Annotated in this window: 52 protein-coding genes and 2 pseudogenes (1 of these 54 running past the window's edge); 26 read left to right on the forward strand and 28 right to left on the reverse strand. The window is 41.4% G+C overall.

Annotated elements, in window-relative coordinates; translation table 11 throughout:
- Positions 1-386: 386 nt before the first annotated feature.
- Both V7K60_RS29460 and V7K60_RS29465 read left to right on the forward strand, forming a co-directional pair.
- Positions 387-563, forward strand: coding sequence for a hypothetical protein (locus V7K60_RS29460; RefSeq protein ID WP_334930936.1), 177 nt, complete (start codon positions 387-389; stop codon positions 561-563).
- A gap of 4 nt (positions 564-567) precedes the next feature.
- Positions 568-1,224, forward strand: a complete 657-nt coding sequence (locus tag V7K60_RS29465; RefSeq protein ID WP_334930938.1) for a glutathione S-transferase family protein — start codon at positions 568-570, stop codon at positions 1,222-1,224.
- Between the two features lie 465 nt (positions 1,225-1,689).
- Here the strand turns inward: V7K60_RS29465 and V7K60_RS29470 are convergent.
- Positions 1,690-1,854, reverse strand: a pseudogene (locus V7K60_RS29470) (late competence development ComFB family protein); the annotation flags it as partial.
- 81 nt (positions 1,855-1,935) lie between these two features.
- On the opposite strand from V7K60_RS29470, the gene V7K60_RS29475 reads away from it, so the two are divergent.
- Both V7K60_RS29475 and cls read left to right on the forward strand, forming a co-directional pair.
- Positions 1,936-2,847: an endonuclease/exonuclease/phosphatase family protein gene (locus V7K60_RS29475; protein ID WP_334930940.1), complete on the forward strand. Its 912-nt coding sequence runs from the start codon at positions 1,936-1,938 to the stop codon at positions 2,845-2,847.
- A 1-nt stretch (position 2,848) separates the two neighbouring features.
- Positions 2,849-4,291 (forward strand): cardiolipin synthase, encoded by a 1,443-nt coding sequence (gene cls / locus V7K60_RS29480; protein ID WP_334930942.1) that lies wholly within the window; start codon positions 2,849-2,851, stop codon positions 4,289-4,291.
- Between the two features lie 61 nt (positions 4,292-4,352).
- On the opposite strand, the gene V7K60_RS29485 is transcribed toward cls, so the two are convergent.
- The 4 genes from V7K60_RS29485 to purS form a co-directional block, all read right to left on the reverse strand.
- Positions 4,353-4,907 carry a pyridoxamine 5'-phosphate oxidase family protein gene (locus V7K60_RS29485; RefSeq protein WP_334930944.1) on the reverse strand — a complete coding sequence of 185 codons (555 nt, stop codon included), beginning with the start codon at positions 4,905-4,907 and terminating at the stop codon, positions 4,353-4,355.
- Positions 4,908-5,023: 116 nt separating this feature from the next.
- Positions 5,024-5,548: a DUF937 domain-containing protein gene (locus tag V7K60_RS29490; RefSeq protein WP_334930946.1), complete on the reverse strand. Its 525-nt coding sequence runs from the start codon at positions 5,546-5,548 to the stop codon at positions 5,024-5,026.
- Between the two features lie 305 nt (positions 5,549-5,853).
- A complete protein-coding gene (gene purQ, locus V7K60_RS29495; RefSeq protein ID WP_334930948.1) occupies positions 5,854-6,525 on the reverse strand; it encodes a phosphoribosylformylglycinamidine synthase subunit PurQ in 672 nt (223 codons plus the stop codon).
- A 160-nt stretch (positions 6,526-6,685) separates the two neighbouring features.
- Positions 6,686-6,964 (reverse strand): phosphoribosylformylglycinamidine synthase subunit PurS, encoded by a 279-nt coding sequence (gene purS / locus V7K60_RS29500; RefSeq protein ID WP_322667807.1) that lies wholly within the window; start codon positions 6,962-6,964, stop codon positions 6,686-6,688.
- Positions 6,965-7,109: 145 nt separating this feature from the next.
- On the opposite strand from purS, the gene V7K60_RS29505 reads away from it, so the two are divergent.
- Both V7K60_RS29505 and V7K60_RS29510 read left to right on the forward strand, forming a co-directional pair.
- Positions 7,110-7,514, forward strand: a complete 405-nt coding sequence (locus V7K60_RS29505; RefSeq protein ID WP_334930950.1) for a Fur family transcriptional regulator — start codon at positions 7,110-7,112, stop codon at positions 7,512-7,514.
- A 196-nt stretch (positions 7,515-7,710) separates the two neighbouring features.
- Positions 7,711-7,917, forward strand: a complete 207-nt coding sequence (locus V7K60_RS29510) for a type II toxin-antitoxin system Phd/YefM family antitoxin (protein WP_334930953.1) — start codon at positions 7,711-7,713, stop codon at positions 7,915-7,917.
- Between the two features lie 103 nt (positions 7,918-8,020).
- On the opposite strand, the gene V7K60_RS29515 is transcribed toward V7K60_RS29510, so the two are convergent.
- From V7K60_RS29515 to V7K60_RS29525, 3 genes are all read right to left on the reverse strand, one after another.
- Positions 8,021-8,590: a Uma2 family endonuclease gene (locus V7K60_RS29515; protein ID WP_334930955.1), complete on the reverse strand. Its 570-nt coding sequence runs from the start codon at positions 8,588-8,590 to the stop codon at positions 8,021-8,023.
- A gap of 250 nt (positions 8,591-8,840) precedes the next feature.
- Positions 8,841-9,848 (reverse strand): SPFH domain-containing protein, encoded by a 1,008-nt coding sequence (locus V7K60_RS29520; RefSeq protein WP_334930957.1) that lies wholly within the window; start codon positions 9,846-9,848, stop codon positions 8,841-8,843.
- Positions 9,849-10,039: 191 nt separating this feature from the next.
- Positions 10,040-10,474: an NfeD family protein gene (locus V7K60_RS29525; RefSeq protein WP_334930959.1), complete on the reverse strand. Its 435-nt coding sequence runs from the start codon at positions 10,472-10,474 to the stop codon at positions 10,040-10,042.
- A gap of 241 nt (positions 10,475-10,715) precedes the next feature.
- Here V7K60_RS29525 and V7K60_RS29530 point away from each other — a divergent pair, with 241 nt between their 5' ends.
- Positions 10,716-12,698, forward strand: a complete 1,983-nt coding sequence (locus V7K60_RS29530) for a protein phosphatase 2C domain-containing protein (RefSeq protein WP_334930961.1) — start codon at positions 10,716-10,718, stop codon at positions 12,696-12,698.
- A 422-nt stretch (positions 12,699-13,120) separates the two neighbouring features.
- Here the strand turns inward: V7K60_RS29530 and V7K60_RS29535 are convergent, their stop codons facing one another.
- The 3 genes from V7K60_RS29535 to V7K60_RS29545 form a co-directional block, all read right to left on the reverse strand.
- On the reverse strand, positions 13,121-13,624 hold the full coding sequence (locus V7K60_RS29535; RefSeq protein WP_334930963.1) for a PEP-CTERM sorting domain-containing protein: 504 nt from the start codon (positions 13,622-13,624) through the stop codon (positions 13,121-13,123).
- A gap of 183 nt (positions 13,625-13,807) precedes the next feature.
- Positions 13,808-13,948 carry a hypothetical protein gene (locus V7K60_RS29540; protein ID WP_334930964.1) on the reverse strand — a complete coding sequence of 47 codons (141 nt, stop codon included), beginning with the start codon at positions 13,946-13,948 and terminating at the stop codon, positions 13,808-13,810.
- An 11-nt stretch (positions 13,949-13,959) separates the two neighbouring features.
- Positions 13,960-14,898, reverse strand: coding sequence for a class I SAM-dependent methyltransferase (locus V7K60_RS29545; RefSeq protein WP_334930966.1), 939 nt, complete (start codon positions 14,896-14,898; stop codon positions 13,960-13,962).
- Positions 14,899-14,946: 48 nt separating this feature from the next.
- Here V7K60_RS29545 and V7K60_RS29550 point away from each other — a divergent pair, with 48 nt between their 5' ends.
- Positions 14,947-15,087, forward strand: a complete 141-nt coding sequence (locus V7K60_RS29550) for a hypothetical protein (RefSeq protein ID WP_334930968.1) — start codon at positions 14,947-14,949, stop codon at positions 15,085-15,087.
- A gap of 64 nt (positions 15,088-15,151) precedes the next feature.
- On the opposite strand, the gene V7K60_RS29555 is transcribed toward V7K60_RS29550, so the two are convergent.
- Complete coding sequence (locus tag V7K60_RS29555) at positions 15,152-15,526, reverse strand: hypothetical protein (protein WP_334930970.1); 375 nt, start codon at positions 15,524-15,526, stop codon at positions 15,152-15,154.
- Positions 15,527-15,654: 128 nt separating this feature from the next.
- On the opposite strand from V7K60_RS29555, the gene V7K60_RS29560 reads away from it, so the two are divergent.
- Positions 15,655-15,843, forward strand: a complete 189-nt coding sequence (locus tag V7K60_RS29560; protein ID WP_094353117.1) for a hypothetical protein — start codon at positions 15,655-15,657, stop codon at positions 15,841-15,843.
- A 69-nt stretch (positions 15,844-15,912) separates the two neighbouring features.
- Here the strand turns inward: V7K60_RS29560 and tmk are convergent, their stop codons facing one another.
- From tmk to V7K60_RS29585, 5 genes are all read right to left on the reverse strand, one after another.
- Positions 15,913-16,572, reverse strand: a complete 660-nt coding sequence (gene tmk, locus V7K60_RS29565) for a dTMP kinase (protein WP_334930972.1) — start codon at positions 16,570-16,572, stop codon at positions 15,913-15,915.
- 113 nt (positions 16,573-16,685) lie between these two features.
- Entirely contained in the window at positions 16,686-18,008 is a 1,323-nt protein-coding gene (locus V7K60_RS29570; protein WP_334930974.1) for a lactate racemase domain-containing protein, read from the reverse strand.
- A complete protein-coding gene (locus tag V7K60_RS29575) occupies positions 17,977-18,813 on the reverse strand; it encodes an SDR family oxidoreductase (RefSeq protein ID WP_334930976.1) in 837 nt (278 codons plus the stop codon). Before V7K60_RS29575 ends, V7K60_RS29570 begins: the two co-directional genes overlap by 32 nt.
- Positions 18,814-18,897: 84 nt before the next feature.
- Positions 18,898-20,319, reverse strand: coding sequence for a glucuronate isomerase (gene uxaC / locus V7K60_RS29580; RefSeq protein ID WP_334930978.1), 1,422 nt, complete (start codon positions 20,317-20,319; stop codon positions 18,898-18,900).
- 44 nt (positions 20,320-20,363) lie between these two features.
- Positions 20,364-21,395, reverse strand: coding sequence for a LacI family DNA-binding transcriptional regulator (locus tag V7K60_RS29585; protein WP_334930980.1), 1,032 nt, complete (start codon positions 21,393-21,395; stop codon positions 20,364-20,366).
- A 205-nt stretch (positions 21,396-21,600) separates the two neighbouring features.
- Between V7K60_RS29585 and V7K60_RS29590 the strand changes: the two genes are divergently transcribed.
- The 10 genes from V7K60_RS29590 (at position 21,601) to V7K60_RS29635 (ending at position 33,661) form a co-directional block, all read left to right on the forward strand.
- A complete protein-coding gene (locus V7K60_RS29590) occupies positions 21,601-22,110 on the forward strand; it encodes a gluconokinase (RefSeq protein WP_334930982.1) in 510 nt (169 codons plus the stop codon).
- 138 nt (positions 22,111-22,248) lie between these two features.
- Entirely contained in the window at positions 22,249-22,572 is a 324-nt protein-coding gene (locus V7K60_RS29595) for a DUF1815 family protein (RefSeq protein ID WP_334930983.1), read from the forward strand.
- Positions 22,573-22,895: 323 nt separating this feature from the next.
- Positions 22,896-23,792 (forward strand): inositol oxygenase family protein, encoded by an 897-nt coding sequence (locus V7K60_RS29600; RefSeq protein ID WP_334930984.1) that lies wholly within the window; start codon positions 22,896-22,898, stop codon positions 23,790-23,792.
- Between the two features lie 778 nt (positions 23,793-24,570).
- The gene (locus V7K60_RS29605; RefSeq protein ID WP_334930986.1) at positions 24,571-25,575 is read left to right on the forward strand and encodes an ABC transporter substrate-binding protein; all 1,005 of its coding nucleotides are present in this window, start codon (positions 24,571-24,573) and stop codon (positions 25,573-25,575) included.
- 124 nt (positions 25,576-25,699) lie between these two features.
- Positions 25,700-26,755: an ABC transporter substrate-binding protein gene (locus V7K60_RS29610; RefSeq protein WP_334930987.1), complete on the forward strand. Its 1,056-nt coding sequence runs from the start codon at positions 25,700-25,702 to the stop codon at positions 26,753-26,755.
- Between the two features lie 443 nt (positions 26,756-27,198).
- Positions 27,199-28,758, forward strand: a complete 1,560-nt coding sequence (locus V7K60_RS29615) for a sugar ABC transporter ATP-binding protein (RefSeq protein WP_334930989.1) — start codon at positions 27,199-27,201, stop codon at positions 28,756-28,758.
- Positions 28,755-29,753, forward strand: coding sequence for an ABC transporter permease subunit (locus tag V7K60_RS29620; protein WP_334930992.1), 999 nt, complete (start codon positions 28,755-28,757; stop codon positions 29,751-29,753). The genes V7K60_RS29615 and V7K60_RS29620 overlap by 4 nt, the downstream gene beginning before the upstream one ends.
- A gap of 140 nt (positions 29,754-29,893) precedes the next feature.
- A complete protein-coding gene (locus V7K60_RS29625) occupies positions 29,894-31,294 on the forward strand; it encodes a sugar porter family MFS transporter (protein WP_334930994.1) in 1,401 nt (466 codons plus the stop codon).
- A 430-nt stretch (positions 31,295-31,724) separates the two neighbouring features.
- Positions 31,725-31,895 (forward strand): hypothetical protein, encoded by a 171-nt coding sequence (locus V7K60_RS29630; RefSeq protein WP_334930996.1) that lies wholly within the window; start codon positions 31,725-31,727, stop codon positions 31,893-31,895.
- A gap of 152 nt (positions 31,896-32,047) precedes the next feature.
- Positions 32,048-33,661, forward strand: coding sequence for an iron uptake porin (locus V7K60_RS29635; protein ID WP_334930998.1), 1,614 nt, complete (start codon positions 32,048-32,050; stop codon positions 33,659-33,661).
- An 80-nt stretch (positions 33,662-33,741) separates the two neighbouring features.
- Here the strand turns inward: V7K60_RS29635 and V7K60_RS29640 are convergent, their stop codons facing one another.
- Positions 33,742-37,224 carry a HEAT repeat domain-containing protein gene (locus V7K60_RS29640; protein WP_334931000.1) on the reverse strand — a complete coding sequence of 1,161 codons (3,483 nt, stop codon included), beginning with the start codon at positions 37,222-37,224 and terminating at the stop codon, positions 33,742-33,744.
- A 337-nt stretch (positions 37,225-37,561) separates the two neighbouring features.
- Between V7K60_RS29640 and V7K60_RS29645 the strand changes: the two genes are divergently transcribed.
- Positions 37,562-37,939: a transposase family protein gene (locus V7K60_RS29645; RefSeq protein ID WP_334931002.1), complete on the forward strand. Its 378-nt coding sequence runs from the start codon at positions 37,562-37,564 to the stop codon at positions 37,937-37,939.
- Positions 37,940-38,305: 366 nt separating this feature from the next.
- Positions 38,306-39,538, forward strand: coding sequence for a DUF4336 domain-containing protein (locus V7K60_RS29650; protein WP_334931004.1), 1,233 nt, complete (start codon positions 38,306-38,308; stop codon positions 39,536-39,538).
- A 31-nt stretch (positions 39,539-39,569) separates the two neighbouring features.
- Here V7K60_RS29650 and V7K60_RS29655 read toward each other — a convergent pair whose 3' ends face one another.
- From V7K60_RS29655 to V7K60_RS29675, 5 genes are all read right to left on the reverse strand, one after another.
- A complete protein-coding gene (locus tag V7K60_RS29655; RefSeq protein WP_334931364.1) occupies positions 39,570-40,904 on the reverse strand; it encodes a GTPase family protein in 1,335 nt (444 codons plus the stop codon).
- Positions 40,905-41,148: 244 nt separating this feature from the next.
- Positions 41,149-41,406 carry a hypothetical protein gene (locus V7K60_RS35460; protein WP_442944493.1) on the reverse strand — a complete coding sequence of 86 codons (258 nt, stop codon included), beginning with the start codon at positions 41,404-41,406 and terminating at the stop codon, positions 41,149-41,151.
- A gap of 247 nt (positions 41,407-41,653) precedes the next feature.
- A complete protein-coding gene (locus V7K60_RS29665; protein WP_334931366.1) occupies positions 41,654-41,881 on the reverse strand; it encodes an addiction module protein in 228 nt (75 codons plus the stop codon).
- Positions 41,882-41,980: 99 nt separating this feature from the next.
- Entirely contained in the window at positions 41,981-44,605 is a 2,625-nt protein-coding gene (locus V7K60_RS29670; protein ID WP_334931008.1) for a PAS domain-containing hybrid sensor histidine kinase/response regulator, read from the reverse strand.
- Positions 44,606-44,904: 299 nt separating this feature from the next.
- The gene (locus V7K60_RS29675; protein WP_334931010.1) at positions 44,905-45,603 is read right to left on the reverse strand and encodes a rhomboid family intramembrane serine protease; all 699 of its coding nucleotides are present in this window, start codon (positions 45,601-45,603) and stop codon (positions 44,905-44,907) included.
- A gap of 121 nt (positions 45,604-45,724) precedes the next feature.
- Between V7K60_RS29675 and V7K60_RS29680 the strand changes: the two genes are divergently transcribed.
- Positions 45,725-47,854, forward strand: coding sequence for a tetratricopeptide repeat protein (locus V7K60_RS29680; protein WP_334931012.1), 2,130 nt, complete (start codon positions 45,725-45,727; stop codon positions 47,852-47,854).
- Between the two features lie 270 nt (positions 47,855-48,124).
- On the opposite strand, the gene V7K60_RS29685 is transcribed toward V7K60_RS29680, so the two are convergent.
- From V7K60_RS29685 to lepA, 5 genes and pseudogenes are all read right to left on the reverse strand, one after another.
- Positions 48,125-49,174 (reverse strand): cyanophycinase, encoded by a 1,050-nt coding sequence (locus tag V7K60_RS29685; RefSeq protein WP_334931014.1) that lies wholly within the window; start codon positions 49,172-49,174, stop codon positions 48,125-48,127.
- 323 nt (positions 49,175-49,497) lie between these two features.
- Positions 49,498-49,677, reverse strand: coding sequence for a hypothetical protein (locus V7K60_RS29690; RefSeq protein ID WP_334931016.1), 180 nt, complete (start codon positions 49,675-49,677; stop codon positions 49,498-49,500).
- A gap of 328 nt (positions 49,678-50,005) precedes the next feature.
- Complete coding sequence (locus V7K60_RS29695; RefSeq protein ID WP_334931018.1) at positions 50,006-51,193, reverse strand: glycosyltransferase family 4 protein; 1,188 nt, start codon at positions 51,191-51,193, stop codon at positions 50,006-50,008.
- A gap of 209 nt (positions 51,194-51,402) precedes the next feature.
- Positions 51,403-51,921 (reverse strand): annotated as a pseudogene (locus tag V7K60_RS29700) (diguanylate cyclase); the annotation flags it as partial.
- 241 nt (positions 51,922-52,162) lie between these two features.
- A complete protein-coding gene (gene lepA, locus V7K60_RS29705) occupies positions 52,163-53,974 on the reverse strand; it encodes a translation elongation factor 4 (RefSeq protein WP_334931020.1) in 1,812 nt (603 codons plus the stop codon).
- Between the two features lie 612 nt (positions 53,975-54,586).
- Between lepA and V7K60_RS29710 the strand changes: the two genes are divergently transcribed.
- The 4 genes from V7K60_RS29710 to V7K60_RS29725 all read left to right on the forward strand — a co-directional run.
- Positions 54,587-54,823, forward strand: a complete 237-nt coding sequence (locus V7K60_RS29710) for a hypothetical protein (protein WP_334912577.1) — start codon at positions 54,587-54,589, stop codon at positions 54,821-54,823.
- Between the two features lie 173 nt (positions 54,824-54,996).
- Positions 54,997-56,778 carry a sensor histidine kinase gene (locus V7K60_RS29715; protein WP_334931023.1) on the forward strand — a complete coding sequence of 594 codons (1,782 nt, stop codon included), beginning with the start codon at positions 54,997-54,999 and terminating at the stop codon, positions 56,776-56,778.
- 500 nt (positions 56,779-57,278) lie between these two features.
- A complete protein-coding gene (locus V7K60_RS29720) occupies positions 57,279-57,509 on the forward strand; it encodes a NifU family protein (protein WP_322660407.1) in 231 nt (76 codons plus the stop codon).
- A gap of 78 nt (positions 57,510-57,587) precedes the next feature.
- Positions 57,588-57,671, forward strand: the 5' portion of a protein-coding gene (locus V7K60_RS29725; RefSeq protein WP_334931026.1) for a glycoside hydrolase. It continues 2,151 nt past the right edge of the window; 84 of the gene's 2,235 nt are visible here — the first part of the coding sequence; it begins with the start codon at positions 57,588-57,590; the stop codon falls past the right edge of the window.

Below are 57,671 nucleotides of genomic sequence, written 5' to 3' on the forward strand. Positions count from 1 at the left end.
CTTTGGATTAGTCAAAGCCAGGCGTAAGCGCTATCGAGAGATTGACGCTTACACTCAACAAATTTGGGCTTTACCTTCTTAAGTTGACACCAATGGGCACTGCCGTGCCCCTACACCCCGCGATATAATATAATGTTGTACCGCATCTGAATGGGAACCGCTATAGTGATTTTTCATATTTATAAATCCCATTTATAGAACCTATGCAAGCCATGATTTGATTCCTAACTGAGATGTTGTTACTGTTTTATTTACTGAGCAACTTTCAGGAATAATTTTATGAACAATGACATTAGGTGTCTATCAACAGAAGATATAGAAATAAATTGTAGTCCGTCATTTCAGAAAAAAATCCACTCCAACTTTTGGAAATATCTGCATAGTATTTGGGAAAATTTGTTAAAAAACTCCTAGTATATCCTCATGAATTACAAGTTTGGCAAAAGGTTGACCGCCACGGTAATATCTATTGGCAAGCTTACGACCCGGCAACCAGAAAATCTTTTTCTTCAGGTTCCGAAACTGATGTGTGTATGTGGATTGAACAGCTTTATAGGTATTAAAAATATGACACAACTTACTTTGGTAATCGGCAACAAAAATTATTCATCTTGGTCGCTTCGTCCTTGGTTAGCGATGAAGCAATTTAGTTTGGAATTCAATGAGATTAGGATTCCTCTCTATAACAACCCAGATTATTCATTGAAAATTCGGCAATATTCGTCATCAGGAAAAGTACCTGTGTTATTGCACAATACACAAACAGTGTGGGATTCTCTCGCTATTTGTGAATATCTAGCGGAAACATTTCCAAATCTGCAATGGTGGCCAGAGGATAAGGCTGCGAGAGCATTAGCCCGTTCTATCAGTGCAGAAATGCATTCAGGATTTCAAAACTTGCGTCAGAATATGCCAATGAACTGCCGTGCTAAACATCCTGTTAAAGGTTTAACATCAGTTGTACAAGCAGACATTGACCGCATTATCACTATCTGGCAAGAATCGCGTCAGAAGTTTGGGGCTGGTGGCAGTTTTTTGTTTGGCAATTTCACGATTGCCGATGCGTTTTTTGCTCCAGTTGTCCTACGGTTTATCACCTATGATGTGCAATTAGATACTGTTTCTAGAAGTTATCTGGAGTCAGTTTTGGCACTTCCGGCAATGCAAGAGTGGATAAATGCAGCAAAGAATGAGACAGAAATTATTCCCCAATATGAGTTGTAGTGAAATAGTAAATAGCGAGAAGATGAAGGATAAAAATATTTTAATTCGAGATGCAAATAAAAAAGATATTCCTGCAATTATGGAATTGATTTATTTTAAGGCCGAATTTGACGAATAAACTAAAATTATGTCGTTTAGATGGTCAGATATTATAGTAGGGCAAACATTTTCTAGCTTCTCAAATTTTCACAATATCCGCGATCGCACCAAATCGTCAACGCGGTTATTGTCATTGTTAGCGTGGTGGACTTGAGTGGCTACTGCGTTGCCCTACGACTCAGGCGTGCCGCGTCTCCCGCTATCCCTCCTATCCTCTCCCTTGGCTCTTACATCTTAGTGTCAAGGAATAGTGCTCCTCACTACCGCCGCCACAATCGGTAATTCTGCTGAATCAAAACTTCCTGGAGTTGGGCCTGGTCGCCGTGGGCAGGGAGTTAGGGATGAACCACCAATATTATCATCCCCCAAGACCTCACCAGTCGATAGCGCACCCATCAGCCGATCCAGCGCCATATACTCTTCAATTGAGAGTTCCGAGGCATTATCACAGATTCTACCGACTTCTGCTTTCATTGCTGGTGTCAAATAACCATCCTGAAGAGCTTGTTCTACAATTTTTTCGATACTCATAACGTTGATTATCTTCATGTGTATAAGTTTTACTGTCAGGGGATCTAATTTTTAGGACCATTAGCTTCTAACTTTACAAACGTGTTATTCTTCTCTAACGACTATTTAATAGCGTTAGAGAAGAATAAATTTATTTTAATATTAGTAATGCCTAATATTCAAGAACACGTAAACACTCTAGTTACGAAATTTGTTCCGGGTTATAGATTTTTTCGTTTACAAGAACTCACAATTGATAAAACTAATTCACTGCAAACAGAAATTAATAGTAAATCCATTAAAGTTCTCAGTTGGAATATTGCTAAACAAAACTATAATAATACTTGGCTAAAAGATTTTTCAAAAATAATTGAGACTTATCAACCAAACTTCATATTTTTACAAGAATTTTCTTTAAAGTTAGAGACAGAAGAATGGGCAAAATGGTTGAAGATGAATTGGAGTTTTGCTCCTAATTTTGTAGATATTCATCATCAAACTTATTCAGGAATTTTTACAGCTTCGACAATTAACCCAATTAACAAAAAAGTAATAACTACTAAAAATTATGAACCAATTGTTAAAACTCCTAAAATTTCTTTAATTACTGAGTATCTGCTATCTGGACAAAATACAACTCTCCTGACAGTCAATACTCATCTGATAAATTTTGTAGATTTAAATAAATTTAAAATCCAACTAAACGAGTTAGAGCAAGCGTTATCTATACATCGGGGGCCACTAATATTTTCAGGAGATTTCAATACTTGGAGTAGAAAAAGAGCAGTTATTCTCAATCAAGTAACAACTCAATTGGGATTAACGCCTGTAATTTTCGCACCTGATGAGAAGGAGAAAATTAAACGCTTCTTGTTATCACCCCCTTTAGATCATATTTTTTATCGAGATATCAGTGTGAAGAAAGCCAGTGCTAAAGTGCTAGACCAAATTTGTTCATCCGATCATAAGCCATTACTGGCAGAATTTACTTATACCAATACTCAAAAAAATTAAAATGCTTGTAGATGCTGGTGTTCTAGCTATTTTTAGCACAGCTACAGTTGTTGTTCATGTCGTGGGAGTTATACATGCAGCCCATGCAGTGATGAATGTGCGTTCTTCCCAAGGGGCAATTGCCTGGAGCATTTCTCTAATTACCTTTCCTTGGCTAGCGATTCCGTTGTATTGGATTTTAGGAAGAACTAAATTTCATGGATATGCTGAAACACTGCGCTCAGTCTATGCACAACACTATAAGCTTATTCATTCGACTTATAGGGAACTGATTAAATTTCAGGTTGCGCCACCAGATAATCTAGCCCAGTTGCAGCCCTTAGCGGAGGCTTTTACAGAAATTTCTTTCACATTAGGCAATGCTGCCGAATTACTGATTAATGGTCAGCAAACCTATGAAGCGATGCTGAAAAAGATTGCATCGGCGACAAATTATATTTTGTTTCAATTCTATACTGTTAACGATGACCAATCGGGTAATGAGTTTAAAGAAGCGTTGATTGCTAAAGCCAAGCAAGGAATAAGCATCTATTTTCTCTACGATGAAATTGGTTCCAAGAAACTATCTCGCCCTTATATCGAGTCTCTACAACAGCATGGAATTGCAGTAAGTGCATTTAACACCACCCAAGGTCAGGGTAATCGGCTCCAATATAATTTTCGCAATCATCGGAAAATTTTGGTAGTGGATGGAGAAATCGCATTTGTAGGTGGACTGAATATTGGTGATGAATATTTAGGAAAAAACCCTCGCTTGAGTCCTTGGCGCGACACTCATATCATGCTTGAAGGCCCAAGTGTACAAAGTCTACAAAACTCTTTTGTACGAGATTGGTATTGGGCAACTCGAAAACTTATCGAAGTTAACTGGCAGGTAAAAATTAATCGGGAAATTAATCAAACTGTATTCATACTTCCTACAGGTCCAGCAGATTCGCTACCAGCTTGTAAGCTTTTTTTCGTCGAACTAATTAATCAAGCTCAAACTCACCTCTGGATTGCTAGTCCATACTTTGTGCCGGATGAGGCAACATTGTCAGCCTTAAAATTGGCAGCAATGCGAGGTGTCGATGTACGAATTCTCTTACCAAATCGACCCGATCATTTATTTGTTTATTTATGTTCCTTCTCTTACTACACCGAAATGGAAAGAATCGGTATCAAGTTGTATCGTTACAAAAATGGGTTTATGCATCAGAAAATTATAGTCATTGATGAGAATATAGCAGGGGTAGGAACTATTAACTTAGATAATCGCTCTTTTTCCCTAAATTTTGAAGTTATGGGTTTTGTTACCGAGTCTGGGTTTGTCCAAAGTGTGAAAAAGATGTTAGAGGATGATTTAGCTGTCTGTGTTGCTGTTGATCTTAATGAGTACGATAAAAAACCTTTTTGGTTTAAGTTAGCTGTGAGAGTCTCTCGATTGCTGACTCCTTTACTTTAATTACTAATAATTGCCTTTACATCTAAATATATAGATGAATAGAATAATCCATCAGGCAAAGTTAGGGTAATTTACTCAGTGGTGTTGCTAAACCGTCAATGCTGACGAAATTTTTCCGCTGTTGATATTCTCGAACTCCCTCTTCGCCTTTTTTACTAGCCCAGTTTACTAAAGTCTGGCGCTGACCTTGATATTCATAGAGTGGTACGCCAAAACCACAGGAAGTCTGGATTTTTTCAATGTCAGCGACGATAATTTGACGAGTTCCAGGTATCGGCAAAAATAGAGAATAGAGGGAGTTCCACTCTGGAGAACTCGGTAAAATCGTGGTTCCTTGACCGTAAAGACGCAAGATACACGCGGGTTCTTGAAAGGCACAAAACATGAAGCTTATCCGCCCATTTTCTTGCAAATGGGCTGATGTTTCGTTACCACTGCCTGTGAGGTCTACGTAACCTACTCGGTTGGGAGAGAAGATACGAAAGCAGTCCTGACCTTTAGGAGATAGGTTAACATGACCCGTAGGACTCAAAGGTGCAGAGCCAACAAAGAAAAGGTGTTGGGCAGCAATAAAGTCTTGCAGTTCCTCAGTAATACATTCAAAAAATTTAGACATAGACTGTCTGATTTATATTTGCAAATTTATTATGTTCTCAGCCTATGTCTTAGCTAAAAATCTAGCAAGGTATAATTACTGATGTCTGGTTTGTCAGAAACAAGTAGGAAAAAGTATTACTGTCTGATGTATCGACTAGCCATTTGGATCGCATCAGCGATATCGACATCACCATCACCATCAGCATCCAAGAAGGAATTTAGTACAGGATTTCCCCCACCTTGGGGATTTTGAGCATTAGCGCCTGATTGCAAAAACTTTAGCACTAAAGGTACTGCCAAAGGCAGCAATTGTTGAACGATACCAGCATCCAACCCAGTGCGCTCGGCAGCAACTTCAGCTACTTGCTGTTGTATCTGAGGAGAAAACAACGAATTGACGGCTTGGGGGTTGGGAGAAGTACCAGCATATTGACTGACTAAATTTTGTGTGGCTTCATTACCATCTGTGGCTTGTTTGTCTTGTAAAGCAGAACGCACTTGACCACCCACAATTGACAAAACTGATTGGATGGTAGAAGGATTTGCGCCTGTGCGATCGCTCAACTGTTGTACAGTATTAACAATGCTTCCTATTTCACCTAAGCTGCCCTGTTGATTGGGATTAGCGACGGCACCAAGAATTTGATCGAAAAGTCCCATAAGTTTGTTTCTCTCTTTGTTCTCAAAAACTTGCCAAAACTGGCTTGAAGTTTTTTGTGTACGCGGACTTTTGTAAGCCTAATAAAAGATTAGAACACGCTAGCTCTAAATTTTAACAGTTACTAGCTCAAGTATGAGAAATCGCTAGCCCCAAACCTGTACTAATGCATCGTGGTTTGGTTGTCAAAAATACTTCAAAGTTCAGGGTTCACATTAAAAAAATAAATCGCTGTCTGTAGAAGAATGTTCATCTATCTTTCAGACAGCGATCGCAAAACGCTCAACTTATTTGCCCAATATTTGCTCTACGCTAATGCCGCTACTTTCTCTAGTAAGCCTTGAAACAACTTCAAGCCATCACTACCCCCTAGCATTGCGTCTGATGCCCTTTCTGGGTGCGGCATCATTCCCAACACATTGCCCCGACGATCGCAAATCCCAGCAATATTGTTCAGTGAACCGTTGGGATTTTCGCCTTCATAACGAAACAAGACTTGCCTGTTATCTTCAATTTCTGCGAGAGTAACTGCATCGGCGTAGAATCTCCCCTCTCCGTGGGCAATGGGCAAAGTGATAACTTCACCAGTCGTATAAGCTTGCGTCCATAGATTAGTACGTTCAACTTTCAAGGCAACGCGATCGCAAATAAAATGTAAATCTCGATTTCTGGTCAACACCCCTGGCAAAAGTCCAGCTTCAGTTAATACCTGAAAACCATTGCAAATACCGAGGACAAACTTACCTTTTTGGGCGTGTTCCACAACCTGCTGCATCACAGGTGAAAAACGCGCGATCGCACCACAGCGCAGATAATCCCCGTAACTAAAGCCACCAGGTATGATCACGACATCCAAATCAGCAATATCTGTTTCTTGATGCCAAACCATGCGCGTTGGTTGCCCCAGTAAATCTCTGGTTACATAAGCAACATCGCGATCGCAATTAGAACCGGGAAAAACAACAACACCGAATTTCATGATTAGTTAGGGGAGTGGGGAGTGGGGGGGGAGGGGAGCAGGGGAGCAGGGGAGCAGGGGGGACAAGGGGGACAAGGGGGAATTATTGAACAAGTCTCTCCCTTGTCTCCCCCCTCTTCCTTGTCTACCTTGTCTCTTCTCAATGCCCTATACCCAATCCCTAAAATACCCCAGTTTGAGTTTCGACCTCAATTAATTCAAAGCGGTAATTTTCAATTACGGGATTTGATAACATTTGGTCACAAATGGTATCAAGGTCTTTACGAGCTTTCTTCTCATCAGTTGAGGTGATGGTGAGTTCAATGTACTTGCCAATCCGCACCTGGTCAACGTTATCGTATCCCAGTTGCTTAAGACCGGATTGTACAGCCACACCAGCGGGGTCTAAAACTGAAGGACGAAGGGTCACGAAAATTTTGGCTAGATACTTGGTTTGCACGGGCTTTTGCTGAATGCTGCGATCGCTATACTATAACTTTCTGTTCCAACTGAGTGAAAATAAGATTACGAAGCGGTTAAAGTTAATCGATCGATTAACTCATCTAACAGCTTCAAACTACAGTGGTATACTTAAATAATTATCTATGAGAGCCATACGCACCCGCAGTCAAGAGCGTATTTTCAACCTACTGAAAAATATCAAAAAAGGCATTTCTGCCCAAGATATTTACGTAGAACTACGTAATACAAATCAGAGCATGGGTTTAGCAACAGTTTACCGTTCTCTAGAAGCCTTAAAACTAGAAGGCATAGTACAAGTGCGAAATTTGGCTAACGGCGAAGCCCTCTATAGCCTAGCACAACAAGATAAACACCACCTTACTTGCTTGCAATGTGGTGTCTCAATTCCGATTAATCAATGCCCAGTTCATGACTTAGAAGACCAGTTAGAATCAAGCCATAAGTTTAAGGTTTTTTATCACACTTTAGAGTTTTTTGGGTTGTGCAATCAATGCCAAGTAAATCAAAGTACTAAGATTAGTCAATAGTCATATCAATTTTATATGGTGTTGCACTTTATTCTCCTACAAACTCAAGCCCGTAGCTACCAAAAACAAGCCTGCTTAGACGGGCTAATGATGTGAATTTCCATAAAGAAATGGTGTGAGCAGGAAATTTTCTTTGCTGTTTAAGCTTAACTACAGGAGTTATGGAGTGTTGAGAATTAGCGTTAAAGAAGCAGCTATGAATTTAAAATCTCTTTTAGAACGAGTAGCTAGGGGAGAAGAAGTAATTTTGCTAAAGCAAGATAAAGCTGTCGCTCGTTTAGTTCCTCCGCTACAAAAAGAAGAACGATTAGCAAGTATGAAACAATTTCGTGATTCTCTTGCGATTAAGGGTGAATCATTGAGTACAACTGTCATAAATGCACGTACAGAGGAACGTCGTTGATTTATTTAGATACAAGCGTTATCGCTCCTTTGTATTGGACAGAAGCCTTAAGCGATGCAGTTGAACAATTACTACTAAATCAATCAGCTTAAGGTTGCTTTATTCAAATAAAACTCAACCAACTAAATACATCTGCAACTGTTAATTGCCAATTTTCCAAAACACTCAAAACGGGTAAGATATCTTGTTGTTCTTTTAATTCTGGTAATTTATTGGGTTCAAAAATCATGATTGACTCATCAGCAGAATCAAGTAACCAACCAAGCTTTGCTCCATTTTGAATAGAAAATGTAATTTTGCGGATAACTCGGTTGGGTGATTGTTCTGGTGAGAGAATTTTGATTATCCAATCTGGGGGAATCTCAAATTTATTTGCAATACTACCTTTTGCATCCAGAGGAATTCTTTCCCATTCAAACACAGCAATATCTGGTACTATCGAAAGTCCGCTAAACGTGCAGCGTAGTTCAGTCAAGGCATAAGCTAATTTTTTGGGTTTTGCAACTTGATTTATGGCAGAAGCTAATTCAATTTGTAAAGTGCTATGTTTTCCTTGTGGCATAGGTTTTTGGTATATTTGCCCATTAAAATACTCGCTTGCGGGTTTTGTCTCTGGTAATTGTAAGAATTTTTCTACACTTAGTACTGTGGTTGGCTGAATAGATAACGTCATAATTTACAACTTATCAAAAATTGATTATTTTCTCTTGAGAAGAATGTAACAATTAGTGCGTAGGCGTAGCCCGTCTTAGACATCACATTCCTTTCACTAGCTATTGTAATTTTATCAAATAGGTTAGATGAAATATTAGGCGATCGCAATAATAGCGTTAATGAGCTGTTCTGGGTTAATTATCATTTGTCACTTGTCATTAGTCATTGAAAAGAGACAAGAAAGAAACTTGTCCTCCTTGTCCCCACTTTTAACTAGGGCGATTGTTTTCTAATCCTGGGATTTGTTTAGAAAACAATTCGTTAGAGTTAACCTGACCATCTGAAACGACAGAACGTATGCCTTCTAAAGCAGCAGGAATGGAACGCGGATCTATAAAAATCACCTTGCTGCTATCGCTTTTACCAATTGTCGCGCCCATATCCAAATAGCCCAAGGCAAACAGTACTTCCACTGCTTTATTGGCATTGGGGTTAGTGTGGAGCTTTTGAGCAATAATTTCTGATGACTCTGCGATCGCCTGGGCTTTTAGAACCTGCTGCTGACGTTCGGCTTGAGCTTTCAGAACGATCGCCTTTTGTTCAGCTTCCGCTTGCAAAATCACTGATTTTTGACGAGCTTCCGCATCTAAGATTTGCGCCTCAGCTTTACCTCTGGCGCTATTGACAGCAGCTTCGCGATCGCCTTCTGAAGTTAAAATTGCTGCCCGTTTGCGTCGTTCTGCCGACATTTGCAATTCCATCGATTCACGCACTGCTTGAGACGGAATAATATCTCGCAGTTCTACCCGTGTCACTTTCACACCCCAAGGATCGGTAGCAACGTCCAAATCTTGTAATAAAAGCTCACTGATATGGGAACGAGCAGTAAAGGTTTGATCCAACTCCAATTGTCCCATTTCGGCGCGAATTTGAGTCAGCACCATATTTACCATTGCCGACTGGAGATTTTCTACCTTGTACCAGGCTTTTTCCATATCCACAATGCGCCAATAAAACACTGCATCTACCTCAATGCCAACGTTGTCACGGGTAATGCACTGTTGAGGAGGAATATCTAAGACTTTTTCTTTGATAGTTTCTCGGTAGACAACTCTATCTACGAAAGGAACGACAAAGTTTAGTCCTGGTTCCAGTTTTTTGTTATAACTACCCAATCTTTCCACCAAAGCTTGATTGCCCTGATTGACGACTTTCACAGAACCTGCTACGGCAGAACCACCAAGAGCTAAAAATACTAGTAAAAAGAACTGTTCCATTGTGAATCTCCTAATTTTTCATAAACGGAAGGGGAGTTAAAAGTTTGGAGTGGGAGAGATGAGAAAGTAGAAATTAATTTCTTCCTTATGCCCTGAGCGTTCGCGTAGCGTCTCGTCGAGAAGCCGTACCCCTCCGGGGAAGCAAGCTACGCGTAGTGTCCCGCAGGGAAGGGATGCCCAATTCCCAATAACTAAGAATTCAACAGATTTTCCGGTATAACAATCAAAGTAGTACCTTCCCTCCTAACCACATAAACTCTTTGATGGGGTGGTATGGTAAATTTGTCATCGTCACATCTTGCTTGCCAAGAATTTCCCTCATACCGCACCCGCCCTGTTTTCCCAGGCAGAATTTCTGTTAAGGTTTCAGCTATAACTGCATCCCGAATTTTTGATTTGCGTTGTCTCGGTTGCAAAAACCGACGAGAAAGCACGATTAGTAGTGTGGAAACCAACAGCCAAACCACAATTTGCAACCATACACTTCCCATACCCACTCCAGACAGCAGCGCCACCACAAAAGCGCTAATTCCCATCATGAAGGCGACAAACGCCGATGGTAAGAACAGTTCTGTTAAACACAAAACTGCTCCTGCCAAAAGCCAGATTAAGGTAAAACTTGGCATAGCGCCATCCTAGTCTCTACATTATTGACGTAAATGCATTTCTACGATTAGATACAGCCAGACGTAAGTTATTTACAAAAAACAAAACTGGGTATTTCTACCAATAATTTTGCTTAATTTCAGTAACAAGGTGTAGCTAGCGGTACACAAGTCCAGTTTATTCTAGCCTTCAATTCATTGGCAGCTAAAGTTAATCGAAGTTCACGAGTTGATTGTTTTTTTAATTTATACTTTTATTTTTATGATTTCTACTCAACTGATAATTTTTTGTATAAATCCACGCTGTAATAGCCCCATTAATCCGATGGGAGATAACGTTTGTGCCAATTGCCAAACTCCTTTGGTTCACCGCTATCTGTGGGCAACTGGCTCATTGTCTGCTCAAATCCCACCAGGCACAAAGGTAGCAGATAGGTATGAGGTAATTAAACAACAGATTTGGCTGGATACTCAACCGGGACTGCCGCCAGATGTACCTGAAGAATTGCCAACGGAAGTAATTCCTTATTTACAATTATATCAAGAGCGGTTGCATCTGCCCCAGGCTTATGGGTTTGCTAGTAATTTTGAGGAAGATACAACTGATATCCTCTTATTGGAAAATGCGCCGATAGATAAGACAGGAAATATCTATCCAACTATTGTTGAGGTTTGGCAGGAAGCCACGGCAGTACGACAAGTTTATTGGCTGTGGCAAATTCTCCAACTTTGGACACCTCTAGCAGAATTGGGACTTAGCCGCAGTTTACTACTAGCAGATAACTTGAGAGTCGAAGGTTGGTGTATACAACTGTTGGAACTCTACCAAACACCAGATGATGAAAAGCTGAGTTTACAAAATCTGGGGGAGTGTTGGCAGTTTTGGGTAGTTTCTGCAAAGGCATCAGTAGCCAAAGGGTTACAAAACATTGTCCAGCAAATGTGTGAAACTGAGATTGAGTTAGAGGCGATTAATATTCAACTCAATAATTTATTACTAGCAGTTGCTGCTGAATTGCCATTAGTCTTGAAGGTGGCAGGCTCTACAGATATTGGCCCAATGATGGCGCAAAATGAAGATGCTTGCTATCCCAATAGTTTGAGTGATTTAGATGAACCTTTATTGCGCCACTTGTCGATTGTTTGCGATGGTATTGGCGGACACGAAGGCGGTGAGGTTGCGAGTCAGTTGGCAGTACAGTCTGTAAAGTTGCAAATTCGCGCTTTACTAACTGAGGTGACAGAACAAACTGCACTTTTTCCACCTGAGTTGTTGCAGGAACAATTAGAAGCAAGCTTACGGGTAGTAAATAATCTAATTTGTGCCCGCAATAACGAACAAAAACGCCAAGGCAAAGAACGCATGGCTACAACTATTGTTATGGCCTTGCAAGTTTCACAACGAGTCCAGACAAGTACTGGGTGGCAATCAAATAATACCCATGAGCTTTACTTGGCTAATGTTGGCGATAGCCGTGCCTATTGGATTACTCGCAATTATTGCCAGCTACTGACAGTAGATGACGATGTGGCAACACGAGAAGTACGCTTGGCTAAAAGCTTGTATCGAAAGGCACTTTTTAGACCAGATGCGAGTGCCTTAACTCAAGCATTGGGGACAAGAGATTCAGAATCTTTGCGTCTTAAGGTTCAGCGATTTATTCTGGAAGAAGATGGCATCTTGCTACTGTGTTCTGATGGTTTAAGTGATAATAACTGGGTGGAACAATCTTGGCAGGATTATGCAATACCCGTGTTAATAGGGCAAATGACAGTTGAAGATGCTGTCGGCAACTGGATTAACTTGGCAAATGAAAAAAATGGGTATGATAACACATCGGTTGTTCTGACTTATTGCCGTGTCTCTCCAGAATACTTAGTACCTGTGACTCCGGCGTTGCCAGAAGAGATTATAGAAGCAGAAATACAGGAAGAAGAACAAGAGGAACTAGAGGAACTAGAAGAACCAACTTCTTTTACAGAAAGTTCGCAAGCTCTGCTAGATTTGGATCTAGATTTGGATCTTTCAGAAGAACCACCTCTCAACCCAGAAATTCCACCAACCTTAATTACAAAACCGAAGTGGGGTAAACGTTTGGTAATGCTGGGGGGAGTTTTGGCGTTGCTTGTGGGGGGTACAAGTCTGGGATTATTTGCTTGGTGGCAAATTAATCCTCAAGGATTACAGCAAATGTGTCGGCAACTTCCCCAAAAAGTGCAGTCAGTGTGTCCGACTGGGAAATAGGTTATCCCGAAATGTTCTAATGTTGATGAGGAATATTCCAGTATTGATAAGGAATATTGTAATGTTGATGAGAAATATTACAACATTCTTTATGGATGTCGTAATGTTGATGAGGAATATTGCAGCATTGATAAGGAATATTACAATGTTTGGGAGAAACATTGCAATGTTGATGAGGAATATCGCAATGTTTGGGAGAAATGTTGCAATCTTGACAAGAACAACTTGTACATTCAGAGTGACGGAGAAGAAAGTGGCGATCGCTAGTCAGTCATATAAGGCAAGCAATCGCACCACAGATAACTCTACATCACATCTTGGCAATAAAAGAGTGAAAGTATAATAAGAAGAATGCAACGTTTTTTATCGTTAGGACTTACGCAAAGGTAACGAGCTTTTTAATTGTCACGAATGCTTTTAAGTTAAAATCTTTTCTTGATTAACATTGCACATAAAACGACCAAACTTCCAACAATGGTGCTAGGTTCTGGAACAGGCTGCACACTTACTAGCTCAAAGACTGGCGCTGACTCAGTTGTATCACTAATTGTTCTTACAAAAGCACCTATGCCAACAGAACCAGTTTTACCATTAGTAGACCAAAAGGTTGTTGCTTCACTTGTAAAACCCGAAATTAAGCGAACTTGCTCTGTGGAAAATTGCCAGGTATCTACATCTTTAAAATCCAATCTAGGTACTTCTTCATTTCCTGACCAAGCTAATGAAAAATCTGTAATCTCAGTTTCGGAAATAATCTTGTTACCATCTAAATCTTCTCCTGAAAAGCTCCCAGTTACTATTCCACCTTGTGACCAACCACCTTGAGTAAAATTAAAACTGACAGCACCCGCGCTTCCTTGACTCAAAATATTGAATACAGCAATGATTGTGGCAACTGCTAAAGTTTTTTTCAATTGGTAAGCCATAAAACCTTTTTTCTAATTGATAAGACTTTTGCAAAACTTTGCTAAAGGAATATTTGGCAACACAGATGAGACTCACGAAGATTTAAAAACGATATTAAAAGAAAACTTTCATACTTATGATATCCATATTGTAGTAGATTATGTAGCTTTTTTGTGGGTCGGAAGTAAATCAAATCCTTGGCTTTAAGCACAACTGAACAACCTTAACCCTTGGCTGATATCTGGTGCGATCGCTCCTGTGCTTTTCTCTTTTCTTAGCTGCGCGATCGCTTGAAAGCTGCCATTCATACGATTATCAAAAGGCAGAGTTGTCTTTGCATTCACTCATCTCCCTCTTACAAGGCTTTGGGTTTGACGAACTTGAGAGTCATGCGATCGCTCTCCCCAATGGTGAGGAAGCGTTGCCTGTCTTTTTCACCTTGGCTCAAGGTTGGAGGTAGTGTCCAAACTCCGCCCGGATAGTCTTTAGTATCTTTTGGGTTGGCGTTAATCTCTGATTTGCCCACCAATTTGAAGCCAGCTTTCTCTACAGCAACAATTACCCCATCTTCAGACATATAGCCTGTTTTAATACTCTCTTGTAAAGAAATCCCCTTAAGTCCGCGGTGTTCTTCCACCCCTAAGATGCCCCCTGGCTTGAGTGCTTTGTAAGCCGCTGCATAAACCTGCTCAGCATAGCCAGCTTTCACCCAGTTGTGAATATTGCGGAAGGTAACAACCATATCCACAGAGTTTTCTGGGGCTAAGGTAAGTTCATTTGGGGGATTAATTTGGGCTACTTTGACTTTACCAAAAACCTTTGGATTAGCTGCCAGTTTCTCTTGTAAAGCCAGAGCGGGTTTACTTGTGCTAGAAGCCAAGTTAGTAACTGTGAGTTGTCCCTTGGGTGCTAGAAATGGGGCTAATATCTCAGTATACCAGCCACTTCCTGGCCACAATTCAACCACCATCATATTTGGGTGCACACCGAAGAATTCGAGAGTCTGGGCTGGGTGGCGGTACTTGTCTCGAAAGCGATTTTGCTCTGAGCGATGACTGCTGGTGAGTATGGTTTGGAGTGTGGTTGTGCCATTGAATGTCGCTTTTTCGCTCTCGTTAGCTAGAACATTGGGAGATATCACAGATGCCAATACAAGAAAAGCTAAAGTCAGGGCTTTCAGCAAGCCTTGGCGGGGGATGAGATTTTGTGCAAATTTCATAGCTGTTATTTTCATTTTCCCCTTCAGCATAAAGGTTAATAGCGCTGCGATCGCACACCAACTCACTACAACCACAAATCAACTTTATCAATTGACACTAGTTATCAACGAAGCCAAATAGCGATGTCTACAATGGTCACTGAGCGGCTGGTGAGCATCTCGGCTTCGCTCGATGGAGCCGGAGTCGAACCTGCCGTTCGTGCAGCGTCTCGTAGAGAAGTGCGGGCTACGCTTACGCCAAAAGCCACATCCTTGAATAAATAACCGCTTCAATAGTCCTTAGCAACCTAAAGCTAGGGACTAACTACTTTCGCTTTGTAAACTGAATTTACTGATTTAGCAGTCTGATAGCCATCTCAAGGTGCATTTTAGCTTTGTGCTTTAGTAAACTCTCTTGGTCGTATCGGTCAGGGTAGCTCATAGCCTTGCGCTCTAAAGTTATCCGAATTAGTGCTGCTTGTTCATCAGTGGGGGAGTTCATCTCATCTACGACCCCTTTGAGGAATTGAATAACACTAAAGCCTGGTGATTTTAACCCTCTTCCTTGCCTTAATTGAGAGAGTACTATCTGTGGGAATGCCATCAAGGTAACAATCCAACTAGTCTTGTACCCTCCATTCCCAGTAGGCTTTAATCCGTAACGCCTACACAAGTCTCTCAACTCAGCAGTGGTTTTGATTTCGAGTTCTGACCTTGTGAACATAAAATAGAATTACCCATTTGTAAAAGTGGTATCGGTGGTGAACTGTTTGCAAGACTGGTAGCACCACCGATCTAAAACTTTATCTATATGTTCACGTATCGTTCAAGCTATATTTACATCTCTCAACAATGCCTAACCCTAAAGGTAATCCAGAAAATTTAAAACCACTTAAATCTGATAGAGAAGAACCGCTAACACAAAATCTTAATTTTCGTGTCACCGAAAAAATGAAGGAAGAGGTAAAGGCACAAGACGACCCTCCTGAATTCTGTAGAGAAGCTATTCAAAAAGCACTGGATGAGAAAAAAGGGAAGTAATGAAAAGTTGTTGCACTAAACTCCAACAACTTTTCTAAATTCATTAAAAACTTTTAGGCTTATTTTTTCTTACCTCGCCAAGTGCAGATGTACGCGCAAAATTCCTTGAATTACCTGTTGTACAGCTTCTTTACTCAAGCTGCCATCTACTTGAACAATTCGTGAGGGATGGGAGGCGGCTATTTGTGTGTATCCTTGTTGAACGCGCCGATGAAAAGCGATTGTCTCCTGTTCAATGCGGTCTAGTCCTACTTGGTCTGAGAGTTTGCGGGACAGTCCGACTTCGACATCGACATCTAGCCAAATAGTTAGATCGCTTTCTAAACCACCAGTAGCAATATTATTAAGCTGATTGATTAAACTCATGTTCAGACCGCGACCATATCCTTGGTAGGCAATGGTAGAGTCAGTGTAGCGATCGCATAAAATATATTTCCCAGCTGCGAGATTTGGTTTAAGTTCTTGTTCAACGTGTTGCGCTCTGTCAGCAGCATACAACAAAAGTTCTGTCACTTCTGCAACTGGCTCTCCCTGAGCAAAGCCGAAGGGTTTATCTTCTGACTTTTCTAGTAGCAAGCGGCGAAGATGTACACCTAACTCTGTTCCTCCTGGTTCACGAGTTACTAGCACAGAAACACCTAGACTTTCCAACCACTCAGAACAAAGCTGCATTTGGCTGGTTTTGCCACAGCCTTCCACCCCTTCAAATACAATTAATTTCCCACCCATGCTTTTTTGTTTGCTGCAATAAACTGGTTCGCTGACGTTTGATCCAGAATAGCGCGAAGTCTAAAATCTTAAACTGCAATTGCGTAGGCGTAGCCCATCGTAGATATCGCCGTCTATGATTTAGTTACCTGAAAATTACTGTAACTTAGACGGTATAGTATCTCGCCAGCCTTGGGTACAAGCAAGATGCCTTCATCTTCTCGGTTAGCCCATTCAGTGGGTCGAATGGTCGCCGGATTGCGATAGTTCAAGTTATGAGCAGCACAGCGTTCAGCAGAAATGCCAGTAGCTAAAGTAACACGAATTCGCGCTTGTTCTCCTTTTATCGGATCAAAAGTACCCATCCCTTTTAAGTGAGTACTATGGGCTAGCACTCCAGCAGGATACTCTTGGAATTTATGCCACTGTTTGAGAAAGTAATCCCGTACATGATAGCCAACTTGGGATAAGATTTCGCCGTGTGTATAGCTAAACTCAGTAATGTGAGGAGCATATATAATTACCTCGCCTCCGTCGGCCACTACTGGCTCTAACTTGTACATGCCTTTAGCTGCTGTCCAAATGTCATCATACATTTGGGGCATGACTGAAAGCACTTGTTTAAAAGGCCGATCTACATATTTAATATGCAGTTTAGCTGATAATTGTGCAGCAGCTTCCCAGGCTGACTCTGGTTGATCTATATAAAGTCCAGCTAGCTGATTTGTTTTTGGTGCGACCACCATCGCCAAACAAAGCTTTGGGGTAGAAATCAGGCTAGCAGCTCGGTTAATCAAACGCCGGACTGGTGTAATTCCCAGCGTACCAATAATTTCGTAACAAGTAATTAAAGCACCTAACCAGTGGGAGAGATTAATTACTTCTTGACCACCAATACCAGGAAAAAAATATTTATTTCCACCAGAGAAACCGACAACTTCGTGGGGAAAAACTGGGCCGCAAATCACGATCAAATCGTATTCTGTTACAAGCTTATTAATACGCACATCAACTGACTGATGTAGCATTTCCCCGCTAATCTCTGCTATCTCGTCTGCCGAAATTACTCCACAAGAGATAAAGGTATCTGGCTCGTTCCAAAGGTGGTTAAAGATGCGAATTTTTTGAAAAGTTGTCTCTCGCTCCTTTGCTGTTACTCCTACCAAGTGATTGATTTGTTCTTCACTCATAGGATTATGTGTACCCAGAGCAATTAAAAAATCCAGAGCCGCTACTCTTTGACTCAACTCCTGATGAAGCAATCGAAACATTTGAGGGATGGGAGCAGTGCGGGTACTATCTGGAATTAACACCAAGATGCGCTGTCCATCCAACTTCGGGTCTGCTAAAGCTTGATGAACTAGCTGGGAAACTTGCTCATCTAAAAGTGTCCCGTTATTGACAGCCAGTGAATACATGACATTATTAAACTCCACTGTAAATACTAAATCCACCATCTATCGGCACAACTACCCCGTTAACAAAACTAGAACCAGAACTACATAACCAGATTAAGGTGCTGAGTAATTCATCTGGTTTTCCGAAACGTCTGGCGGGGGTATGGTCAATAATTTTTTGCCCACGTTCGGTCAAACTGCCATCAGAATTTAAGAGTAAATCTCGATTTTGTTCACCAATAAAAAAACCTGGTGCGATCGCATTTACTCGCATTCCATCACCATACTTTTGGGCGAGTTCTACAGCTAGCCAGCGAGTAAAGTTATCTATCCCTGCTTTTGCAGCTGAGTAGCCAACCACACGGCTAATCGCTCGAATGGCAGACATAGAAGAAATATTCACAATGCAACCGTGAGGCTGACTTCTTTCCACCATTGCTTGACCAAAAACCTGACAAGGTAGTAGAGTGCCAACTAAATTGAGGCTAACTACTTCCTCAAAAGCAACGCGAGGCATATCAAAAATAGTCGCATCAGGAGTAATTGTAGCAGCAGCAATATTACCGCCAGCCATATTTACCAGGATATCTATCTCACCCCAACGCTGTATAATAACATCCCTAGCGATTTCTAATTGGGAGCGATCGCTAACATCTGCTACCACAGCGATACTTTCTCCACTGTTAGCAGTAATCTCAGCCACCACCGCCCCCGCCCTGACTTCATTGCGACCCAAAACGACCACTCGCGCTCCAGCCAGAGCCAAACCCTTTGCCATAGCCCCACCAAGCACACCAGAACCACCCGTAACTACTGCTACCCGCTCCTTCAAGCTAAAAAGTTTACTTAAAATCAACTCTGCCATCAACCATTTCCCCTCTCTGCGTACCTCTGCACTTCCCTTCACGCTCCTTTGCGTTTAAATTTCCCCCCTCAACTCCCCACGATTTTACGCAAACTTATAAGCAACCTTAGCGAGGTCATAAGCCAAAGCACGAGCCATATCATATCCTTCCTCCTCCTCAACCAATCCCCGTGCGACCAATCCAGCCAACCAATTGCAAGCTACCCGCCGCCAGACATTATGACGAGCCGGAATCGAAACAAAAGCCCGTGTATCATCATTAAACCCGGCTGTATTATAAATTCCCGCAGTTTCCATTACCTGATTAAAATAACGCTCCATACCATTTACGCTGTCGTGAAACCACCAAGGCGGTCCGAGCAATACACTGGGATAATGACCAGCTAACGGAGCCATCTCGCGGCTATAAGTGCTTTCATCCATGCCAAAAATGATTAAATGGAAGCGGCGATCGTTACCATAAGCTGACAACAACGGGCGTAGATTTTGAGTCCATTCTATTTTTATGGGAATATCAGCACCTTTATCAGCTCCAAATTTCTCAAATAAAGCCGGATTATGGTTACGCATCACACCGCAATGCATTTGCATCACCAAGCCATCTTCTACACTCATCCGCGCCATTTCCATGAAGATATGACCGGTAAAATGTTCTACATCACCTGGATTCAGCTTAGCGGCTAATGCTCTGGCAAAGATAGCTTCAACTTCTTGGTCAGAAAGACGTGTGGTATAAGGTGTAGCTGCACCTTGATCGGTAGCTGTCGCACCCATTTTTTTAAAGAAAGCTCGACGTTCTTCGAGAGCTTGCACAAAATTGATGTAAGTGTTAATTTCTCTACCGATACTGCTTTCCAACTTGGTAAGATTTTCGCGCCAACCAGGAGCATCCAGGTTAACTACTGCATCTGGGCGAAAAGTTGGTCTAATTTGAGTAAAACCTTGTTCGTGGAGCGATCGCTGATTCTCTAGGTTATCACTGGCGGCATCGGTAGTACAAAGCACTTCAATGTTAAAGCGTTTGAATAAAGCACGAGGGGAAAACTCCGGTGAGGCTAACAAACCTTCCAGATAATCATAGATATGTCCAGCATTGCGAGAATTTAAAGGTTCATCCACCCCAAAGACGTTAGTTAGTTCCTCTTTCAACCACAACCCAGACGGAGTACCTTGGAATAGATAAAAATGGTCAGCGAACAACTGCCAGATTTTACAGTGGTCGGTTTCTCTTGGTGAACCATCATTAGTTGGTATGCCTAAAGCTTGCAGAGATACGCCCCGACTATAGAGCATCCGCAAAAGGTAGTGGTCAGGAATAATCAGTAATTCCGTTGGTGAACCAAAACGGGCTGCGGGATTAACTAACAAAGCTGGATCTACGTGTCCGTGTGGGCAAACTAGAGGTAACGCAGATATGCTATCAAAAAATTGATGGGCTAATCGTCTTTGAACCGGTTCTGGAGAAAAACAGCGATCGGCAGATAAACTCGGTTTTTTAGTTAACATAATTTTTGTTTGATTAAAATTCCTAACATAAATTGTTTTGAATTTTAAATTGTTAATAATGCTGCACTACTAGCACGCTGTACTAGAAAAGGAGATAAAACGCAGTTTTGCACAGTTTTTTCTTCTAATAAATCGAGTAACATTTGCATGGCTATGCCACCAATTTCTAACATTGGCTGGCTAACTGTAGTTAGTGGCGGCGTAACGTAACAACCCAAAGCAATACCATCAAATCCAACAAGGCTGAGATTTCGCGGTACTAAAATACCTAATTCTTGGCAAGCTAACAAAGTGCCAATTGCTACCATATCGTTGTAACAAAAGATGCCTGTAACTTCCGCAGTCAAGAGTTTAGATAGCATATTTTGCCCAGTGTTCACATCGCTGGTTCTGCTATCATATTCGTCACTAATTGAAACCCAATCAATATTTTGTGGAATTCCAGCTTCCGCAAGGGCCATTTGATATCCTTCTAGGCGCTGCTGGTTCGATCTGCTGCGATCGCCTACACCCAGATAACCAATAGCGGTGTGTCCTAGACTAATTAGATGCTCTGTCGCTAATTTAGCACCTAAGCGATCGTCTATTGCTACTGAGTGAAATATTTCCGATTGATCTTCAGTCTGACTATTAATCAAAACTGTTGGTACAGCAATTTGTGTGAGTTGTTTAGTATGCTGTTTACTAATTCGTGAGTCGGCTATTAATATCCCGTCCACTCTCCGGCGATGAAAGGTATCAATAGCTGCCATTTCCTGCTCAAAATCTCGGTGTGAAGCACTCAATAAAACACTCAAACCTGCTGGTTTGGCTATCTTCTCGATTCCCTCTACCACCTCTGCAAAAAAGGGATCAGAAATTGAAGTTACTACTACACCAATGGTATTAGTACGTTTGTTTTGCAAGCTTTGAGCAATAGCATTCGGCACATAGCTCATCTCTTGCGCCAGTCGCTTAATTTCTTCTCGCACTTTTGGGCTAATGAGAGCGTTATCTCGCAAAGCGCGTGAAACTGTAGAATGAGAAACGCCTGCTCTGCGAGCAATATCTTCAATTGAAATTCTTCGTTTATTCATTATTTTATCTTAGCTTTTAAATATTGCACACGTGTGCAATCATATGTATTATAGAAAACAATTGTGATTTGTCAAGAGATTTTAATACAACTCACATTTTACATGGAAAGGAGTTACAAGTCCTGACTTTTACCTCCCTCCATGATTACAACTACAAGTTACGAATTCCGAATTCCGAATTAGTTGAACTTTTATTAATAAAAAAATGATTATCCTCGTAATGGGTGTATCTGGTTCTGGGAAAACTACCATCGGAAAACTGCTAGCAGACTCCTTAGAATGGGAATTTAGCGACGCTGATACTTTCCACTCGCCAGAGAATATTGAGAAAATGCGGCGCGGTATCCCTCTGAGTGAAGATGACAGGATGCCTTGGTTACAAGATTTGCAAACAGCTATTAAACACTGGCTACAAGAAAATAAAAATGTGGTGCTGGCGTGTTCGGCTTTAAAAAATAGCTATCGGCAATTTTTATTATTAGATAGCGATGGCTGCGCCAACGCCAAGGGCGAACGCATCAAGCTAGTTTACCTCAAAGGGTCTTATGAGTTGATTCAAATGCGCTTGCAAGAGCGTAGCAATCATTACATGAGCGAAAAACTGCTCGATAGCCAGTTTTATACACTTGAAGAACCAGTAGATACTCTATGTATGGATATTGCACAGCCACCCCAGATAATTGTCCAAAACATTAGAACTGCTCTGGAAATTTAGCTGATTGATGACAACCGTAATATTAAGATTAATCACGTATCTACAAAAACACGAACTTTTGGCAACTAAATCACATCAGATGTTGAGTCTAAAGAAATATCAAAGCAAGCAGATAACTGTAATGGTAGGAGAAAACTAGTGTTTATAAGATTAGCGCAACAGCATCAGCAATTCATCCAAGACTTGGTAATGAACCTGCAAGCCTTGACAATTATACTTGAGCGGCGTGGCTATACTGCGTCTTGTTATACATGCGGCGAGCAAATGAAGAGTGCTTCATTTATGGTTAGCCTGAAAGAAAAGCACCTGATTCGGTTTTTAGTGTCTGATTACGGAATTACTTGGATGGAATTGTGGGACGATCGCGAATTAATGAAGTTGGAGGGTGCAGAAGCGATAAACCAGCTACAAGAGTTGGCTAATCTTGTTAAGTATTCCACGACTGTACAATTGACAAATTGATACTAGGCTGGTTGAGTCAGACATAAAAATTCATAATTATAGTTTTGCACACGTGTGCAATAAAAAGATTAGCTTATATTTAGTAAATTCATCCACAAATGTGCAAGAAACAAAAGCACCATTTTTATACTGAACCAAACAGATCGGATAAAACACTTGGTGAAGTAGAGCGTATATAGCTATGCAAAGACGAAATTAAACTTAACACACATATTTGCACACGTGTGCAAATATAAATAAGTCGAATACAGCTTTTGCACACCTGTGCATAATAGAGTGCAAAATTACCATTTAACAAATACAATATCGACAAGTAGAAAGAGATGTCTCAAACTCTAAATAATGCCATTCTTCAGGTTCAAAACAATCCCTTACATTCACTAGAAGAATGGGAAGAAGACTTACTTAATCGCTATCCCGATCCAGATAGCATAGTTAAAGAAGGTAAAACCACCGAAGAGTACAGGAATTATGAAACGACTATTAGAGATACGGTCAAAGAGTTTTATTGGTTAAATCATATTAATCAAACATATAATTTTGTACTTCAAAAAGAAAAAGAATTTTTGAAGTTTGATAAAAAAGAAATGTCTGTTTGGGATGCGGTCGAATTTTTGAATCAATTAGTCGATGAATCCGATCCTGATACAGATATGGATCAGTTACATCATCTATTGCAAACATCAGAAGCTATTCGCGCCGATGGTCATCCTGACTGGATGGTACTTACTGGCTTCTTTCACGATATGGGGAAAGTGCTTTGTCTGTTTGGTGAACCTCAATGGGCTACTGTAGGGGATACTTATCCTGTAGGTTGTGCATTTTCTGATAAAATTGTTTTCTCAGAATTCTTCAAAGAAAATCCTGATTATAATAACCCCGATTACAACACTAAATATGGCATTTATGAGCCTAGCTGTGGATTGAGTAATGTACATATCTCATGGGGGCATGATGAATATTTTTATCAGATGATGAAAAACTATTTGCCCGAACCTGCATTGTATATGCTTCGCTATCACTCATTTTATCCTCAACATCGTGACAATGTGTATGAGTATTTGATGGATAAACATGATAAAGAAATGTTTAAATGGGTAAGTTTATTCAATCCCTACGATTTGTATTCAAAAAACCCTATTCCTCCTGATTGGCAGAAATTAAAACCATACTATGAAGATTTGGTGGCTAAATATTTACCTGCAATATTAAAGTTTTAAACTGCTTGAGAAATAATTCAAAATCTTCTATTTATAAGGGGATAAACTAAAACCAAGATATTGGTATACAAACTTTATTTATCCCTAATCAGGCTTAAAAATATTATCTTTTTACTTTTGTATTGCCTGAAATTGATTGAGTAATAATAACAAATAAATACGCTTGGCAAGCTGATTAGAGTTTATTTATCAAATCTAACCAAAGGATATTTACATTGGTCAAAATCTAGCTTTTGTAAGCAAATAGTTCTCTACTATAACAGTATCTTTTCTGAAGGAGATTGATTGAAAAATGTTAAAAACTTTAATATTGACCCTAATATTGAATAGGCTAATTTATGCAAATCCTTTGAAAAGAAGACCTTGGGTTTTATCGAGAGATATAAAACCTTTTGCATTTGTAAAGTTCAATAAACAAAATTAATTTTTGCACTGGAGCCAGATAAAATGAAGAAAGTCAAAACAAATAAAGATTTACAAGTTTAATAAAACTAATTTTTGGAAGTTTCACTTAAAAGCTGTTTTCAAGCTACGCACTACGAAATAATTCCACCAAAAAATGTAATTATTTGAAGTAATGTCATGTTCGTGATTTTGCTTTAAAAATAAACCATTTAGTTTAGTGAAACTAATCGCAATCACTCCAATTATGTCAAATCACAAGACCTTTGGAGTTTAAATTCCAAAAGCTAGTGCGATCGCTAGGTTAGGTCTAAGTTTTTCAGACCTAGTTTAGATTGTGATGACATCGATCAAATTTCAATCTGTTGTTATAAATATGAAGAGAATTTCGCTCATAGTTGGCATATTAGGTTTCGCGGTTGTTGGTTGCACAAATGGCGTTAAAAATGACAACACTGTTACTAATGCTACTACTAACAAAGCTACTAATATAAGTGCAGAGAGTCTTAGTACTCCAAATAAAAAATTGCAGACAATCGGCGTAGCTTTGGGTGACTTAGGCAATCCCTTCTACAATGCAGTGCAGAAGGGAACTGAGACAGAAGCTGAGAAAATCGGGGGTAATATTAGAGTTAATGCGGTTTCTAGTGCCTTTGACCTAAACCAACAAAGCAACCAAATCGAAAATTTTACGGCTGCGAATACTGACTTAATTATCCTTAGCGCTGTTGATAAAAAAGGAGTAAAACCAGTTATTGACCAAGCAAGGCTTGCAGGTAGGGTTGTTATTGCATTAGATTCAGCCGTTGATGCAGATGTGGATGCGATGATTAGTTCCAACAATACCCAAGCTGGTGAGATTGCTTGCCAATATATTGCCGATCGCCTCAAAGGTCAAGGTAGTGTAGTCATTCTCAACGGTACTCCGATGGACTCAATCAATCAGCGAGTCAGTGGCTGTGAGAAGTCATTGTCCAAATATCCTAATATTAAACTCATCTCTAAAGAGCAAAACGCCGAAGGCACAAGGGATGGAGGACTAAGAGTCATGAGCGATTTGCTGACAACCTTTCCCAAAATTGATGCCGTTTTTGCTACGAACGATCAAAGCGGTGTTGGTGCAGATTTAGCCGCTAGACAAGCAAGACGCAATGAATTTTTTATTGTTGGGGTTGATGGATCGCCAGATGCAACCAAAGCAATGGAAGACAAAGATGGTGTATTTGCTGCAACTGCTGCTCAAAATCCCGCAGGGATGGCTCAAAAAGCGGTTCAGATTGGCAACGATATCATCCAGGGTAAAAAACCTGAGTCATCTGAGATTCTAATTCCAGTCAAGTTGGTTACTAGAGAGAATCTTAGCAGCTACAAAGGCTGGTAATTTGTAATTCGTAATTACAACATACGGATAAAGACTTGATACAGGAGGGTTAGAATATTTACTCTGTTTTTTAAATACATTGGTTTCAAATTTGATGTAAGTAAGAATGACTTGTAGGAGATATATGAATGTGAAAAAGATTGCGTTCACCTCTGGTGTTACGCGAAGCGTAATCGCAGCTAGCTTACTAGGTATTATCAGTAGCAGTCTTATAGGCTGTACAAATGGTTCTTCTGATGACAATACCGCTACTAACACTGATATTAAACCTGCTACCAATATTAGTGCAGAAACTAAAACCGCCACTGGGAATACAAAGTTGCGATCGGTTGCCTTCACTGTTGGCGATCTAAGTAACCCTTTCTTCGTCGTTATGGGACAAGCAGTTGAGGCAGAAGCAAAGAGAATTGGCGGAAAAGATGTCAATGTTATTATAGCTTCCAGTGCTTATGACCTTAACCAACAAGCCAATCAAATTGAAAATTTTACTGCTGCGAATACTGATATCATTGTTTTGAATGCTGCTGATAAAAGTGGAATTAAGCCAATAGTTGAAAAAGCCAAACTTGCAGGTAGAATTGTCATTGCCGTAGACACAGGTGCTGAGGGAGGTGTGGATGCCACCATCACTACTAATAATATCCAAGCTGGAGAAGTTAGTTGCAAATATATTGCTGACCGCCTTAAAGGGAAAGGCAATGTAGTAATAGTTAATGGCCCGCCAGTGGATTCGGTGATTCAGCGAGTTAGTGGCTGCGAGAGTGTATTGTCTAAATATCCCGATATCAAAATCCTCTCTAAAAACCAGAATGCAGATGGTAGTCGGGATGGAGGACTCAGAGTTATGACTGATTTGCTCACAACCTTTCCGAAAATTGATGCTGTTTTTGCCATTAACGATCCGAGTGGAGTCGGCGCAGAACTCGCAGCTAACCAAGCACAACGTAAAGATTTCTTTATTGTCGGGGTTGATGGTGCGCCAGAAGCAATAACTGCGATCGCAGCTAAAGATGGTTTATATGCTGCAACTGCTACTCAAAATCCGCGAGGGATGGCTGAAAAAGCCGTTCAAGTTGGCAATGACATTTTAAATGGGAAAAAACCTAGCAGTCCCACCATTTTGATTCCAGTTAAGTTGATCACAAAAGATAACGTCAGCACAGAAAAAGGCTGGGAGTAATAAAAATTGTCAATTTGCAGTTGAAAATTATGTTTTTTGATATAAATCCTTTGGTGCTTTTGTAAAGTTTTTGCACATACCTAAAATGTCCAGCGGTTTTCACTTAAATTAATACCAAAGCTCATCTCTATTTTCTGGTTTTTCTTTAATAGAAAGATAAGTTTATAAAGAGGTTAGAAACCCGCTGCACCCTATCTATAACCACTATATATGTGCATCAGGGGAAAGTCTGATTGTCTATTTATAGCACTCAAATTTTCCCAACAACCTCCATGAAGTAACGTTAACAACAAAGTATGAAAATGTCTCTTCCCCACTCACCATTCCGTACTTTCAAACTAGTAGTCAGCTTTTAAAACATGATTTTGCAAGCAATAAAATATGAGTTTATTAATTTCTAATTTAGAATCGCAAATTTTAAATAGTTTTTACAGGTTTTGCTCATGACAACAAATATTGAAACCTTACTTTCTGATGCACCAACTAACACCCCAGTGTTAGAAATGCAAGAAATTACAAAACGATTTCATGGTGTATCTGCACTCCAAAATGTTAATCTCACAATTTATCCGGGAGAAGTTCACGCCCTCATGGGTGAAAATGGAGCAGGCAAAAGCACATTGATGAAAATCCTGGCAGGGGCTTACATTGCCGATGAAGGAGAAATTCGCATCAATGGTCAACCGCTGAAAATTACCGATCCGGCGACAGCACGCAAGGCGGGTATTAATCTCATTTATCAAGAACTGAATGTTGCACCGAATTTAACCGTTACCGAAAATATGTTTATGGGTAGCGAGTTGCGGCGAGGTCAGTTTTTAGACCGCAAAGCGATGCAACTGGAAGCAGAGGAAGTGCTGGAAAGCCTTGGAGCCAATTTTACCGCGCAGACTATAGTTGGTACCTTATCGATCGCAGAACAGCAGCAAGTGGAAATTGCCAGGGCGCTGAAGGATAAAAGCCGCGTTTTGGTGATGGATGAACCAACAGCAGCATTGTCTGACCGCGAGAGTGACCATTTATTTGAGGTAATTCGCAAACTGCGGCGTGATGGGATTGCGATTATTTACATCAGCCATCGCATGGAAGAAATCTATGCTCTAGCTGACCGGATTAGCGTACTGCGCGATGGTCAATATATTGGTAGTTTGACACGCAGTGAAATTTCTCCCCAGCGATTGGTGCAGATGATGGTCGGTCGCTCCATGCAAGACTTTTACGAACATCAACGGCAAATGAATCCGGGCCCCGTCGTGCTGTCAGTCAGAAATATGAGCGACGCCCGCAAGAAGATTGAGCCAGCAGCTAGTTTTGAACTTCATGCTGGAGAAATTTTCGGTTTAGCAGGGTTGGTAGGTGCAGGACGCACAGAACTATCCCGGCTGATTTTTGGTGCAGACCGTAAGGCCAGTGGTGAAGTCTTCTTGAATGGCAAAAAACTGGAAATTAACACTCCCAGTGATGCCATTGCTGCCGGAATTGGGTACGTCCCGGAAGACCGGAAAGACCAAGGTTTATTTCTGGAGATGAGTTCCCGCAAGAATATTGCTATCAACACACTCAAGCAGGATGCTAAAGCTGGAATTGTTAACTGGGGTTCAGTGAATCGGCTGTCAACAGAGGCGGTGGAAAACTTTAATATCCGCCTAGCCAATTTGGAAATTAGAGCATTGGATCTTTCTGGTGGTAATCAGCAGAAACTACTGCTAGCACGTTGGTTAGCCATTAAGCCCAAAGTACTGATGTTAGATGAGCCGACACGCGGCGTAGATATCGGTGCTAAAAGCGAAATTTACCGAATTATGAGCGAATTAGTAGCACAAGGTGTTGCTATTTTAATGGTTTCCAGCGAACTATCGGAGATTGTCGGCATGAGCGATCGCGTCTTGGTGATGCGAGAAGGGCAGCTGGTAGGCGAACTGGATGGCAGTCTTGGCAAAGAAATCACCCAAGAAAAGATTATGCACTATGCAACTGGAGCATCGGAGGTATTAGCATCATGAGTCAGACAGTCAGACCGCCTATCAATAAATCAGCCAACAATCCCGTATCCAGCAACCGGAAATCAATCAGCACTCTGTTGGAAGTTGCGGGTATTCTGCCAATCTTAGTAATTATCTGCATCTTATTTGCATTCCTTTCTCCCAACTTCCTTACAGGCGGTAACATCGTTAATATCTTGCGTCAGGCATCAATCAATATTGTGCTGGCGACAGGAATGACCTTCGTAATTCTCACCGGAGGTATTGACCTTTCTGTTGGGTCAATCTTAGCTGTTTCTGCCGTAGTTGCCCTGCTGGTATCGCTACTGCCAGCTTTAAGTTGGGCGGCTGTACCTGCTGCCTTGCTAGCAGGATTACTTTTAGGCTTACTCAACGGTGCCCTGATCACCTTTTTGGATGTACCACCTTTTATTGTGACGCTAGGTTCACTTACAGCCTTGCGGGGTGTTGCCTTCTTGATTGCCAAAGGAACAACGGTGATTAACCGGGACATAAATTTTGCTTGGGTGGGTAATACATATATTGGCCCCTTTCCTTGGTTAGTGATCATTGCGCTACTGACAGTGATAGTTAGCTGGTTTGTGCTACGCCAAACTGTTTTAGGAGTGCAGATATATGCTGTCGGTGGTAACGAGCGGGCAGCCAGATTAACTGGGATTAAAGTTAATCGTGTCTTGCTATTCGTCTATGGTATTAGCGGATTACTGGCAGGCTTAGGAGGAATCATGAGCGCCAGCCGTCTTTATAGTGCCAGTGGCGTATTAGGTCAGGGTTATGAATTAGATGCGATCGCAGCTGTTATTCTAGGTGGAACCAGCTTTACAGGCGGTATTGGTACCATAGGCGGCACACTTCTAGGTGCATTAATCATTGCTATTCTCAACAACGGTTTAACTCTGTTGAACCTATCTTACTTCTGGCAACTAGTCGTCAAAGGACTAGTAATTATTTTGGCAGTAATGATCGATCGGTTACGCAGACGTTCCAGACGATAAAGAATTAATTTCTTTGGGAATTGGGCATTGAGAATAGAGGATGAGTCTTGGAACTCCGTTAATGAGTCTTTGGTTTCTACTCTCCTGCCCCCCACTTCTCACTCCCCAATTCCCAATCCCCAATCCCCAATATATAAACTATGTCTTCCACTACTGTTCGTCGTAAATCCAACACGTTTTATGTCATTTTGATTGCTGGTGCCGCTGCTCTCGGCGGGTTTTTATTCGGTTTTGACACTGCTGTAATCAACGGCGCGGTTTTATCTCTAGCAAAAGCTTTTAATACCAATAGTTTGGTGACAGGGCTAGCAGTGTCCCTAGCGTTACTGGGGTCTGCGGTAGGAGCCTTCTTTGCCGGACAGATTGCAGACCGTTATGGTCGAGTCAACGCAATGGTGGTCGCTTCGGCGTTGTTTACTATCAGCGCCATTGGCTCAGGGTTTGCCTTCACTATCTGGGATTTTATCTTTTGGCGATTATTGGGTGGGATTGGCATCGGCGTTGCTAGCGTTATCGCGCCGGCTTACATTGCCGAATGTTCTCCCACCCATTTGCGGGGAAGGTTAGGATCTCTGCAACAATTAGCGATCGTAGTAGGAATTTTCGTCGCCTTATTGAGCGACTACTTTATCGCTGTGTCAGCAGGTTCAGCAGACTCGCCGTTTTTGTTTGGGGTTGCAGCTTGGCGCTGGATGTTTTGGACAGCAGTCCCGCCAGCAGTATTCTACGGGATGGTAGCTTTAACAATTCCTGAATCTCCCCGTTATTTGGTTGCTAAAGGACGAGAACCAGAAGCTGCTAACGTTCTGACCAAAATTTTAGGGGGTGACGTACTGCCAAAAATTGAAGAAATTCGGCAGACAGTGCTTCGTGAACGCCAACCCAGCTTTTCTGACCTCTTAAGCAGAAGTGGCGGACTCCTGCCAATTGTTTGGATAGGAATAGGCTTATCTGTATTACAGCAATTTGTTGGTATTAATGTAATCTTCTACTACAGCAGCGTTTTGTGGCGTGCTGTCGGGTTTTCCGAAAAAGATTCCCTATCAATCACGGTGATTACAGGAGCCGTCAACATTATTACAACACTGATTGCGATCGCCTTCGTAGATAAATTTGGTCGCAAGCCCTTACTCATACTAGGGTCAATCGGCATGACCTTGACCTTGGGGACGATGGCTTATCTTTTTGGCAATGCTCCCCTCGATGCTGCTGGGAACCCCAATCTTACCGGAAGTGCCGGGACTATAGCTCTGATTGCAGCCAACCTCTATGTATTTTGCTTCGGTTTCTCCTGGGGGCCAGTGGTTTGGGTGCTGTTGGGAGAAATGTTTAATAACAAAATTCGAGCCGCCGCACTTTCGATTGCTGCTGCGATGCAATGGGTTGCCAATTTCGTAATTTCCACAACATTTCCTCCTATATTGCAATATTTCGGTCTGGGTTCTGCCTATGGACTCTATACAATTGCGGCGGCTACCTCATTCTTTTTCATTCTCTTTTTTATTAAAGAAACCAAAGGAATTGAGTTAGAAGATATGTAATTGGCATCCATCTAGTACCACTGTGCGTAATTCATAATTCGTATCTCTGTGTCCTCTGCGTCTGGAGCGGTTGTTAAAAAAAGACTTTGACAAATAGTTTTAGCCTTATACCGATTACCAGCTTTGTTGAATATAACAAGGGGCTTAAGCCCCTTGTCTCACCAAGCGTGATTTTATGGAGTTTTATAAACAATTGGCTTGGGATTAGATGGGGTTGAGAGCAACAGATAAATTCCAACCTTCTGCCTCCTGCCTTATTCACAACTGATGACTGCAAAGTAATTGAAAAGTATGCAGTAGTGTGTTGAGAAATACAGCATTTTACTAATTATTATTAGGAGTCTGTATTCCTATCTGTGATGCTACATCATAGAAAAAATATTAGACAACAACTAAATATAAACTTTCGCTTCAGTAAATCAGTAAAAAGATGGAAACTATCAATACGGCTCTTTGTTCTTCTGGTTTATCCGGCATGGTATTTCATGCGCCGTTTATTGATTTACATCCCGGATTTAAATTAGAGCCAATTACTGTTAATGCCGAAGACGGAATTAATCTAATGCGGATTATAGAAGCGGCTATTAAAAGCAGCAATTAGCAAAACGTTATAGCGTTGGTTGAAGTAACCTAAAACCAACGCTCAAAATATGTAACTTTAATCCTGATTAACTCCTAATCTGGAAGCTTTGCTTCGAGTCTAATCTCTTTAGTTACAAAGTCACAATTAAACCATTTTCAAGTAATAAGACAATGATTAAAAATTTTTTTCATAGCTTTTTTCTTCTATTTTTGGCAATTCCAGCAGTTTGGGCAGCACCTCCAGAAGATGATTCTAATGCAGTAGATGCTAATCGGAATTTGCAGGGACAAGTAAATTCTGTTTCCCAGTTTTCTGATGTACAACCAACTGATTGGGCATTTGGTGCATTGCAATCGCTGGTGGAACGCTACGGCTGTATTGCAGGTTATCCCAATTCCACCTATCGCGGGAACCGTGCCTTAACCCGTTATGAGTTTGCCGCAGGTTTAAATGCTTGTTTGGATCGGATTAATGAGTTAATTGCCACAGCTACTAGCGATTTAGTTAATAAGCAAGATTTGGCAGTGCTGCAAAAGTTGCAGTCAGATTTTGCCGCAGAACTGACAACTCTGCGCGGACGAGTAGATACCTTAGAGGCACATACAGCAACATTAGAGGCGCAGCAGTTTTCCACTACCACTAGGTTGAATGCTCAAATTATCACCGCCGTTAGCGATACCTTTGGTGATAGAGTAGGTGGCGAAGATGATGAATCCAATCTCTACTTTGCAAATCGGGGTCGTCTCAACTTTGAGAGCAGTTTCACTGGCAAAGATTTATTGCGAGTCCGGCTAGAATTTGGTAACTTTGCGAATTCCAATGGTGTCAGCCAAATTGCCGCAGCCACAGGCACAGGGATGACACGCCTGAACTTCGATTATGACAGCAACGATATACTTTTTGTCCCCCACATCCGTTATTACTTCCCAGTCAGTGATTCCCTTAACTTCGTTGTTGGGCCTACAGGCATTGGTTACACCGACATTTCCACCACCGTCACTCCCCCCACAATTGCTGATGACGGCAATGGAGTTCCTTCACTATTTGGATCATACAGTCCTTTATTCCGGCGAGGTGGCGGCGGTGCAGCCGCTAACTGGAACATTACCAAAGACTTGGTTCTCACCTTGGGCTATTTAGCAAGCAGTCCTAATGTGCCATCGGGGAGCAACAGCTTGTTTGATGGCGGCTACAATGCCTTAGCGCACTTAGCCTATTATGGTAAGCAAGGAGCGATCGGTGTTGCCTACTCTCATGGCTATAGCCCTGCTGGAGCAACCGATCTCGCCGCTGGGACGGGTAGCGTTCTGTCAAACGCTCCCTTTGGTAACAACATTGCTACTTCTAACGATATTGTCGGCACACAGGGATACTATCGCTTCTCCCCGAATTTCCAAGTCCACGCTTGGGGTGGATATATTTGGGCAAATGCCGAGAATTCTGGTTTGAGTGATATTTCCAATGGTAGGGGTGGAACAGATTCTCTATTTGTGAACAATGGTGACAATGCCAATGCCTGGTTTGGGGCGATTGGTATGTCGTTTCCTGATGTGGGTGGTAGAGGTAATCTGCCGGGAATTCTCTTTGGTATACCACCGCATGTCTCCAACAGTAATGTCCGTCAAGACCGAGACAACGCTTACCATATCGAAGCATTTTATCGTTACCGCCTGAATGACAACATCTCAGTGACTCCTGGTTTTTGGGTGATTCTCAACCCAGAAAACGACAACAGAAATGATACGCAGTATGTGGGTGTGCTTCGCACAACCTTCGATTTTTAACTGAATATCAATGGTTTGCTTGACCAACAAAGTGCTGAGTATTCAGCACTCTTTAAAAACTTCCAGTGAAAAAACAAAAATTATTCTTCTGTTACTACCAAATTCCACAGCGCATCAATTCCATTTCCTACATATTCTGAATCCTGGTGTTGTGAAATCCATTTGGCGACAGTAGCAGTAACATTGCTGGAGTTTTTGCCCAACTTGCCCAATGCTTCAGCAGCAGAGTTAGGCACAATCTGACTCTCATCTTTGAGTAAACTCAGCAGTGCTTCAACTACCTGTGGCGAAGCGTTGCCCAACTCGCCCAATGCAACAGCAGCATAGTTACGCACATTCTGACTCTCATCTTTGAGTAAACCCAGCAGTGCTTCAACTACCTGTGGCGAGGCGTTGCTTAAGTTGCCCAATGCAGAAGCAGCAGAGTCACGCACATTCTGACTCTCATCTTTGAGTAAACCCAGCAGTGCTTCAACTACCTGTGGCGAGGCGTTGCCCAACTTGCCCAATGCAAAAGCAGCAGAGTTACGCACACTCTCATCTTTGAGTAAACCCAGCAATGCTTCAACTACCTGTGGCGAGGCGCTGCCCAACTTGCCCAATGCATTAGCAGCAGAGTTACGCACATTCTGACTCTCATCTTTGAGTAAACCCAGCAATGCTTCAACTACCTGTGGCGAGGCGTTACCCAAGTTGCCCAATGCAAAAGCAGCAGAGTTACGCACACTCTCATCTTTGAATAAACCCAGCAATGCTTCAACTACCTGTGGCGAGGCGTTGCCCAACTTGCCCAATGCATTAGCAGCAGAGTTACGCACATTCTGACTCTCATCTTTGAATAAACCCAGCAGTGCTTCAACTACCTGTGGCGAGGCGTTACCCAACTTGCCCAATGCAAAAGCAGCAGAGTCACGCACATTCTCACTCTCATCTTTGAGTAAACCCAGCAGTGCTTCAACTAACTGTGGCGAGGCGTTGCCCAAGTTGCCCAATACAAAAGCAGCACAGAAACGCATACTCTTACTCTCATCTTTAAGTAAACCCAGCAGTGCTTCAACTACCTGTGGCGAGGCGTTGCCCAAGTTGCCCAATACTAAAGCAGTACAGAGACGCACATTCTGACTCTCATCTTTGAGTAAACCCAGCAGTGCTTCAACTACCTGTGGCGAGGCGTTGCCCAAGTTGCCCAATGCAAAAGCAGCACAGAAACGCAAATTCTCACTCTTATCTTTGAGTAAACCCAGCAGTGCTTCAACTACCTGTGGCGAGGCGTTGCCCAACTTGCCCAATGCATTAGCAGCAGAGTCACGCACATTCTCACTCTCATCTTTGAGTAAACCCAGCAGTTCTGTTAATACTTCCTCTTGTTCACCTAAAGCTGCCCGATATTCTCGCAGTCGCCCTTTACCTATCAAACCTGCTGATGCTTTTAACCGTTCTAGTGCTTGAGCTTGAAACCGGGTTTCATTTAAATTGCAAAGAATTTGAAAAACCTGTGATTGAACTTTCTCACCTACTCGCTGAGAATTGCTAACTTCAAGCTCAACTAATTTCTGCAAAATATCTGTAATCAATTTGCCATTAGATAATTTTAAATCTTCAGCTAAACAAGTACCTGCAAAGAAAAGATTGCGGTGCAGCCATTCTTCATAAGGAGTCTCTTGTTGCAGAATTGCTTCAATAATTTTTTTCGAGTTATTTTGATTTTGTTGAGCTATTAACAGCAACAACACCTCTCGCCAGTGGGAATTGTATAGATAATCTTGAATGTGATTTAGTACTTCGTTAAAGTCTCCTGATTGGCGATCGCGTATTTCTTCACCTGCCAAATATTCCTGAAATGTCTTATGCACAAAGGCATATCTATCTTGACCTTGTTCGTTTAATAAACCACAGCGTTCTGTAATATGGTCAACTAAGCGTTCTGCTTCGGCTTTAGCTTGATGACTTTTAACTTGATAATTAAATTCACAAATATATTGGCTTAATTGCGTAATTAACTCATCTCTATCAATCAGCGTACCACCTTCTTTATCGCTAGTTTCCCCTTGAGAATGAATCCAGTAAGCAAGGCGTTGCATCAATATTTTAATATCGTCCAATTTAATATAATTCAGCTTCCAAGACTCAATGCCCTTGTTGACATCCCAGTTAATCAATAGCGTATCAACTGCCTGTTCATAGAGTTTATATCGCTGTCTAGGCAAATGTGCGTCATAGCGATGAATCAAGGCAATAATTGTGAGTAGTAAAGGATTGCGTGCTAAGAATTTGATGCGTTTTTGTGCTGCTAATGCTTTTTTTAAGCTTTCTTGACGGTGTTGTGCTTCTTCCGGGTTGTTTGGTAGTCTGCTGTTATACCATTGCTGAATAAATAAATTAATTTGACTATTATCAAATTTTTTTAGCTGATAATGAGGGAATTCATCTGTACCAAAAAACTCTCGACTATAACCTGCTGGACGCGAAGTTATAATTGCCCGATTTTGAGAATATTGTCCGAGAAAGCTGTGAATTATCTTTACGAATTCATGGCGATCGCTTGGTTTAGCGATTTCATCTAAGCCATCAAGTAAAATTAACGCTCTCCCATCTTCTAACCAATGTTCAAAGAAACCTTTGGGCAATTCTTTAACATGAATACTATTGGCAAAATTGCGTACATATTCTAAAAGATTCTTCGTTGAAACTTTGCCTAAGTCTCTAATTCTAATCAAAATTGGCAGTAACTCTAAGTCTGCTGATAAACCGAGTTTTTCAGTCTGCTGTTCAGCCAGCATCACAGCAAAGTAACTCATTAAAGTTGTTTTACCAATTCCTGGTTCTCCTAACACAACAAATTTATTGCGTATACTTTCTTTCAGCAGTTCTTGGGCTGAGAATTTCTTGCCACTACTTTGTTGTCCCCAAAGTAAATTTTGCTGACGTTGCTGGTTTGCTGTCTCTTCTAAAGCCAAATCTAGATTTAATTTTAAAACTGTGCTTTCTCTAACTTCCACCTGCTCAACTACATTAGGCATTACAAAAATTTGCGGTAGTTTAGCAAATTTTTCTTCTTCTTTTGTTTTTACCTTTATCCCGACAAATTCAACACCATCAAAATAGCGTGACAGTTGTTTGAGATAATCTGATTTAGCAATTTGAAACTTTAAATATGTATTGGTGTGTTCAAAATAAGCATCTACAAACTTTTTCAGCCAATATTCAATACTCTCATTGCGAAATTCTAAGTTTAGTTTTTCTGATTTAATTTTGTGGAATATTTGAATTAAAACTTCTAAATTAGGGCTTGTTTTCTCTGTAAAAGGCTTCTGTAATTCTTCTTGAACTCCTGTATCTTTGAAAAACCTCTCTAAAAGTTCTCTCGCATTCTTTGGCGTACAATGAAAAAATAAATGCTTATCAGAATCTTGATTAGAATCCCACTCTTCGGCGGATTGTACACCTGCTTTCAAAGCTTTTTCTAAATCTGTAGGATTTAATGCACTATTGATTTTCTTAACAATTTCTGGAAATACTGCTTTTCCTACTGAGCCAGCAATAGTTAATAACTCTGCACTCATATTGCTTAGGATATATAGTTTATATACATACTACACGCTTATTAGCTTTGTCAGTTGTTGTGCGAATTTTACAACCGATTCAGGGACGGGGTAATCCTGATTTACCTGCAACTGTTGCTTTTTTGCATGAGCAACAGCAATTAAACTATCCTACTATTCTAAAAATCCCTAATTCTTCTTGTAAAATGTGCCTGAAAACTTTGATTTTTCGTTTTTAGTGCTCACTCAGCTTAAAAGGTTGTTTGAAAAGTAGTTGGCTGTAATTTTAATCATATTATTATCCCCCTTAATCCTCCCTTTCCAAGGCAGGGCTGTTTCATTCCCTAAAAGATGTAAAATGACAAGCGTCGAGGGGATGAAAACAATGGGTGCAAATCTGATTGAACAACTACGGCAAGTAAAAGATTTTCGAGTCCAAGATGGGCAAAGACATCAATTGTGGATGGTATTGCTGTTTGTGATTATGGGAACAATGAGCGCCTACGTAGGATATCGTGCATGGGGAGACTTTCTAAAACGCCATCGTCGTGTATTGATTGATAAATTCAGAATTGAAAAACATGGCGTGCCATCAACCTCGACAATCCGTCAGATACTAATAGGAGTAGACTTTGATATTCTTGCCAAAATATTTAATCAGTGGGCGCAAAACTACGTTCATGTGGATACATCTGAGTGGTTTGGAATTGATGGTAGCCTTTTTAAGGGGGGCTAGGGAGGATCAGTTAGTGCCTAAAATCACAGCCAACCACTTTTCCAAAAACCTCTTAAGAATTTTGTCAACAGTATAGGCGATAAATTTGAGGAAGTTAGTATTACACCTTTACAACACCTATTATTAGTTTCGTTAAAAGCTAGGTTATACCATTTGCAAAAAAACCTACAGATTCAAAGTTGAAAATTCAGATGAAATCTAACCCGTTTTAATTACGAAATACTAATTATGTGGCTTGCTTCTTGCCTTTGGCGAGTATTACGAATTACAAATTGGTATTATTATCTCAACAATTTGCTAAACTCCAACTTCATGGAGAGCAAATAAAAACAATTTGAGTATTGGGAATTTGGAGGGGGTTGCAGAGTGGCTGATGATGAACGCATAGTCAATATACAACAGATTTATCCAAAGGATTTTTCCTGGGGATTATGGCCTGTTGTGCCACTCTACCCCTACGGTAGGCGGCAGACAATTCGTCAAGAAGTGCTTAAGGAGACAATCTGGAATTTTGACCAGATTCAGGGCATTTTCTACGTTGTCGTACCGATTCGCATGACTGTTGTGAAGTTGGAAAGCGGGGGTCTTCTCGTCTATGCGCCTGTTGCACCAACCCCAGAGTGCATCAGACTTGTGAATGAGTTGGTGGCAGAATATGGCAACATTAAGTACATCATCCTGCCAACTATCTCTGGTATAGAACACAAGGTCTTCGTTGGCCCCTTCGCCAGATATTTTCCGACTGCACAGGTGTTTGTGGCTCCCCATCAGTGGAGTTTCCCGCTAAATCTCCCTCTTAGCTGGCTTGGTTTACCCCCAGAACGAACTCAAGTACTTCCAGAAGATAGCAGCAAAACACCCTTTGCTGACGAGTTTGATTATGCAATGCTTGGCCCCATCGGTCTTGGCCCTGGTAGGTTTGCGGAAGTTGCTTTTTTCCACAAGCGATCGCATACTCTTTTAGTCACAGATTCTGTACTTTCGATCCCAAAAGATCCACCTGCGATCATTCTCTTAGATCCATATCCTTTACTATTTCATGCCAAGGATCATGCTTCTGATATTGTTGCAGATATTCAGGTAAATCGCCGTAAGGGTTGGCAGCGCATCTGTCTGTTTGCTTTGTACTTTCAACCAAGGGCATTAGATATACGCCGATGGAGTCAGGTGTTACAAGATTCCTTGAAAGCCCCAGAACGCTCAAGGAAAGCTTATTTTGGATTGTATCCTTTTAAATGGCAGTCAGATTGGCAGCGATCGTTTGATGCCCTGCGAGGTGATGGGCGTTTGTTTGTCGCACCAATTTTACAGACGCTGATTCTCAATCGCGCACCACAAGAAACCATTGACTGGGCTGATAAAGTTGCAAGTTGGGACTTTGAGTGGATTATTTCTTGTCACTTTGATTCACCCATTAAAGCTAAACCACATCAGTTTCGCCAAGCTTTTTCTTTTTTGGAAAAGCAGCCTGCTGTCAGTGGGGGTTTGTTCAGCAGTAGCAGCGATCCTTTACCAGAGGAGGATTTTAAAACACTTAGGGAAATCGATGCAGGTTTAAATAAGTTTGGCATTGTGCCAGCAGCCAAGGAGAAAGTGTAGGAAAACGGCTTGGAAACTCCAACAACTACCCCTAATGTTTGATTCCCTTAAACCGTTCTTGCGCCGCTTTAAATGCTTCTTGCATCACCAGTTGAATTTTCTCTTGATCGGGTTTCTTACCTCCCATTAAATCACCAAAGTAAACGCAGGCTGCTTCCCCTAGTGCCCAGGTATAGGCTGCTGCCCAAGAGGCTGCGATCGCACTACCAATACCTGGTATAAATTTAATTAACTCTCGAGCAATTGCCTGTGCTAAAAAACCACCTGCGATCGCACTCACAACTCCTCCCGCCTGAGATGGCGTAACTGTTTGCCCATATAATTTACCCAACAGACCCACCATTGATACTTGCAAGGCAGTGAGTACGGGCATTGTAGTAAATGGCAGAGGTACAGCCGCTAGGGTGGCAGACATAATCGCAAATGGCAAAATGTAACGGCGGGCAGCATCTCGGTAAAGGTTGCCAAGTTGTTTCCCAGATTCTTCTCGATCTAATAGCTGATAAATCGCCTGGGCTTCTGCTTGTGGGAGTAGTTCTGCCAAGGAATCTCGCAGTGCTTCTAAGCCATAAAATACCGGAGTGTAGCCATCTTCTTCTAAGGTAAAGTCAATGAGTACAGAGCGATCTGTTATTTTTGCGAAAGCTTGTTGCATGGCGGCAAATGCACGATTGACTTCCTGATAATCTGGCGGATAGGTGGGATGATCGACGGTATCGCCAGGATAAACTTCGTGCAAGCAGGTAACTACCAACAGACAGGGAATATCTGGATACTTCTGGCGCAACTGTTGAGCAATTTGTCGTAACGTATCAGTTGCAAAATCATTGATTTTAACTGTCAAAAGCAGGATTCTGGCGGAACGAGTTTCCTGTTGTAAATCGCCAACTAACTCCTGAATAATTGTTTGAGTATCTTGTTTGACATCACCGAGTCCTACTGTATCAGTAAAAATCAGTAACGGCAGGTCATTGGAAGGATAGGCATAGCGCTGGGTGTGTTGCGTGTGAGGACGAAAACCCTGACCGACAATTTCGGCAGAAACTCCCGTCAATCCTCGGACAATAGAACTTTTTCCGGCTTGGGGTTTACCAATTAAGAGGGCTTCTGTGGTTGGCAGTTCGGCTCGGATTTTCTCTAAAATCTCTGCAACCTGAGTATCACTTACACTAAACCATTCCACAACTGTCTGTGCCAGTTGTTCTACGGGTAAGAGTTGCGTTAGACGTGTTGTTGCTTTGTTCCACACACCAGTAATCTGATTTGTCCAGGAATTATCGACTGACTTGGTAATCTTTTTGTCGGTCGGTTCAGTCAATTGCTGAGAATCAGTTGACGATGAGTCAGCATCACGTTGCTCAGTCATTTTCATCCAAACGTAGAAGACCTTTTTAGTCATCTTATAGCGATTCTCAAAGGGATAACTAGTACCGCAAGGCGGAATTAAAAATTAAAAATTAAAAATTAAAAATGAATACAGAGTAAGCGTTTCATTGATTTTGAATGGGTGGTTTATTTACGTTGTACTGTACTAATACCTTTAGTAGTGTTCCTCGGCGATCGCGTTTTTTGATTACCTTACTAAATAAACGTGAGAAGAGGACACTGGCTCACACTCCTATACAGTCCGTCGCCGTAGAAAAAGGTAGTACCAGCAAATTATTGTATCGGCTGACAATGCGATTGTTTCGACTAACAATGCGATTGTTTCGACTGACAATGCGATTGTTTCGACTGACAATGCGATTGTTTCGACTGACAATGCGATTGTTTCGACTGACAATGCGATTGTTTCGACTGACAATGCGATTGTTTTGACTGACAATGCAATTGTTTTGACTGACAATGCGATTGTTTCGGCTGACAATGCGATTGGTCTTTCAAGACGCGATAAATCTCGTCTCTACAATCTGGGTTTTGTTGCTCATTCTGAACTATATTGTCACAAAATTTGCCCTCATCCCTCAACCCCTTCTCCCAATATTGGGAGAAGGGGAGCGAATTTCAAAGTCCCTCTCCCAAGCTTGGGAGAGGGATTTAGGGTAAAAGCTCATTGATTAATGCAAAAAGTCTATTACTTCAAAAACAGATCTACTGGATGAAAGACGTATTTCATTACTCCAAAAGTTGTCTTACTCTAGCTAACGCTTCCTCTCCAGGAATGGGTGAAACTGCACCGCTACAAACTTCATCTCTACGCTTCTTGGCTTCATCTGTCCACAGTGTTTGCAGTGTTTCGTCTACATCAAATTCAAGACTTTCAACTAGTTTTTCTGCCAACAATGCTCTCGCTGCACTGGGCAAAGTTAAGGCTTCTTTCATGATCTGCTCAACAGATGCCATAATTTCTGAAAGCATAAGGACTATTCAGAGTCTAGCAGGAAAGCAGTAGACATTGCACAATACTAAAGTGATGGAAAGCCGACGGACGCTTACCTAATATCAGCTTGGTTCAATCAAATCAGCGATCGCCTTCACCAATGCATCTGGATCTACTGGTTTGGAAATATGCATTTGAAATCCGGCTGCTATTGCTTGCTGCTGATTCATTTCCCCTGCATAAGCCGTCAGAGCGATCGCTGGTACGTTTCCTCCTTGTTGGGGCGATCGCGATCGCACTTCACCCATCAGCATATAACCGTCTGTTTTTGGCATTCCAATATCACTAATTAAAACATCTGGTATCGACTCAGACAGTGCTTGTAGTGCTTCCTGTGCTGATGATACGGCGGTTACTTGGATGCCGTAGTCTTGCAAAATAAAGGTAATTAAATCACGGATATCTGGTTCATCGTCCACTACCAAAACTTGAGTGTTCACAAGCAGCGAGGATTCCGGCTCCAAATATGAAGACTGATTCTCTTCACCCCGAACCTGTTCGCTTCTAACCAAAAGTGGTAACTCGACAGTGAAGGTTGCACCCAATCCTTCTCCAAGACTTTCGGCTTGAACATTTCCTCCATGCATTTCTACAACCTTACGCACGATCGCTAGTCCTAAACCTAGTCCACCAAATGTACGTGTAGTTGTGCCATCAGCTTGGCGAAAGTAATCGAACATATAAGGCAAAAAGTCTAGACTAATTCCCTTACCTGTATCGCTGATCTGAATTTGAGCCTGATTATCAGCTTCCATGAGTCGAATTTCTACCTGTCCTCCTGTTGGTGTAAATTTTACTGCATTAGAAAGCAAGTTCCACACAACTTGTTGCAGCCGATTTGGGTCGCCCATTACTTGTCCCAAATTGGGATCAAATACGGTCTGAATTTGAATCGACTTGGCTTGTGCTGCTAGTCGTACTGTTTCTAGTGCTGCTTCAACTACCATTACCAAGCTGACTGGACAGATATTCAAGTTTAATTTTCCTTGAAGGATGCGCGACACATCCAACAAATCTTCAATTAGCTGGGTTTGTAACTTGGCGTTGCGTTCAATGGTTTCTAAGGCGTGGTTAGTAGTTTTTTCATCAAACTTGCGAGTCCGCAGCATTTTCGACCATCCCAGGATGGGGTTGAGTGGGGTTCGCAGTTCATGGGAGAGAACCGCCAAAAACTCATCTTTAATTTTATTGGCGATTTCTGCTTGTTGTCGTGCTGTCCTTTCGCAGTTGAGTAGGCGATCGCATTCTTGTTCAGCTAATTTGCGATCGGTAATATCCAGTACAAAAGCAACACCATGTTCTTGAGAGTCATTCAGCAGGGCCATTCCCAAAACAATCGGTACTCGTTTACCGTTGCGGTGAATATATTCTTTCTCATAAATTTTGGAAACTCCAGTGGTTTGCACGTCCAAAAGGGCGCGATCGTCTAAATCCTTATACTCAACAGGAGTAAGTTCTCTCCAATTAATTCTACCTAAAGTAGCAAACTGATCACGAGTGTAGCCAGCTAGTTGCAGAAAGGCATCATTGGCATCAATGATGAAACCATCCACAGTCCAAGAAGCGACCCCAATCAGGTTAGATTCAAACAAACGCCGAAATCGTGCTTCACTTTCACGTAAAGTCTTTTCTGCCCGTTTGTGTTCGGTAATATCACGAGCAACAGTGATTACGCCTTCAATAGTTTGGTTTAAATTCCGTAATGGTGTGAGAATGTATTCATAATAATGCACGCCATCAGCAGTAACATATTTACACTCATCTTTTATCGGCTGCCCAGTTTTCATCACAGCAAGTAGTTGATTATCTACTTGCGTTATTAGGTCTGCGGGTAAATCCATTTCTGACAAACTTTTGCCGAGAATATCTTGAGGCTTTAAACCTAGCAAAGTTGCTCCATCACGGCTGACATACTGATAGCAACCTTGGCGATTAAATATATAAATATGATCGACTGAGGCGGTAAGGATAGCATTTAAAATATTTGCCTGTTCATGGACTTGTGTTGTGAGTTCACGAGTACTTTCTTTTGCCTGCTTACACACAGTAGTTTCCCTACAAACGCCGATCATTCGCACCGCTTGCCCTTGAGCGTTATAGATAAATTTTCCGTTGGCAGAAATCCAATGTGTACTTTGGTCTGAGCGAACTATACGAAATTCATCATTGTAGTCAGTCTTTTGTGCTAAAGCGTGAGCGATCGCTTGCATTACAGATTGGCTATCTTCAGGATGAACGCACTTTTGAAACGTTTCATAAGGACTATCAAAACTACTTGGAAATACACCAAAAAGCAGTTCATAATTTTCTGACCAGATGACTTGATTAGTAACAATATTCCAATCCCACAAACCCATCTGGGATACATCTAGAACTAGCCTTAGCCGTTCTTCACTCTCTCTAATAAGTACTTCTAACTGCTGTCGCTCCACAATTTCTTGTTGAAGTTGCTGTGAAATTACTGCTACATCTGTTGGCAGATTGAGATGTACAGATGTTTCCTTAACTTTAATATGGGGATTTTCTAATTTTACTGGCAGCTTTCTTTTTAGTTCTGTTAATTGTTCTTCAAGCGCTGTTTGCCTTTGTTGATAAAATCTCTCTGATTGCTCTAACTCAGCTACACGCTGCCGCAAAACTCCTAATTCATTAGGGAGTTGAAAGTTATTATTATCAATATTTTGCATATTCTACACCACTAATATTGAACAATATCGACTTGAAGAGTAGGTATCCCTAGTTCTATCTATGAATTTTTCAGATATTAAATGTAATCTATCAAAAGGTATATAAAAAATATTGCAGTAATCATTTATTTATTGATTTATTAAGCAAAAATAATAATTTATAGATTTCAGCCAAAAGGTATATATGAGTTTCAATGACTGTAGGGTAAGCACTGGCAAAAATCTCAAAATTGAGCTTTTTGACATTAGTCAGTCAATAGTGTCCACCCTACAAAAATAAGTAGAGAACTAAATAAACTTTATCTCTTCAATCTGATAAAAGCTGCACCAGTTAATAATCCCACAACCTGCCCTAAGAAAACAACACCCGATTGATTTACGCCAACAGGAGGAATATTTAAACTACCAATACCATAAAATAATTGTTGTAAAAACCACCAAAATATATAGAAAAAGGCTGGTAGTTGGATGGGGATATACAAGATTATGAGTGGCAAAATAGTGTCAATTTTAGCTTTAGGAAACTTCATAATGTATGCTCCTAAAATAGCTGCGATCGCACCATTTGCCCCAATCAATGGAACTGTCAAACTCGGTTCAGCCAGAATTTGTATTATACCTGCGATCGCACCAGCAGCCAGATAAAATCCTAGATAGCGTCCATGTCCTAGAAGATTTTCTACAGTTTTCCCAAAAACCCACAAAAATAGTAGATTTCCTAATATTTGACTAAAACTGCCGTGCAGAAATATTCCTAAAAATAGGGTAAATACCCGCCAAACTACAACTATCCAAGCAGCAGAATTGAAAAAAAGAGCATTGGTAACTGCTCCACTAATCTGGGCTGGAATCACACCCCAAGTACTGACAAAATAGCCTAATTGACCGCTAAACTCTAGTTGAAGTTCCCAAAAAAATACAGCCAGGTTAATGGCAATCAACCAGTAATTAATAATTGGCTTACTTCGACAACGAATATTATCACTAATAGGAATCATATAGATTTGTCATTTGTCATTTGTCATTCTCTGCCTTCCCTGTCTCCCCTACTCCCTCACTCCCCCTTAACCTGTGGCAAGATTGAAATCAGATCGCATCGCACTTAACTAGGCAAACGAGATGCTAGGAAACACACTTGTAGGAAGATACCAAATTATTAGTAACTTGGGAGGTGGGGGTTTTGGTGAAACTTTTGTGGCTTGTGATACCCAATTACCTAATTCACCTCTATGTGTCGTTAAGAAACTCAAACCCCAAGCAAGCGATCCGGTAACTTTGGAAACAGCTAGGCGTTTATTTGATACGGAAGCACAAGTTCTGTATAAATTAGGAACTCACGATCGCATTCCCCAACTTTTAGCTTACTTTGAGGAAAATGCCGAATTCTATCTTGTACAGGAATTGATCGAAGGTCATGACCTGAGTCAAGAATTAACATCAGGTAAAATCCTCAGTCAAGAAGAAGTCATTTCACTTTTACAAGAACTTTTGGCAATCTTAGAATTTGTCCATCAACAGAATGTAATTCATCGTGATGTCAATCCCCACAATATCCTCAGACGCCAACCAGATGGCAAATTAATTTTAATTGATTTTGGTGCAGTGAAACAAATTGCTACTCAAGTTATTACTCCTCAAGGTCAAACTCTCGCAACAGTAGCTATCGGTACGCCTGGATATATTCCTGGCGAACAAGCTCATGGTACGCCAAAATTAAGCAGTGATATTTATGCTGCGGGAATAATTGCTATTCAAGCTCTCACTGGATTATCACCAGAGGAAATAGTAAAAGATGCTGAGACTAACGAAATTATCTGGCACGATAAAGCTACAGTGACACCAGAATTTGCTCAATTTTTAGATAAAATGGTCTGCTACGACTTTCGGCAACGCTATCCTTCGGCAACGGTGGCATTACAAGCGCTGAAAGAGTTAAAACAACCACCTATTCAGACAATAGCGTTAACTCCTCCTTCTCTACCAAAAAATATCAATAAACCTCAACCCAAAAAAGGTATATTAGGTAAAATTTTACTAACAATATTTTTCCTTGCTGTTGGCACAGTAGCATCAATATTTATTTGGAATTACATTAATTCAAATAATGCCATAGAATTATCTAAACAAGGAAATACGCTTTTTGATTTGCAACGCTATCAAGATGCGCTAGAAGTATATGAAAAAGCCGTTAATCTTAGACCAGATTATGCTAAAGGCTGGAATGGTCAAGGCAAAACACTAAATAAATTAAGAAAATACAAAGAAGCATTAGTGGCCTATGACAAAGCAATTCAAATTCAGCCAGATTATTTAGATGCTTGGATTGGACGTGGCTCTGTATTGGGAAATTTACAGCGATATCAAGAAGCGATCGCCTCTTTTGACAAAGCCTTAGAATTAAAGAATGACAATTCAGAAGTCTGGAATGCTAAAGGTGAAGCTTTCAGTAATTTAAACCAATACGATCAAGCAATTAAGTCTTATGAAAAGGCAATTGAACTCAAACCAGATAATTATGAAGCTTGGTATAAAAAAGGATTAGCTTTGCAGAATTCTAAACGATATGAAGAAGCGATCGCAGCCTATCAAAAAGTCGTTGATTTAAAACCAGACTACGAGCAAGCCTGGTATAATCTAGGGAATGCACTAGTCAATTTAAAACGCTATCAAGATGCATTTGCAGCTTATGATAAATCTGTACAATATCAGCCAAATTATTATCAAGCTTGGTTGTCAAGAGGTAATATACTGCTGAATTTACGACGTTATCCTGAAGCGATTGAATCTTTTAATCAAGTAATTAAATACAGTCCCAGAAACTATCAAGCCTGGTATAACTTGGGTTGGTCGCTGCATCAAAACCAACGCTATGAAGAAGCAATAAAAGCTTATAATAAAGCGGCAACGATTAAGCAAAATGACTATCAACTCTGGTATAATTTAGGGAATTCACAATACATATTGCAGAAATACGAAGATGCGATCGCTTCTTATAATAAGGCAGTTCGTTATAAAGTAGACCATTCTGAAAGCTGGTTTAGTAGAGGCAATGCTCTATTAAATTTGAAACAGTATCAGAATGCGATCGCTTCTTACGATCGAGCAATAAAATACAAGCCTAATTACCAACAAGCAATAGACGGTCGCAATCAAGCCCAAATTCAACTGCAAGGCGAAAAACCAAAGCCTGTAATTGTACCAACTCTTCCATTTCCTAATTCCACCAATCCACCGCAGACGACACGCTAAACAACCTATCAAATTGACGGGTTAGGATTGATATCATGTCCGCTAAATTGCCCTGAAAATGCATTCATTGACTCGTTCCCAGTCGGAGACTGGGAATGCCGTCCTTGGGGCTGCCGCCTCCCTTGCTGGCAGCAGAGCCGCAACGATCAGCATTTCCAGCCTCTGGCTGGAAACGAGGTTTTAAAAGAGTTTTTGCTTAAGTTGACACCAATGGGCAATACCATGCCCCTACGAGAAATCTATATGTATCAGGATTTTCGTGAATTGGTATCAATAGGGATTTGAATCAATCCGTCCCCTTTTGACGCTCCTGAGATAGTACCCAGAAGTTGGTCTGTTTCTTAAGTTGAAGGTGTCGCCACTGCGAACTTTCCAAATTTTGTAATTAGAAAAGGTCAAAGGCTTTCGGGGTTCGCATACTTCCGGCAGATGATTGCCAAGTACAAAGTATACCGCACCCCTACCCATAACTTTCACCAAACCGTTTTTATCCACAAGAACCGATGTACTTTCACTAACCGCTATACCTAAAACACTGCTAGATACACCATCCTTAATTTGACGGGCAATGAAAGTCATAATTCGACCCATTCTTTCCCGCCTGTCGAAATGCGTATCTACGATAGTTCCCTTCAAATTACTCCAATTGAAAAAGTTGTAAGTAAAAGTAATGTCTCGGTAGGGATCTTCGAGTGCGTCTCTAGTTTCAATGCCTTTTTCGGAAGAAGCGCAAGCATCATAGACACAATCACTTTGGATCATTGCACCCGCACTAGTGCCACCAACGCCACCTCCCTTCAGGTAAACTGACTTAACAGCAGCCTCAAGCTTGGTATCTTTCCAGTTGCGGATGTATTGACATTGATCCCCGCCAGCAAAGAAAACTACATCAGCATTGCGGATTTTTTCATAAATCTCAGCTTTGTTTGCCTCTTGTCTATCCCTAACTAGAAGAGTTTCCACAAAATTTACACCCTTCATGGCATAAATTAGCCGATTGTAATCGTGATTACCATTAGTGCGGAGAACTACAACATTAACTTTAGTACCGGAGTTACTACCTCCTCTAACTTGGTTAATCATCCACTGGATAGCATCATCGACATCGGGGCCTCCCCCACCCAAACTCAGAACTGGGCCCGCTAAGGAGGGACGGACATCAAAGGAGGGAGAGGTGGAGGGGCGAACATCAACAGTGTCACCCAGGAAGAAGCGTTTCCAGCTTGCAATAAAACGGGTTATCAGGAAGGTTCCCATATTCAACAACTTGATTCCTCTACTTTTCAAGCGCCTTGCTATGCTTGGGAATGCCTTTGTCATACTAAACTTCTAGAGCAAACTGCAATTATTGCTAGGCTGTGACGCATTTTAATTGCTTATTTATTCGTGAAATTCGTCCTTTGTCATTTATCAGTTGTTGTGAATAACCAATGACAAATGACAGTCTTGACGAAAAATGTGCAATTTAGACGCGCACTAGCTTAACTGTGGCACTAGATAGGGTAGAATTTCCAGCGTACAGGTCTTGTACTGTTTGTTAACGCAAAATAACACAGAGTAATCATTAATTCTCTGCGCTACTATGCGAAAATCTCTACATTGCTTGTAGCGTTTAATTCTGGCCAGATGAAATTTAAAATAGATTAGGTATTGGTTGTCACTGTCCAGATGCTTCCGTAGTTGCTGGGAATAGTTACCCAATATTCTGAATAACTGGGAACGCCGATTAAATTGTTTTCACCATTTAGTTCTTCCTGATAATCGCCAGCAATTGGGAACCAGAAGGGTACACTTTGATCGCGATCGCCAAAGTTAAGTGCCACTAGGCTAAACTTGTTACCATGTTTGTGCGAGAATAACAGCACATTTTTGGAATGATAGCGGTCATAATCGTTGTAAAAGAAATGTTCACCTTCCGTAAACTGCGGTTACTGAGACGCAGTTTAATCAACTTGCGTACTAAGGAAAGTACACTGTGTACCTTACCAACTTGAAATCTGATGTAATATCCAAAACCAGATTAAATTTGCACTACTCCAGAAATTGAAGCAGTGCCAGCTATTATAGATTTATCAAAGGTTGATTAAGGATTTATGCAAGTTCAAATAAAATTTTAGATCCCCGATTTCTTCAAGAAGTCGGGGATCTGTATTACCACGCTATTTGCGATCGCTCTTGTACAACTTGCTGATATACTTGCTCGGTTTGCTTGGCTAATTTCGGCCAGCTAAAGCGTCGCTCTAAATCTTCATAAGCGTTATCCACCAGCCATTGGCGATAACCTGGATTTTTCAACACTTCCAAAATTCCCCAAGCTAAAGAATCGGGATTGTTTACCCAAGTTACAATGCCTGTTTTGGTATGTTGCACCACTTCTGGAAAACCACCAGTATCAGAAACTACTACAGGTACACGTGAGGCAAAGCTTTCTAAAGCTACAATTCCAAAGGGTTCGTAAAGACTCGGAAAAACTGCGCAGTCTGCGACAGTTTGAAATTTATCTAAATATTCATCGGAGAGAAAACCGGTAAAATAGCAATGATGCCAAATTCCCAAATTCCAGGCTTGGCGCTTGAGATGGTCAGTATTACCACCACCGACGATGACAAATTTAACATTAGCTCCCATTTGGTAAAGGATCTTGGGTGCAGCATTGAGCAATATAGGTACACCCTTTTCGTAGGTCATGCGACCAAGGTAATAAACGATTTTCTCATTGTCTGCGGCAAATTGGCGGCGAAAATCCAGTGCATGAAAATCTACGTGATGCTGTTTCTTTTCGGCTCGGATACCGTTATAAATGACATCGATTTTATCCCAAGGACTGTGTAATGCTCGTTCTATTTCTTGGCGCATATAATCGCTACAAACGATAATCTGCCAAGCGTTGAAAGCCAGCAAGTTTTCTTTACCATTTATATAGCCTTGGATGTCTGTGTGAATACCGTTATAGCGCCCGTATTCTGTAGCGTGAATTGTAGCAACTAGTGGTATTTTGAGACTATGCTTGAGAGCGATCGCAGCATCTCCGACTAACCAATCATGAGCATGAATTAAATCAAAGGGCCCTTCTTCTAAAATCAACTTACCACCGTGATCTCCCATACTCAAGTTGAGATTGACTACCCAGTGGAAAAAGTCGTTACTATGTGCCACTGGCACTCGATGTATCTTTACTCCCTCAACGACCTCATACATCGACGCGTGACCAAACTCCGCTGTAATCAGGTGAATTTCATGTCCTAGCTTTACCAGTTCCGGGTACAACTCCGCTACATGCCGCGCAATTCCCCCAATAATCCTTGGTGGAAACTCCCAACTCAGTACCAGTATCTTCATCTACTAGACTCCCCGAAACTTTATAAATATCTAACAAACTACATTTACCTAAAAATACAAGTCTGGCCAATGCAGTGAGTACTTTTACTAAAATTTTTAGATTTTTTAACAGTGATTTTGTTAAAGCTTATCAACAGTAAACTAAGGATAGGAAGCAAGGTATAGTAATATTCGTAATTAGGTTGAGCGCCCGTTTTGCAACTCAGGTATCAAGAAGGGATAACGACGCGAACGGCATGAACTTGATCGCGTCCTTGCTGTTTGGCTACATAAAGTGCTTTGTCTGCCACATTAATCAAGTCTGGCGGCGAAATTTCAGAATTTGGCACAATGCTAACAACGCCTAGACTAACAGTCACGCGATCGCATACGCGAGACTGAGCATGGGGAATGGCTAAGTCGCATACTGCTTGTCGAATAGTTTGAGCTACATAGATTGCTCCTTGAATCTCTGTATTAGGCAGAATGATAGCAAATTCTTCCCCACCATAACGAGCGACTAAATTGGCTGGACGCTTAATAATATTTTTGAGGGCACTTGCTAATTGCCGCAAACAATCATCCCCTCCTAAATGACCATAAGTATCATTGTAGAGTTTAAAAAAATCGACATCGAACAAAATTAAAGACAGTGACAGTTGCTCGCGTTTGAGTCGCTGCCACTCAGCTTCAAGATACTCATCAAATCGGCGGCGATTGGCTATTTGAGTCAAGCCATCTAGGGTAGCTAATCTTTGTAATTAAAATTAACGGATATTGAAAAAGAATACAGAACAAGAAAACTGTGGTGGGAGACTAAAAAAATCGAATTCAACGAAGAGGCAGGGGAAAGACTTGTTGCAAGTTCTCCTTGTCCCCAATTCTCCCCTGTTCTCTTGCCTCTTTCTCAGATCCTCGTAGACTTGCTATCGCTGCGCTATCCGCCACTGGGACTCCAATACCCAACTGAATTCTGACTCCTGAATTCTATTAGCTTTGATCCAAGCGCAGTACTGCCATAAAGGCTTCCTGGGGTACATCTACAGTACCTACAGATTTCATCCGCTTTTTACCTTTTGCTTGCTTCTGCAAAAGTTTTTTCTTCCGACTAATGTCACCACCGTAACATTTTGCTAACACATCTTTCCGCAAAGCGGGGATGTGTTCGCTGGCAATTACTTTACTGCCAATAGATGCCTGAATTGGCACTTTGAATTGATGGCGGGGAATAAGTTCCTTGAGTTTTTCTGCCATTGCCCGCCCGACGTTGTAAGCTTTATCTCGATGCACAATCATCGCCAAAGAATCTACAGGATCGCCGTTAATCATGATATCCAGCTTCACCAAAGGATTTTCACGATAGCCGATGATGTGATATTCCATACTGGCGTAACCGCGCGATCGCGATTTCATCTGATCGAAAAAGTCAGTTACAACTTCTGCCAAGGGTAGTTCGTAAGTGAGGGTGGTTCGTCCTTGGGCGAGATATTTCATATCCTTAAAGATGCCACGGCGATTTTGTGACAACTCCATCAAGCTGCCGACATAAGTTTCCGGCGTAATCATCTCTACTTGGACGTAGGGTTCTTCAATTTTTTCGCGATCGTTGGGAGAAGGTAAGCGGCTAGGATTATCGATGTACAATTCCTCACCTTTGAGGGTAATCACCTTATAAACCACCGAGGGGGCTGTAATGATTAAATCTAGGTTATACTCTCGCTCTAGACGTTCTTGGACAATTTCCATGTGCAGCAAGCCCAAGAACCCGCAACGGAAGCCAAACCCCATCGCGCTTGAAGTTTCCGGTTCGTAATGTAGCGCTGCGTCGTTGAGTTCCAGCTTTTCCAAAGCTTCCCGCAAATCTTCAAATTGATCGGCATCAATGGGGAACATCCCACAAAAAACCATTGGGTTCGCTTCTGCGTAGCCTGGTAAGGGTGACTCTGCTTTCGCTTTACTGAGGGTAATTGTGTCTCCTACCCGTGCATCAGCTACAGCTTTAATTGCCGCTCCCAAATAGCCTACTTCCCCAGCGTGCAATTCTTCAACTTGCTTTTGAGTCGGAGAAAGCACACCTAGCTCATCAATTTCAAATTCTTTACCGGATGCCATTAGATGGATGCGATCGCCTTTTTTCACTGTGCCATCCATCACCCGGAAATACACAATTACTCCCCGGTAACTGTCATAATAGCTATCAAAAATTAACGCTCGTAAGCGTTCATTTATCGTATTCGGCGGTGGCGGTATCCGCTCGACAACAGCTTCTAAAATCTCATCAATACCAATTCCTTCTTTAGCAGAAGCCAGAATTGCCCCACTACAATCTAGACCGATAATTTCTTCAATTTCGCCAATTACCCGTTCTGGTTCAGCCCCCGGCAAATCAATTTTATTCAAAACCGGGATAATTTCCAGGTTACTCTCTAACGCTAAATATACATTTGCCAAAGTTTGCGCTTCTACACCTTGGGAAGCATCTACTACCAATAGCGCTCCTTCGCAAGCAACAAGAGAGCGAGAGACTTCATAAGAGAAATCCACGTGTCCCGGAGTGTCAATTAGGTTCAGCACATATTGCTGACCATCCTTGGCTGTGTAATTCATCCGGGCAGCTTGCAGCTTAATCGTAATGCCGCGCTCCCGTTCCAGATCCATGTTATCGAGAAACTGTTCCTTCATCTGTCGGTCTTCAACAGTGCCAGTAGCTTGTAGCAAGCGATCGGCGAGGGTTGATTTCCCGTGGTCGATGTGAGCAATAATACAAAAATTGCGAATGCGAACTGCGGGAACGTCAGTCATATACTATCTTTGCCTTAGCAGCAACCAAAGTTAAAAGGGCAATTTACTTAATGTATTTTAATGCTTTCTTAGCCAAGACGCTCTGCTTTTAGTGCCGAGTTCTGTTAGCGGATAGCTAAGGTTTAGCCCGTGCTGAGTTAGGAGTTGGAAGTTAGGAGTTAAGAGTTATTATTCTTCATCTGTTCCCCTGCTCCCCAGCCCCCAGCCCCTCTGCCTCCCCTTCCCTCTTCACCCCATCTTTAACTTTCGATCTAAATAGGTGGACATTTAAGAATATTATGAAAGTCTATTTGTCGCTGCTAGTATTCAACAGCTGGGAGCGTACAATAAATGTAAATAAGTACATGTAGGGATCGTGTAGGGTTCGTGGGCAATTGCGACCAGTAATTGCCCATGAGCGCTGATTTATCAGCAAAACTTCTAGAGCCATTGTCTAGTCAGTTATATGAAAAATGCGATTTAAAACTTAAAGCTGTTACTTTGGTGCTATTTCAGGGAACTATTTAACTGTACCCTTGAAAATTTTTCAGCGAATTAGCCCAAATAATGAATATAACTACTTTACAAAGCTTTAGACAAAACCAATTCAAAGAATTCAGAGTATATAAACCTATGAATATGAGAGAGAAAACTACCAAAGCGGAAAATACACAAGCCGATAAGGTAGAAATTGCTGTCCGCCTAGACTCCGAGTTACTAAAGCAAATTCAGCATCTCACCAATGACCCAAGTAAAGTAATTGAGGTGGCGATTCGCCAGTGGTTACGGGGTGAAATCCTCAGAGATGATGAACTAACGCGCACGCCTGTGCGTACTCCTGTTCCTCCTCGCGGTGAATGGAACGATTGACGCCATTATTTAACTGTCAATGCAAGTTAAAAAAAGTAAAGTTTACCAATCTGGTTTTCAGAACACCAAAATATACCCCATTAAACACAAAAAAGCTGTAAAAATTTATGTATAAATTTTAGCGGCTTTAGTAAAATTACGGTCGGATACCCTTTGTCTATCCAACTCAATTAATGACTATTACTGCCAATTCCCAATTGTCGAATGTATTTTCCCAAAATCTGGAATCTGTTACCAGTAAGACTGATGGCTCATTACCAACTCTAGGAGCCGAGTTGGTTTATACGCAAGATGGGGCAGGGCGCTATCTGACCTTTTGTTGGCAGTACAGCGGACTGCTGGGGTTAAATACTGAAAAAATAGTTGACGATCTGAACCAGACTCAAACCTTTGCCCCGGTGGATAAGGTTAGTTATTTGGAACGATTGCACCGAATTTTGACAAGTCTGGTGCCAGAAAGGTTTCAATGTTGGTTTAGCTATCAGAAGGAATTATTTGAGTTGGACTTAGTGATTAGTCCGATTATGCCAAGTTTGGGAACTACTGCCACTACCGTTTTAGTGATGGGACGCCTAGTACAAGCGACACTCAACAAAAAACAAGCGCGCGTGGCATCAAAAACGCCCACACAAATAGAGTTGGCTTTACGATCGCAGCAACACCAAAAATTGGTAAATCGCATTACCAGAAATATTCGCCGGACATTGGATTTAGATATTATTTGGCAGCAAACAGTTGATAGTTTGGGGAAAGCACTGCGGCTAGAACGCTGCATTATTTGTCCTTATCAGCCCTCAAGCTCAAAAGTGCAGGTGAAGGCTGAATATCGCCAGCCAGAACTCAAATCAATGCTTGGCTTAGATATAGATATAGCTTCTGAGCCTGCCTTTGCTCAAGCCTTGGCAACCCTAGAACCAGTCATGATGGAAGTGCCTGGATACAAAGAGTCTGGGCGGCAGAAAACTTTGGTAGTTGCGACTTGCTATCAAGACCAAGCTAATGGATTGGTTGCCTTGAATTGGCAGGATGAATGCTATACATTAACAGAATCGGAATTAGAACTGGCAAAAGAAGCAGCAGATCAATTGGGAACTGCGATCGCTCATGCTACTTTATATGAAGAATTAGAAGTAGCGCGTCAGAAAGCCGAAGAAGCTTCCCGCCTCAAAAGCGAGTTTCTGGCTAATGTATCCCATGAAATACGTACTCCCCTCAACGGTATGATTGGCTTTTTGAAGCTGATTTTAGAAGGGATGGCAGATGACCCAGAAGAACAAAATCAGTTTTTGACAGAAGCTCACCACCTATCGATACATCTGCTGAATATCATCAACGATATTTTGGACATTGCCAAAATCGAAGCTGGTAAAATGGAGCTAGCTTACGCTCCAGTCAAGCTAGATGAGCTATTCAGTCATGTAGAAGGTTTCATGCATCCCCAAGCAGAAATGAGAAACCTCAGCTTTCGGATGCAAATGCCTGCTACCTCCGATGAAATCATTGTCCAAAGCAACTACCAACGGTTGCTACAAGTGATGCTCAATTTGGTAGGTAATGCCATCAAATTTACCCATGAGGGTGGCGTTACCGTCAGCGCCGATTTAGTACTCAAAAAGGCGAACTTTCAAGATCAGCAATTTCCTGGCATGGTGAGAGTACGTGTGGCAGACACTGGTATTGGTGTTTCCTTAGATAAACAAGATAAATTGTTTCAATTATTCTCTCAAGTGGATGGTTCTCGCACTCGCCAGTATGGCGGCACAGGTTTGGGACTGGCAATATCCCAAAAGCTAGTGGAGGCAATGGGCGGCGAGGTACATTTTTATAGTTTGGGCGAAGGACTTGGCTCAACAGTCACATTCACCGTGCCACTATATCAACAACCAGTCATGGTTTCGTCTAATGATAGCGACTCAACGAGTAGTGCTGTTAGCGATAGCGGAGCGTTGAGCTAGTGATGAATTAGTCATTGGTCATTGGTCACTTGTACTGAGCGTAGTCGTTGGCGCAGCCTCTCCAAGAGTTGTATTGGTCATCTGGAACATTACCAATACTGAGTTTTGAGTTTTAAGTTTTTTAGCTATTATTTAATAACTATATTGGGTATGGGGTATTGGGAAAAAACCTTCCTCGTCCTCACCTCCTTGCGTTCTCTTCAGTACTTTAAAGGCTAAAGTAGAGTATGGAGGGCTTGCATGAGAAATTGTTCAGCTAATCTAATATCAAGTTGCTAAAACCAGCAGTGGTTTAGTCAAAAGTCATAAAAAACTGACACCTGACAATCTAGCGGCAATTAGATTTAGGATCGATTTAACAAAGCTGGAAAATAAAACTTTGGATAATGGTTAATGAGTAAGGGTGCATTGGTTACAGGGATCGTTATTATTCAATGCCCCATGCCCCATTCCCCATTCCCCATTCCCCATTCCCATCCCTAACTTAGCAGGTCTAAACTATGGAACTCACAACTGACAACGTTGAAACAGTCTTAGATGAAATGCGCCCTTATCTGATGTCTGATGGCGGCAACGTGGAACTCGTAGAACTCGATGGGCCTGTTGTAAAACTGCGGCTGCAAGGTGCTTGTGGTTCTTGTCCCAGTTCTGCAATGACCCTGAGAATGGGTATTGAGCGCCGCCTGAAGGAAATGATTCCCGAAATTGCAGAAATTGAACAAGTGGTGTAAAAGTTAGGAGTTAGGAGTTAGGAGTTATGAGTTTTCAATTAACTCCTAACTCCTCATTCTTAACTCCTAACTATTTCTATGTCCCATCCTCTCTACATTGCTTTTATCTGGCATCAACATCAGCCGCTGTACAAATCTCCTGGCAGCGGCGTTTCGCTATCT

The organism is Nostoc sp., assembly GCF_036917555.1.
Taxonomy (GTDB): Bacteria; Cyanobacteriota; Cyanobacteriia; order Cyanobacteriales; family Nostocaceae; genus Nostoc.

Bases quoted from the DNA above. Each gene is read 5' to 3' on its own strand.
- V7K60_RS29465 (WP_334930938.1), top strand. From the start codon at position 568: ATGACACAACTTACTTTGGTAATCGGCAACAAAAATTATTCATCTTGG.
- cls (WP_334930942.1), top strand. From the start codon at position 2,849: ATGCTTGTAGATGCTGGTGTTCTAGCTATTTTTAGCACAGCTACAGTT.
- V7K60_RS29485 (WP_334930944.1), bottom strand. From the start codon at position 4,907: ATGTCTAAATTTTTTGAATGTATTACTGAGGAACTGCAAGACTTTATT.
- V7K60_RS29490 (WP_334930946.1), bottom strand. From the start codon at position 5,548: ATGGGACTTTTCGATCAAATTCTTGGTGCCGTCGCTAATCCCAATCAA.
- purQ (WP_334930948.1), bottom strand. From the start codon at position 6,525: ATGAAATTCGGTGTTGTTGTTTTTCCCGGTTCTAATTGCGATCGCGAT.
- V7K60_RS29505 (WP_334930950.1), top strand. From the start codon at position 7,110: ATGAGAGCCATACGCACCCGCAGTCAAGAGCGTATTTTCAACCTACTG.
- V7K60_RS29510 (WP_334930953.1), top strand. From the start codon at position 7,711: ATGAATTTAAAATCTCTTTTAGAACGAGTAGCTAGGGGAGAAGAAGTA.
- V7K60_RS29515 (WP_334930955.1), bottom strand. From the start codon at position 8,590: ATGACGTTATCTATTCAGCCAACCACAGTACTAAGTGTAGAAAAATTC.
- V7K60_RS29520 (WP_334930957.1), bottom strand. From the start codon at position 9,848: ATGGAACAGTTCTTTTTACTAGTATTTTTAGCTCTTGGTGGTTCTGCC.
- V7K60_RS29525 (WP_334930959.1), bottom strand. From the start codon at position 10,474: ATGCCAAGTTTTACCTTAATCTGGCTTTTGGCAGGAGCAGTTTTGTGT.
- V7K60_RS29530 (WP_334930961.1), top strand. From the start codon at position 10,716: ATGATTTCTACTCAACTGATAATTTTTTGTATAAATCCACGCTGTAAT.
- V7K60_RS29535 (WP_334930963.1), bottom strand. From the start codon at position 13,624: ATGGCTTACCAATTGAAAAAAACTTTAGCAGTTGCCACAATCATTGCT.
- V7K60_RS29550 (WP_334930968.1), top strand. From the start codon at position 14,947: ATGTCTACAATGGTCACTGAGCGGCTGGTGAGCATCTCGGCTTCGCTC.
- V7K60_RS29555 (WP_334930970.1), bottom strand. From the start codon at position 15,526: ATGTTCACAAGGTCAGAACTCGAAATCAAAACCACTGCTGAGTTGAGA.
- V7K60_RS29560 (WP_094353117.1), top strand. From the start codon at position 15,655: ATGCCTAACCCTAAAGGTAATCCAGAAAATTTAAAACCACTTAAATCT.
- tmk (WP_334930972.1), bottom strand. From the start codon at position 16,572: ATGGGTGGGAAATTAATTGTATTTGAAGGGGTGGAAGGCTGTGGCAAA.
- V7K60_RS29570 (WP_334930974.1), bottom strand. From the start codon at position 18,008: ATGGTGGATTTAGTATTTACAGTGGAGTTTAATAATGTCATGTATTCA.
- V7K60_RS29575 (WP_334930976.1), bottom strand. From the start codon at position 18,813: ATGGCAGAGTTGATTTTAAGTAAACTTTTTAGCTTGAAGGAGCGGGTA.
- uxaC (WP_334930978.1), bottom strand. From the start codon at position 20,319: ATGTTAACTAAAAAACCGAGTTTATCTGCCGATCGCTGTTTTTCTCCA.
- V7K60_RS29585 (WP_334930980.1), bottom strand. From the start codon at position 21,395: ATGAATAAACGAAGAATTTCAATTGAAGATATTGCTCGCAGAGCAGGC.
- V7K60_RS29590 (WP_334930982.1), top strand. From the start codon at position 21,601: ATGATTATCCTCGTAATGGGTGTATCTGGTTCTGGGAAAACTACCATC.
- V7K60_RS29600 (WP_334930984.1), top strand. From the start codon at position 22,896: ATGTCTCAAACTCTAAATAATGCCATTCTTCAGGTTCAAAACAATCCC.
- V7K60_RS29605 (WP_334930986.1), top strand. From the start codon at position 24,571: ATGAAGAGAATTTCGCTCATAGTTGGCATATTAGGTTTCGCGGTTGTT.
- V7K60_RS29610 (WP_334930987.1), top strand. From the start codon at position 25,700: ATGAATGTGAAAAAGATTGCGTTCACCTCTGGTGTTACGCGAAGCGTA.
- V7K60_RS29615 (WP_334930989.1), top strand. From the start codon at position 27,199: ATGACAACAAATATTGAAACCTTACTTTCTGATGCACCAACTAACACC.
- V7K60_RS29620 (WP_334930992.1), top strand. From the start codon at position 28,755: ATGAGTCAGACAGTCAGACCGCCTATCAATAAATCAGCCAACAATCCC.
- V7K60_RS29625 (WP_334930994.1), top strand. From the start codon at position 29,894: ATGTCTTCCACTACTGTTCGTCGTAAATCCAACACGTTTTATGTCATT.
- V7K60_RS29630 (WP_334930996.1), top strand. From the start codon at position 31,725: ATGGAAACTATCAATACGGCTCTTTGTTCTTCTGGTTTATCCGGCATG.
- V7K60_RS29635 (WP_334930998.1), top strand. From the start codon at position 32,048: ATGATTAAAAATTTTTTTCATAGCTTTTTTCTTCTATTTTTGGCAATT.
- V7K60_RS29640 (WP_334931000.1), bottom strand. From the start codon at position 37,224: ATGAGTGCAGAGTTATTAACTATTGCTGGCTCAGTAGGAAAAGCAGTA.
- V7K60_RS29645 (WP_334931002.1), top strand. From the start codon at position 37,562: ATGACAAGCGTCGAGGGGATGAAAACAATGGGTGCAAATCTGATTGAA.
- V7K60_RS29655 (WP_334931364.1), bottom strand. From the start codon at position 40,904: ATGACTGAGCAACGTGATGCTGACTCATCGTCAACTGATTCTCAGCAA.
- V7K60_RS29665 (WP_334931366.1), bottom strand. From the start codon at position 41,881: ATGGCATCTGTTGAGCAGATCATGAAAGAAGCCTTAACTTTGCCCAGT.
- V7K60_RS29670 (WP_334931008.1), bottom strand. From the start codon at position 44,605: ATGCAAAATATTGATAATAATAACTTTCAACTCCCTAATGAATTAGGA.
- V7K60_RS29675 (WP_334931010.1), bottom strand. From the start codon at position 45,603: ATGATTCCTATTAGTGATAATATTCGTTGTCGAAGTAAGCCAATTATT.
- V7K60_RS29680 (WP_334931012.1), top strand. From the start codon at position 45,725: ATGCTAGGAAACACACTTGTAGGAAGATACCAAATTATTAGTAACTTG.
- V7K60_RS29685 (WP_334931014.1), bottom strand. From the start codon at position 49,174: ATGACAAAGGCATTCCCAAGCATAGCAAGGCGCTTGAAAAGTAGAGGA.
- V7K60_RS29695 (WP_334931018.1), bottom strand. From the start codon at position 51,193: ATGAAGATACTGGTACTGAGTTGGGAGTTTCCACCAAGGATTATTGGG.
- lepA (WP_334931020.1), bottom strand. From the start codon at position 53,974: ATGACTGACGTTCCCGCAGTTCGCATTCGCAATTTTTGTATTATTGCT.
- V7K60_RS29710 (WP_334912577.1), top strand. From the start codon at position 54,587: ATGAATATGAGAGAGAAAACTACCAAAGCGGAAAATACACAAGCCGAT.
- V7K60_RS29715 (WP_334931023.1), top strand. From the start codon at position 54,997: ATGACTATTACTGCCAATTCCCAATTGTCGAATGTATTTTCCCAAAAT.
- V7K60_RS29720 (WP_322660407.1), top strand. From the start codon at position 57,279: ATGGAACTCACAACTGACAACGTTGAAACAGTCTTAGATGAAATGCGC.